Origin of the sequence: Ectothiorhodospira magna (genome assembly GCF_900110965.1) — a bacterium.
Lineage (GTDB): Bacteria > Pseudomonadota > Gammaproteobacteria > Ectothiorhodospirales > Ectothiorhodospiraceae > Ectothiorhodospira > Ectothiorhodospira magna.
Genome location: NZ_FOFO01000010.1, coordinates 1 through 57,671 on the forward strand (window position 1 = coordinate 1; position 57,671 = coordinate 57,671).

Here is a 57,671-nt window from a genome sequence, read left to right on the forward strand (position 1 = left end):
GTTCAGGGGCAGAAGACACAAAAATAGGGCCGCTTGCGCGGCCCCCGCTGACCTCCCCGCCCGAGTGGGCGAGGGTTCACGCGGGTTTTTGCTGATACGCCATTGCAGGGGCAGCCTATGGCTCTGGCCACAGGCTGCCCCTGCAATGTCACTATGGTGGTTATGGTGGCCGGTTTGCTCAATGACCGGCAGGGTGCAGGCCACCGGGCAGGTAACGCCCCAGACCCAGATGATTGAGCATCTTGACCGCCTGGGTGCCGGCCCGCTGTCCCAGCACCGCATGGATATGGCTTTCCCAGTCCGGCTCAGCGGTATCCAGCAGATTTTTCAGGTACAGGCCCGCTTCGGTTTCCCCTTCCAGATCCAGTCGGCGACTGAAGAACAGGGTGTCCGGGTCCTCGCTGCGGGTGGCCAGACGCCAGAAATCTTCCAGACGGCCCCGGATACGCACATCCCAGTCATTGTCCGCCTTGCAGTCCCAGTGGGTGACACCGCCATTTTTGACCCGGAAACAAATGCTGCCGGCGTGATCGGTGACCGCCAGGCAAATACGCTTGCCTTCCAGTGGCCCCAGTTCATCGGCGGCAGGTTGCCCCTTGAGCATATGGTTCATCAGGGCAGAAAAAACCCGGGTATGGACGGCATCCGGCAGCAGGCGCAGGCCGACGCCCAGGGGCAGCAGGATGGGAGGCTTGGGAAGATGCATGGCGATACCTTGTGACTGTCGCGGTATGACGGATAAATCCTTGATGACCTGAAATTCTAGCCCGTATCGGGGGGGGGCGACCAGTCCTGTGGTGAATGGCCAAACCGTGCGTTCAATGCCTGCAGTCGTGCCACGGTGCCCACATCCTCCCAGATGCCTCGATGATGCTGGCCGCCCACCCGCCCCTGGTGCATCGCGGTGCGCAGCAGGGGCGCCAGGGGAAAGCGGCCAGGCTGGCTGTGGGCAAACAGGGCAGGACGATACCAGCCAATGCCGGCAAAGGTGAGACGGGGTGTACCGTCCGCCTGAATCCGCCCCTGATGTTCATGAAAATCCCCCGTGGGATGATGGGGAGGATTGTCTACCAGGATCAGATGGGCCAGGTCATTGTCAGGCAGGGTGGGCGGGGTCAGGGGGTGGTCTGTCCAGACATCACCATTGATCACAAGAAAAGGGTCCGGGCCGAGCAGGGGCAATGCCTGAAGAATGCCGCCTCCGGTTTCCAGCGCCTCGGTTTCCGGGGAATACCACAGACGTAAGCCCCAGGTACTGCCATCCTTGAGGTGCTGGCGGATTTTCGCCCCCAGATGGGCCAGATTGATGACCACATCCTGATAACCGGCCTGGGCCAGTCGCGCCAGGTGATGCTCGATCAGAGGGCGACCGGCCACCGGTAACAGGGGTTTGGGGGTATGGTCGGTGAGTGGGCGCATGCGTTCACCGCGCCCGGCAGCCAGAATCATGGCGCGCATAAGCCCGAGCCTCCCGACAAGGGTGATGCCCCGGTCAGGGGCTGGGGTTCCCAGGGCTGGTGCACGCCACCCCTGGCCAGGGCCAGGCGATGGACATGGGGCAGGTGTTGGTCATACCAGGCCCGTACTGGTGCCAGGGCAGGATGGGCCAGTTCCTGCTCCAGCAGATGCCAGAGCCGGGGCAGATGGCGCAGGTAGGCGGGTTTGCCATCCCGACGCCAGAGCCGGGTGAAGATGCCGATGATCTTGGTGGTGCGCTGGGCGCCCAGAATCCAGAAACTATCGTCCAGGGCATTGGCATCCAGGCCGGGAAAGGCATCCCGGTAGCGGGCCACCATGGCTTCAGCCACGGCGGGGGTCACGTCACGACGGGCATCCTGCAGCAGGGAAACCAGATCATAGGCCGGGGACCCGATGAGGGCGTCCTGAAAGTCCAGCAGGCCACAGGCGGCGACCCCCTGCCGGCCAGGAAGGACCATCAGGTTATCCACATGGTAGTCCCTCAGTACCAGGGTCTGGGGCAGGGCGCCGGTTTGAGGCAGGATGTCTTGCCAGGCGTCAATAAAGGCCTGACGCACCGGTTCCGGGCAGCATTCCCCCAGGGCTTCGGGCCAGTACCAGTCCAGCAGCAGCATCGCCTCGTTGAGCAGTATGGTGTCACTGTAGGGGGCCACATGGCAGGCATGGTGGTGGCTCCAGTTTCGGTGCAGGGTGATCAGAACATCAGTGGCCAGACGGTAGAGGCCCTGTTCATCGGCCCCATCGGTCAAAGCCCGACTGAAGGTGTGGTCGCCGAAATCTTCCAGCAGCGCGAATCCTTGCGCCGGTTCCAGGGCATGAATACGGGGCGCACTCAGGCCCAATGCCAGCAGGATCTGGCCGATACTGGCAAAGTCGCTGACGGATTCCCGGTCCGGTGGCGCATCCATGATCACCCAGCTGCGGTTATATTCCCAAATGCGGTAATAGCGCCGGAAACTGGCATCGGCAGACAACAGTCGGGGCATTGGGGCATCTTCTCCAAGAAGGCCCTGCAGCCAGGCATGGAGGTCGGCGCGACGTGTGTTGCCGGGAGGAGAGTGGCTTTTCATCATTTTGCGCGAGAAACCCCGTCCTTCAGGGCGGGGAGGGATAGCGCATCGTGCGCAGCACGATTACGCGGCCCTGGTCGCGTCCTCCTGTATCAGTTTGGGTTGAAAGGTATAGCCATAGCCATCAGCTCTTTGTAGCAGGCGGCAATGGCGGTGTGAAATTCCCTGAACCACACCCTCTCGGGTCTGGATATTGAAACTGCCGGTGGCGCAACTGTCCCCTGCGCCGCCGTCGAAAGGCCCGGCGCTGAGTCAAATGTTCACGGATCTGTTGGCCCCGATGCTCGATTTCCATCAGCATCAGTACCTGCTGATGCTCTGGATCAGCATCATCCTCCCGGATCACCGTGACTCCGGTGGTCTTGCTGCCGGGGTCAATCTTGATCTGGATGGGTTGCAGCACAGATTCTTCCACCGTGCGATCCTTGAGCCGGATGGTGAACGGATGCATCCGGTGGACCACGGCCTGGCCCCGCTCCAGCAGCAACCGTGCCCGCTTCTCCGAGCAGGGCATCAGGGGCTTTTTCCTCTTGTCCAGTACCAAAACCGCCATTTCAAACCTCCTAAAATAGAACCCTTACGAGTCCAGTGACGTGGGGCTTGCGCCCCATCTCCCCTTGGGAATGTCTGCAACCGGCTCCCGCTTTCGCGGCGGCTGGAACCTTCGGCGCTTTACTTTTCGCCAGCATGATCCCAGCCTTCCAGAGCGGCGGACTGAGGCAGCATCCGCCGGTGGGTCTTGACGACCTGTTGCAAACGTAGCGGACTTTCACCGCTTTCCCTGGTCAACCCGGCTTGCTCTCACAAGCCCCCGGCTTCAGTCGGGGGTAGTTGACTATGGCATGTCTGTCCGGGGCGTGATTGCGGTGGGTTTCCACAGAACCCTATACTGCAGGGCAGTATCCGATAGATTCAAACGCGCACCCAAGCCGGGTGCGGAAGGTATGTTGTATGCCCCATTCCAACTGGGCCATCTGGCCTGGGAGTCCTTATCCGCTCGGGGCCACCTGGGACGGTGAAGGGGTGAATTTCGCCCTGTTTTCAGAACATGCCGAAAAGGTGGAACTGTGTCTTTTCGATCCCAATGGCCGGCGGGAGCTGGAGCGCATCGAAATGCGCTGGCAGACCGATCAGGTTTTTCACTGCTATCTGCCCGAGGCCCGGCCAGGGTTGCTCTACGGTTATCGGGTCTACGGGCCCTATGCGCCAGAAGCCGGGCATCGGTTCAATCCAAACAAACTGTTGCTGGACCCTTACGCCAAGGCCTTTCATGGTCAGGTGCGCTGGAGTGATGCCCTGTTTGGCTACCGGATTGGGTCCGATCTGGAAGATTTGCAGATCGATCGCCGCGATTCTGCCACCGGTATGCCCAAGTGTCAGGTGATCGACACCGCCTTTACCTGGGGTGATGACCGGTTGCCCCGCACCCCCTGGCATGAAACGGTGATCTATGAACTGCATGTCAAGGGATTTACTGCCCTGCATCCCCATGTGCATACCTCCCTGCGGGGCACCTATGCCGGGTTGGCCACGGCGCCGGTGATTTCCTATCTGCAGCGCCTGGGGGTGACGGCGGTGGAGATCATGCCGGTACACGCCTTTCTGGACGACCGGCATCTGGTGGAAAAGGGGCTTCGCAACTACTGGGGCTACAACTCCATGGGGTTCTTTGCCCCGGACATGCGTTACTGCGCCTCGGGCCATGTCAATGAATTCAAAACCATGGTGAAGACCCTCCATACCGCCGGCATCGAGGTGATTCTGGATGTGGTGTACAACCACACCGCCGAGGGCAGTCACCTGGGACCGACCCTGTCCTTTCGGGGTATCGACAACAGCGCCTATTACCGGCTGGTGCCGGAGGATCGTCGCTATTACATGGATTACACCGGCTGTGGCAATACCCTCAACATGCGCCACCCCAGGGTGTTGCAACTCATCATGGATTCCTTGCGCTACTGGGTGCAGGAAATGCATGTGGACGGCTTTCGCTTCGATCTGGCCTCGGCACTGGCGCGGGAGCTGCACGAAGTGGACCGGCTGGGGGCTTTTTTCGACATCATCCATCAAGATCCGGTGCTGTCTCAGGTCAAGCTGATTGCCGAGCCATGGGACCTGGGAGAGGGTGGGTATCAGGTGGGTAACTTTCCCGTGGGCTGGACCGAATGGAATGGCCGCTATCGGGACAGCGTGCGGGCCTTCTGGAAAGGAGAACATGGCCTGATCGGGGATATGGCCTATCGCCTGACCGGTTCTTCGGACCTTTACGAATCCAGTGGCCGGCGACCCTATGCCAGCATCAACTTTGTCACCTGTCATGATGGCTTCACCCTGGAAGATCTGGTGAGCTACAACCACAAGCATAATGAGGCCAACGGGGAGGACAACCGGGACGGGGAAAATCATAACCTGTCCTGGAACTGCGGTATGGAGGGGGCCACCGAGGACCAGGCGGTGCTGGATCTGCGGGCGCAGCAAAAGCGCAACATGCTGGCCACTCTGTTCCTCTCCCAGGGCATCCCCATGTTACTGGCTGGTGATGAGCGGGGACGGTCTCAACGGGGTAACAACAACGCTTACTGCCAGGATACTCCCCTGTCCTGGCTAGATTGGGAACTGGACGAGCAGAGCCGCGATCTGGTGCCGTTTGCCCAGTATCTGATCCGGCTACGACGCAATCATCCTGCCTTGCGCCGGCGTCATTTCTTTCAGGGACGTCCCATCATGGGGGCAGAAGTGAAAGATCTGGCCTGGTTGCGCCCGGATGGCGAGGAGATGAAGGAAGAGGACTGGCAGCAGGGTTTTGCCCGCAGTCTGGGCATGTTCATCGCCGGTGATCTGTTCGAGGAATATGACGAGCGGGGCCGGCGGGTCAAGGATACGGACATGATCCTGTTGTTCAATGCCGGTCATGAGCCGATTTCCTTCCGCCTGCCGGCCCAGCCCGCCCGCACCCGCTGGGAAGTGCTTCTGGATACGGTGTACCCTCGGGGCACCCGACCGGACCACCGCATGTTCCACAGCCATGAGGTCTATCCCTTGCAGGCCCGGTCTGTGGTGTTGATGCACAACGTCAGTCGCCCGGTGGTCCGTCCCAGTGACAGTGATTGAGGGCCGGATCAGGCCATACTGGCCCGATTTTCCGGTGACTCCCGCCAGGTAGGCGGATGCTTCAGGTGCGGCGTATCGGGAACCTGGACCACTTCGGTATCGATATGACCATTGGCATGGAGTTCCAGGCGCCGGTAAGCCGGGGGCAAGCGGTCGAGCTTGAATTTTTGGGTTCGGGGGGTGAACTGGACACAGGTGGAGGGGGTTCCCATCAAGCGGACCCCGTTGCGGACCTGCTCCACCCGCTGGTGCACATGGCCGAACAAGACGCCGCGCACCTGCGGATGCCGGTCCACCACTTCGAAAAAAGCCTCGGTATTGTGCAGGCTGATGGCATCTATCCAGGGGCTGCCTATAAACACCACCGGATGATGAAGGCTGATCAGGGCGTTGCGGGCCGGGTGGCGGGTCAGCACTTCATCGAGAAAAGCCAGTTCTCCCTCCGCCAGCAGGCCGTGGGGTTGTCCTTCTACCACGCTGCAGAGGTTCACAAACAGCCATTCCCCTCTGGAGACCGCCTTGCGGCAGCTGATGTTGTCCCGGCACAGGACATCTTCCATCATCTGGGGTTCATCGTGATTCCCTGGCAGGCACTGAACGGGCCAGGGCAGGGGATTGAACAGGGCCCGCAGTCGCCGATAGGCGGTCGGGGCCGGTGTATGGACCAGGTCTCCGGTCACCAGCATCAGGTCTGGTGTCTTTTCCCGACGCCGGATCCGGTCCAGTACCTGACGGAGGCTATGGTCCGTATTGAGGCCGGAATCCATGATGTCTCCGGGCTGTTCGCACAGGTGCAAGTCGGTAATCTGAACGATACGCTGTGGTCTGGCAAAGGGTCCATTCAGGCTCATCAAAAAACTCCTTGACCCAAACGGGTTCCATCGGTGCTCAGGTAGTTTGATACATATACGACAGCTTGGTTTCAGAGTATAACTGAACTGTTTGACGCTGCCTTGACAGATTGCATGGAATTCTTCGTTTTGGAGACAAAAGAGCATGTCCAATCGCACCACGGAGCTGGATCATCGCCTGCAGGTCTATCTGTGGTCTGTTTCTCTGCGGGAGCCGCCCTTGTACCGGCGGTTGCGGGAGGAAACAGCCCATTTACCCGAACATCAGTGCCAGATTGCTCCGGAACAAGGTCAGTTTCTGGCGTTGCTGGTTGAGTTGACCGGTGCCCGGCGGGTTCTGGAAATCGGCAGTTTTACCGGTTACAGCGCCCTGTGGCTGGCGGGGGCATTGCCGGAAGAGGGGCGCCTGTTATGTTGCGATATCAACCCCGCCTGGACTGCCATTGCCCAGCGTTACTGGGACGAGGCAGGACTGGGGGATCGCATTGAACTGCGTCTGGCCCCTGCCCTGGATACCCTGGATAGCCTGTTGGCGGATGGGGCCTGTGGCACTTTCGATCTGGCCTTCATTGATGCGGATAAACTGAACTACGCCCATTATTACCGCCGTTGTCTGCGACTGATGCGCCCTGGAGGGCTGATTTGTCTGGACAACACCCTGTGGGCTGGACGGGTGGCAGACCCTGACGACCACGAGCCGGACACCGAGGCCATCCGTGCTTTCAATGCCCTGATTCACGAAGATCCGGCGGTCACCCTGAGTCTGGTGCCCATCGGTGATGGACTCACCCTGGCCAGAAAACGCTGAAGTCTTTTCCCCCGTCGGGAAATGGGGGATATACTGGATCACTTGACCATTTCCGGTCTTGTCGGCAGCGAGGATCCGTGATGAACGTCGATCTGCCCGAGGGGTACCGCCCCGGTGAGGACGAACCCTACATGTCTCCTCGACATCTGGCCTATTTTCGTCGTCAGTTGCTGCAGTGGCGCGATGCGTTGCTGGAGGAGTCGGAACAGACCATCCGTAACCTGCGGGAGGAGCAGTGGCGGGAGCCGGATCCCAACGACCGGGCCAGCCGCGAAAGCGATGCCAGTCTGGAACTGCGCACCCGGGACCGTTATCGCAAGCTGCTCGGCAAGATCGATGCCGCCCTGCGGCGCATCGATGACGGCAGCTACGGCTATTGCGATGAAACCGGCGAGCCCATCGGCCTGCGTCGTCTGGAGGCCCGTCCCATTGCCACCCTGTGCATCGAGGCTCAGGAGCGGCATGAACGGGACGAGCGCTTCTCCTGATCAGCCCGGTTTGCGTCGGGCCGCCGGCAGCGGCTTGATGAAGATCTTGGAATTGCGCTGGTAGTTGTACATTTGGCGGCGACTGATGGGCAGGTCTTCAAGATTGCCCGCTTCAAACCCCCGTTCCCGGAACCAGTGGGCCGTGCGTGTGGTGAGTACAAACAGGCGGCTGATGCCCATGGCCCTGGCCTGGGCTTCTAGGTATTCTGCCAATGTTTCGGCACGCCCGGCCCCCCGGTAGTCGGTATGGACCGCCACACAGGCCAACTCTCCCACCTGCTCCTCCACGAACGGATACAGGGCCGCACAGGCCAGAATCATGCCGTCCTGTTCAATGACGGCAAACCGTTCGATTTCCAGTTCCAGTTGTTCCCTGGAGCGTCGCACCAGAATGCCCTGGGCCTCCAGGGGCTGAATCAGTTCCAGGATGCCGCCCACGTCCTCAATCCGGGCGGGCCGTAGCCGCTCGTAACGCTCGCCGGTGACCAGGGTGCCGGCCCCTTCCCGGGTATACAGTTCCATCAGCAGGGCGCCGTCCTGACGCCGGTCCACGATATGTACCCTGGCCACGCCCTGACGACAAGCTGTGATGGCGCTGCGCAGATGCAGCGCCAATTCTTCGGGGATCGGACGTTGCCCCTGCAGTTGGGCCTGGGCCTGATCCGCCGTCAAATGGGTGATGGGAATGTGTTCTTCATCCCGCAGTTCCTCGGGATCACTGAAAAAAATCAGCTTGTCTGCCTTGAGGGCAATGGCAGCAGCCACCGCCACGTCCTCGGCACTCAGGTTGAAGATTTCTCCCGTGGGGGAATAGCCCATGGGCGGCAACAGGACCATTTCACCGGACTGCAGGTGGCGCCGCAGGCCCTCCGTATCCACCCGGCGTACCTCGCCGGTGTGTTGGTAGTCCACCCCGTCCCGTACCCCCAGGGGGCGGGCGGTGACGAAATTGCCGGAGGAAACCCGGACCCGGACCCCGGACATGGGGGTATTGGCCAGCCCCATGGACAGCAGGGCCTCGATCTCCACCCGCAGGGAACCGGCCGCCTCCTTCACCGCCCGCAGGGCCTGTTCATCGGTGATCCGCAGGCCGTTGACGTAGCGGATTTCTGCACCTTTGTCCCGCAGGCGTTCCTCGATCTGAGGGCGGGCGCCGTGGACCAGCACCAGCCGGACCCCCAGGGTCTGCAGGATGGCGATGTCATGGAGCAGGGTGGCAAATCCCGGCTGCAGCGCCGCCTCGCCGCCGAAGGCGATCACGAAGGTGCGATCCCGATGGGCGTTGATATAGGGGGCGGCGTCGCGGAACCAGGCGACATGGGGGGCGATGGGGGTGTGTTTCAATACCTTGGCGTCCTGAAAAAGCCCATGGGAAAGGGCCATATCCTAATGGAAGCCCCTTTGGCCCGACATCCCCGGCGGCGGCGAAACCGGTTTGGTCCTGTGTTTTGCGCTCAACGGGTGTAGAATTCCTGCTGTCCCTCCCTGCCTGTTTTGGCATCCTTCCGCCCTGGTCCGCCTCCCGTGATCCGCCCCGCCCGGCTTTCCGATATCTCCGCTCTGCTGGCGATCGAGCAACGTTGCTTTGCCAGTGACCGGCTCTCCCGCCGCCAGTTTCGCTACCTGCTGACCAAGGGCAAGGCCCATACCTTGGTGTTTGACGAAGGCGAGGGGGTTTTGGGATATGTGCTGCTGCTGTTCAGTCGCGGCACGTCCATGGCCCGCCTGTATTCCATTGCCGTGGATGACGCGGCTCGGGGACGGCGCGTTGGCCGGCAACTGGTGGAGATCGCCGAGGCCCAGGCCCGGGAACGGGACTGCGCCTATCTGCGCCTGGAGATCCGCAAGGACAATCAGGCCTCCATCCGTCTGTTCGAGTCCCTGGGGTATCGTCGTTTCGGCGAGTACGGGGATTATTACGAAGACCACATGGATGCTTGGCGCTATGAAAAATCCCTGGCGCCTCATCTGCGGCCGGACATGGTGCGGGTGCCTTTCTACGAACAGACCCTGGATTTTACCTGCGGGCCATCCTCCCTGATGATGGCCATGAAGGCGCTGGATGGGGCCATGACCATGGATCGGCGTCTGGAGTTGCGTCTGTGGCGGGAGGCCACCACCATTTTCATGACCTCGGGACACGGCGGCTGTGGTCCGTTCGGACTGGCGCTTTCCGCCGCCCATCGCGGTTTTGGCGTGGAGCTGACCCTGAGTGATGAGCGCATGCCCCTGCTGGACTCCGTGCGCAGCGAGGAAAAGAAGGCGGTCATGCGACTGGTGCAGGAGGACATGCTGGATGAATTGCGGGAACTGGGGGTGCCCCTCCGCTACGGCACCCTGAGCGCGGCGGACCTGCGTGCCCGTTTCGAGGCCGGCGGCATTCCGGTGGTGCTGATCAGTTCCTACCAGATCTACGGCGAGAAGTTTCCCCACTGGGTGGTGGTGACCGGGTTTGATGATCACTTCATCTATGTGCACGATCCCTTCGTGGATGACGACAACGGTGAAACCCCCACGGATTCCATCAACATGCCCATCCTGCAGCGGGATTTCGAGCGCATGGCCCGCTACGGCAAGGCCGGGCTCAAGGCCGTGCTGGTGGTCTATCCTCGTTCCTGAGCCTCCCCCTCACTCATAAGGAGAACATCATTCATGTCGGATCACGTCCTGCTCATCGAGCAGCCGGGGGACTGGAAGCCCCATTTCCCCGAATACCCCGTGGTGGTGGCCGAGGACTACCTCACCAATCCCAGGTATTCCAGTCATACCCGTTTACGGGTCATCAACCTGTGCCGCAGCCACCGCTACCTGAGCGAGGGGTATTACTGCTCCCTGCTGGCGGAGGCCCGCCAGCACAAGGTGGTGCCCACGGTGCGCACCCTGCAGGATCTGTCCAGGAAATCCATCTACAGCCTGGATACCGAGGACATCGACCGCAAGGTGGCCCGGGTGCTGGGTCGCAAGCGCGTCGGCCTGCAGCCCACCGCTTTTGAGATGACGGTCTTCTTCGGCCAATGTGCGCCCAAGGAAATGCACGAGATCGGCCAGCAGTTGTTCTCCATTTTTCGGGCGCCCCTGTTCAAGGTGGAATTTAAACTGGTGGGCCAGTGGCGCATCGATGCCATCAAGCCCCTGGCCCTCAACAGTCTGACCCCGGAGCAGGAAACGGCCTTTTTCGAGGCCCTGGACAATTACCTCAAGCGCCCCTGGCGCAAGCCCAGGGGGCCGCGCAACTTCAAGTACGATCTGGCCATCCTGCAGAACCCGGACGAGGACCTGCCGCCGTCGAACCGGGCGGCCCTGAACCAGTTCGTTCGCCAGGGCAAGGCCCTGGGTCTGGAGGTGGATCTGATCGACCGCAAGGATTTCGGTCGGCTGGCCGAGTACGACGCCCTGTTCATCCGCGAGACCACCCGGATCGACCATTACACCTACCGTTTCGCCCGCAAGGCGGACGGCGAGGGGATGGTGGTGATTGATGATCCGGATTCCATCCTCAAGTGCACCAACAAGGTCTACCTGGCGGAACTGCTGGCGGGACAGAAGGTGCCCACGCCCAGGACCCTGATCCTGCGCAAGGAAAATATCCTGGCGGCCGAGGAGGTGATCGGTTATCCGGTGGTGCTGAAGATTCCCGACGGGTCCTTTTCCCGTGGGGTGTTCAAGGCGGAGGACCGGGCGGAGCTGGAAGAGATCAGCAAGCGCCTGTTCAAGGAGTCGGATCTGATCCTGGCCCAGGAATTCGTTTACACGGAATTTGACTGGCGGGTGGGGATACTGAACAAGCAGCCCCTGTATGTGTGCCAGTACCTGATGTCCAAGAAACACTGGCAGATCGTCAACCACCAGGCCAAGGGCAGCCTGCGTCAGGGGGGCTTTCGTACCCTGCCGGTGGATCAGGCGCCTCCCGTGGTGCTGAAGACGGCCCTCAAGGCCGCCAACCTGATTGGTGACGGCCTGTACGGGGTGGATCTCAAGCAGACCGACCGGGGTGTCATGGTGATCGAGGTGAACGATAACCCCAGTCTGGATGCGGGGGTGGAAGATGAGGTACTCAAGGAGGGGTTGTATCAGGCCATTATGAAGGACTTGGTGCGACGTCTGGACCTGATGCGGCGGCGGTGATGTGCCTTGCCCTCAGTGGCCCGGCAGTCCTTGTACCTGATCACCGGACTGAATCCCGCGATCCTCGAACCATCCCTGCTGCATTTCCAGGGCATAGCGGGTCGGGCCGGCGGCATGGTGCAGGGTGCGACTGTGGGGCTGCATCCGGGCGATGTTCAGTATTCGCCCTTGCTCGTCGATGAAGGCAACCGACAGGGGCAGGGGCGTGTTGAGCATCCACATGGCCACCGGCTCGGGCTGTTCCCAGACGAAGAGCATGCCGTGGTCCGGAGGCAGGGACTCCCGGAACATGAGTCCCTGGGCGCGCAGGGGCGCGGTGTCGGCCACTTCGGCAGTCAGGGGATGGTCACCGATGTGCAGGGAAATGACGGCCAGGTCGGCTGCCGCCCCGTGCCTGTCCTGGGCCTGGGGGGGCAGGCAGGCGGTGACCAGCAGTAGCGACAGCAGCGTCAGGAATCGTTGGGATGTGTTCATTGACCGACCATAACTATTCTCAGTGGACGGTGTAAACTGTGCGGTCTTGGCAGCACTTCGGAGTTTACCATGCCCCAGTACAGATCCCGCACCTCCACCCATGGCCGCAACATGGCTGGCGCCCGCGCCCTGTGGCGTGCCACCGGCATGAAGGACGGCGACTTCGGCAAGCCCATCATCGCCATTGCCAACTCGTTCACCCAGTTCGTCCCCGGTCATGTGCATCTCAAGGACCTGGGGCAACTGGTGGCCCGCGAGATCGAGAAGGCCGGCGGCGTGGCCAAGGAATTCAACACCATCGCCGTGGACGACGGCATCGCCATGGGCCACGGCGGCATGCTCTATTCCCTGCCGTCCCGGGAGCTGATTGCCGACGCGGTGGAGTACATGGTCAATGCCCATTGCGCCGATGCCCTGGTATGCATCTCCAATTGCGACAAGATCACCCCCGGTATGCTCAATGCCGCCATGCGGCTGAACATCCCGGTGGTCTTCGTCTCCGGCGGCCCCATGGAGGCGGGCAAGGTGACCCGGGGCGATAAGGTCATCAGTCTGGACCTGGTGGATGCCATGGTGGCCGCCGCCAACCCCCAGGAGAGCGACGACACCGTGATGGAGTACGAGCGCTCCGCCTGCCCCACCTGCGGTTCCTGTTCCGGCATGTTCACCGCCAATTCCATGAACTGCCTCACCGAGGCCCTGGGCCTGTCCCTGCCCGGCAACGGCTCCCTGCTGGCGACCCATGCCGGGCGCCGGGAGCTGTTCCTGGAGGCGGGGCGCCTGGTGGTGGATCTGGCCCGGCGTTACTACGAGCAGGACGATGCTTCCGTGTTGCCCCGGGCCATCGCCAGCCGCGAGGCTTTCGAGAATGCCATGAGCCTGGACATCGCCATGGGGGGCTCCACCAACACCGTGCTGCACCTGCTGGCGGCGGCCCGGGAAGGGGAGGTGGATTTCACCATGGCGGACATCGACCGCCTCTCCCGCAAGGTGCCCAACATCTGCAAGGTGGCCCCGGCCACCCAGCAGTATCACATGGAGGACGTGCACCGGGCTGGCGGCGTGCTGGCCATCCTGGGGGAACTGGATCAAGTGGGGTTGCTGCATCGGAACGTGGCCACCGTCCACAGTCCCACCCTGGCCGATGCCCTGGCACGCTGGGATGTGGCCCGCAGCGATGCCGCCGAGGCTCATGAGCGTTTCCTGGCCGCCCCCGGCGGTGTGCCCACCCAGGAGGCATTTTCCCAGTCCCGGCGCTGGGACACCCTGGATCTGGACCGGATCGGTGGGTGCATTCGTTCGGTGGCCCACGCCTATTCCCAGGATGGCGGGCTGGCGGTGCTCTACGGCAATCTGGCCCCGGAGGGCTGTATCGTCAAGACCGCCGGCGTGGACGAGAGCATTCTGAAGTTCTCCGGCCCTGCCCGGGTGTTCGAAAGTCAGGACGATGCCGTGGCGGCGATCCTGGGGGATCAGGTGAAGGCGGGGGATGTGGTGATCATCCGTTATGAAGGCCCCCGCGGCGGGCCGGGGATGCAGGAGATGCTCTATCCCACCAGTTACCTGAAATCCAAGGGGCTGGGCAAGGTCTGTGCCCTGGTGACGGATGGCCGTTTTTCCGGCGGTACCTCGGGTCTGTCCATCGGGCACGTGTCACCGGAAGCCGCGGAGGGCGGCAACATCGGTCTGGTGGAGGAGGGGGATGTCATCGAGATTGACATCCCGGCGCGGGTGATTCGCATTGCCGTGGAGGATGGGGAACTGGAGCGTCGGCGGGCTGCCATGGAGCAGCGGGGCGAGCGGGCCTGGCAGCCGGTGGATCGGCAGCGGGTGGTGAGTCAGGCCCTCAGGGCCTATGCCCTGATGGCCACTTCCGCGGCCCAGGGGGCGGTGCGGGATATTTCCCAGTTGCAGGTGAAGCGGTAGGTTGTTTGGCGTTCCCCTCACCCCAACCCCTCTCCCGCAAGGGGAGAGGGGCTTTCCCTGCATCCTTCCCTGGGGGCTTGATTTGCCCATGGCGAGGCCCTCCCTTCTCCCCCTGGGAGAAGGGCTGGGGATGAAGGGGCATCACCTCGGCTAAAGGGTGATGGTCTCCCCGTACTCCGGTACCCGGGCATCAATGCCGTGCGTCTTGCGCAGCAACTCGGCCAGGGCATCCCGGGCCTGGGGCTCTCCGTGAACCATGTAGAACACCGGTTTGCCCTTGAACCCCTTGGCCCAGCCCACCAGCTGACTCTGCCCGGCATGGGCGGAAAAACCGCCCAGGGTATGTATCCGGGCCTTGACCGCCACTTCGCTGCCCAGCAGCTTGACCCGCTCAACCCCATCCACCAGCAGTCGGCCCAGGCTGCCCTTGGCCTGGAAGCCCACAATCACCACATGGTTCTGCTTGCGCCACAGGTTGTACTTGAGATGGTGGCGGATGCGCCCACCGGTGCACATGCCGGCGCCGGCGATGATGATGGCCCCGGACTTGATCCGGTTGATGGCCATGGATTCATCCACACGGCGGGTGAACTGCAAAATGGGCAGGGCATGGTCCAGGTCACTGCCTGCGGCCTGACTGAGGGCTTTGATGTCTCCGCCATTGAGCTGGTTGCGCCGACGGCCATAGAGTTCCGTCACCTGAATGCCCATGGGGCTGTCCAGAAATATCTTCTGCTGGGGCAGGCGTCCTTGATGGTACAGCATGCTCAGGTGATAGAGCATTTCCTGGGTACGGCCCACGGCAAAGGCAGGGATCAGCACATTGCCGCCATCCCGGTTCGCCTGTTCCAGAATGTTTGCCAGTTCTTCCACCGTATCCGCCAGGGGACGATGGTCACGGTCACCGTAGGTGCTCTCCATCAGCACCACATCGGCATGTTTCATCGAGGCCGGTTTGTACATGAGCACCGAATCCGGGTTGCCCAGATCGCCGGAAAACACCAGATGCCGGGTGCGACCCCCGTCCTCTATCATCAGTTCGACGATGGCCGAACCCAGGATATGACCGGCGTCATGGTAGATCAGGCGCAGGTCGGGGGCGATGGTGGTGGGGGCGCCATAGAGCAAGGGCTGACACAGGGCCAGGGTGGCCTCCACATCATCCTGGGTGTACACCGGTTCGATCAGGGGCTTGCCGGCCCGTTCCCGCCACTTGTTTTCCCATTCGATGTCCTTGGCCATCACATGGGCTGCATCCTTGAGCATGATCTCCAGAAGTTCCAACGTGGCCACGGTGCAGTAGACAGGCCCCTGAAACCCGTCACGGACCAGCTTGGGCAGTAGCCCGGCATGGTCCAGGTGACCGTGGGAAAGCACCACGGCGTCGATCTTTTTTGCCAGCTCCGCCAGGGAGCGCCGGTTGGCCCGGTCGGCGTCGGCGCCTCCCTGCTGAATCCCGCATTCCAGCAACAGCTGGGTGTGGGCGGTGCGTAGCAGGTAGCAGGAGCCGGTCACTTCGCCGGCAGCGCCCATAAAAGTCATTTCGGCCATGTTGGGTGTCCTGTGTCCAGTGTGGAGGATGATGTCCTGTTCAGCGTTCCCGCCGATAGATCAGATCCATGCTTTGGGCATCGGCGGCGGACCGGGTTTCCAGGCTCAGAGTACGGGAAAGCTGGTAATTGAGCATGACCGTGGTGCTGCGCTCGAACAGGCCCACCGCATAGCGCAGATAAAGTCGCGGTGAAAGATAGCGCCCCATCATCAGGGCAGCCCCTTCCAGTTCCGTGCCGGTATCCACCGTAAATTCATCCAGTCCCAGCTGCCGGCCAATCCGGTCGGTGATGAATCCACCCTGCTCGATGCCGTACATGGCTATGGCGGAGAGAATGGCATTGGCATCCGTTTCTCCCCGGGCGCCGGACAGAGGACGACCGGTGACCAGAAAGGAGAGGGCATCACTGTCTTCCATCGGTGGATCGGAGAACACTCTGGAGCGGGGGGCATCCAGGGTGCCGGCGATTTCCAGACCCACCACCACGTCATGGGCGGGCACCTGGCGCAAGGCCCGCAGATTCAGCCCCGGATTGTCCGGTGGTCCCTGAAACAGGATAACACCCCGTTCCACCGTCAAATCCTGGCCGTAAGCCTTGTAGCGTCCCTCGATGACCCGGATATCACCCACCAGGCGAGTGGACATGCCCGGCGTCTCCTGCACCATCACGTTGCCCCCGAGCCGGGCATTGAGGCCAAAGCCGCTGATGCGTACCTGATCCCCCAGAATGAGCCTGATCCGGGCAATCACCTGCAGGGGCAGGGGAGCCTCCCCGTGATCGCTGTCGATGATGATTTCGTCCCTGGAGACTGATATCGCCTGTTGGGGCAGCTCCACCAGGGTGATGCTGGCCTCGGGCACGGTAATATCACCGGTGACAATGAGCCGCTCTCCCAACACCGTCAGTTGCAGGTCCGGGCTGATCATCAAGGTCACGTCAGGCCGCCGGGCTGCCTGAAAACGGTCACCCCGGAGGGTGAGGGTGACCGGATAGCCCCGGTCTGCATCCATGATCACCTGACCGTTGAGCGCCAGCCGGCCAGGTCCGGAACGTACCGTGCCGTCGAATTGCAGACGTTCGCTGCCCTGATGGGTGAGGGTCAGGGCCATCTCATCCAGAGTGATGCCCAGGTCCGGCACCTCCAGACGGGCCTCCGTCAGGGCAATCTCTCCCTCCATCCGGGGTTGGGCCAGGGTGCCGCCAAGGATCAGGTCAGCACCGATCCGGCCCGATGTATGCCGGATCTGGGGAACCAGCATGTCCAGCCAGCCCAGTTCGGTCAGATCCGCCCTGGCTCTGCCCGCCAGGGTGAGTGCGCCATCGGCGTCGGGACTGAGTGCCACCCTGGCATCGAGGGTGCCCGCTTCCAGAAAACCCAATTGCAGGGTTGCTGCCAGATCCTGATGGTCAATGCGGACATCGGCCCGGGCCTGATGATAGGGCACTGTCTGCTCATCCCCATCCTGTCCCAGGATACGCAGATGACCATCACTGGGCAGCACTTGAGCCTCCAGGCGCAGATGCTCATCCAGGCGCAGTTCAGCCTGGGCATCCAGATGCCCCTCCAGTTGCAGGTTCGGAGGCAGCAGGGGAGACAGGCTCGCCAGAGCCAGATCCGACAGGGTCAGTTGACCCCGACCCCCCGCCTGCTCAGACCAACTGCCCTCCAGACACAGCCGGGCGGGTGCCTGCAATAGGCACAGACGCCCCATTTCGGCCCTGTCCGGGGCCGCTTGCAGGGTGACCGGGGTCGCCAGTTGCCAGAGACCTGCCAGAGGTTGATCCAGATTCATACGGGTAAGCTGGCCGCGCCATGCGGGCGGGTCGGTTGCTGTCAGACCACCTGCCAGGGACAGGCCCAACTGCCCCTGATCGGCGTCCAGATCCAGATGAATCCGATGCCCGTCACCCCGCCCTTCTCCAGTCAGGGTCAGCCGGGTCAGGTCCAGGGTGTCTTCCAGGGTCAGGGCAGCAATGGTGAGGTTGAGTGTCAGGGGACTTTGGGGGGACAGGCCGGCCTGCAGATCCAGGTCCACCTGGCCCAGACTCAGATCCCCATAACCGAGGGTTTTACCACGGGCGGTGGCGGTGATCTGAGGGCTGTCCAGTGGCCCCTGAATCCGGCCCTGGGCCTGTAACTGCCCCCTAAGTCCTGGCCAGAGATCCGGCAGATCTGGCGCCCGCAGGTCCAGGGCCACATCCAGATGATCGGTGACCTCACCTCGCATATTCAGATGATTATTGCCCACGGCCAGTTGCAGATCGGGAGAGGTCAGCCGCTGACCACGGACGTTCACCTGTCCCTGGCCATGAACGGGAAATCCGCGCAAGTCCCCCGACAGCGCCTGCAGATCCACCTGGGTCACCAGCCCCAGCGCTTCATCCAGGCGTCCCTGGCTGCTCAGGGCCAGCTGTAGATGACCGGGTAGATCGGCCATGAAATGGCCGGGTGCCAGGTGGCGTCCCGTCAGTTCCACTGCCCAGTGAATGCCCTCATGCCAGCTGATCCGGCCATTCAAGTCCAGATCCCCCGCTTCGCTGCGGATGGCAAGGGGGGCCGGATACAGGGCCTGGGTATCTCCTTGAGCCACCAGGCTCAGGGCCAGAGCCGGCCATTCATCCAGGGTGATCCCGGTATCCAGATTAAGCCTGTAGCTATCGGGCTGCCCCTGGGTGATCAATCGACCCTCTGCCACGGACAGACGCTGATCCTGGCCCAGGGGGATGGTGAAGGCCTGCCAGTGATGGGTCAGGTCCAGGGTCAGGTGGGTCACAGGATCGCGGATATCCCCTGTGGTCACCAGATTCAAGGGGGCAAGTATCTGATGGCGAAGTGTCAGCCGGGTCAGATCCCCCTGGGTGACGAGTTGCCCTTGGGCCTGATCGGCATCGGGCAGGAAGTCATTGGCCGCTGCGGGCAGCGGAAGATGCCAGTCCAATCCCAGCGCCATGGAATAGGGCAGGGTCAATGCGATATGACCTGCAGCCAGGAGGTTGGCATGGGGGCTGTCCAGGGTCAGGCGACGGATCAAGGCCCGCTCCTGATTCAGGTGCAGGGACAGATACAGGCTGTCCACTGCCAGGGGTTCGGCGCTTGGGTCGGTGCGAAACCGGATCTGCCGAATATGTCCGTCGGGCAGGTTCACCACCACCGGCATGGGGATCGAGTCGGGCAGGCTGAAAGGCCCGTCGGCGGGCGGGGCATCCGGGTCCGGGGTGAGGGTCAGGTCCAGCTCCGCTGCCTGCAGGGTGAGGACTTCCACCCGCAATCCGGTCAGCGGCAGCAGGGCCACCCGGGCCTCCAGGTGGGCCAACTCGGCGGTGAGGGCGTCGTGACGATAGCGGACATCCCGGGCGGTCAGGCCCTTGAGCAGATTGCCCTCCAGATGCCCGATGTTCAGTTCTCCGGGGATGAAGCCGCCACCGACCTGTACCAGTAGCCGGGCGCCGGAACCGGTGCCCACCAGAAAGGTGAGCAGGGTGAACAGCAGCAAAACCATCAACAACAGTGCAGCAAGAAGACGACGGATCACCATAATGGGCAAAAAGCCCCCGGCTTGAGCAGTGGGGAGGGTGTCAAAGGTCCATTCCCATGGTCAGATGCAGACGGAAATTGTCTTTGCCGTCGATAGGATGGGCGATGTCCACCCGGATGGGGCCGATGGGAGAGCGCCAGCGCACCCCGGCACCGACCCCGTAGCGGACATTCCAGTCATTGAGATGGTTGAAGGCATTACCGCCATCGGCAAACATGGCCATACTCCATTGTTCGGCAAACGGGTAGTCCATCTCGATACTGCCACTGGCCAGGTGACGCCCCCCGATAATATCGCCATTGTCATTGGTGGGGCCAAGCTTGCGGTAACCATAGCCGCGGACGCTGTTATCGCCACCGGCAAAGAAGCGGATGGAGCTGGGCAGGGTGACAAATTCCTGTACCGCCGTGGTGCCCGCGTCAGCCCTTAACAGCAATCGTCCTTCTCCCAGAGGCATGATGTACCTGGCCCGGCCCGTGGCCTGGGCGAAACTGAGGGTGGACAGTATATCCTCACTGGCCCCTCGAAGACTGAGGTTCAGTCGCCAGCCCTGTCTGGGAAAAATCGGATGATCCGTCTGTACCCTGGACAACTGAAAACCGGGCATCAGCAAGGTGGTGCTGTCCCGGATATCAGCCACTTTATAGTCCTCCTGCTCAAAAGTCAGGGAACGGGTCCGGGTCCAGCCGGAGGGCAATTGACGCAGATGGGTGATGCCCAGACTGTGAAGGTCACTGTCGGTGGTATCGGTGCGTTCCCTTTGATAGCCCCCGGTAAAACCAATCCGTTCCCGGGCCGGATCTCCCAGGGGAATGTCGTAGCCCAGGCCCAGCCGGGTGTCCACGGCGGACAGTGACAGTTCTGCCTGATAGCGATGGCCAGCCCGGTTGACCCGGTGATTTTCCAGTCCCAGACGCATTCGGGGGCCCTTGTCGGTGGTGACGCCGACACCGGCCAGATAGGACCATCGATTCCGGGGCGTCAGGGTCACCTGTATGGGCACCTGCTGTTGTTCCACTTCATCGATTCGGGGTTCAACCCGAACATCGCTGAAATAACCGCTGTCGATGAACGCCTGTTGCAAGGCAATGAGGCGCTGACTGTCGTAGACCTCACCGGGTTCAAAGGCGATGAAGCGGCGGACCAGCCGGTCATGGAATGCGTCCTGGTCCAGGGTGACCGGCCCCATGACATGGCGGGGGCCACTGTCCAGATGGATGATGAGGTCTGCCGCTTGTGCCGATACATCCACCCGCATCTGGCTGGTGGTCATGCGGGCCTGCAGATAACCCCGGGCTGCCGCCTGACGGTTGAGGCTGCTCTTGATCTGCTCATAGCGATCATGGCGCAGCCGGTCCCCAGGACCCAGGGGGAGAGACTGCAACAGGTCGGTGAACACCGGGTCCTGTTCCGCTTCACCCATGATCTGGATATCCAGGGTCCGTACCCGTACCGGGGGGCCAGGGTCCAGGGTGATATCCAGGGACCAGCAGGTTTGGGTGCGTTTGAAATCCAGGGTAAAAACAGGTTCATAATGGCCCAGGGCGCGCAGGGCGGCACGGATTTCTCCATCTGCATTGCGCAAAAGGGGGCGCCGGCGCCAGTCTGGCAAATCACAGCCTTCCCTGGCCAGTCCCAGATGGGCGCGGATGTTATCTGCGATCTCTTGACTGACATCGGCAATGCCAATGCGGGGTTCGGCCCCCAGGGCCAGACCGGGAAACAGGCCCAGAAACAGAATAAGGACAAGTGGCAAGCGCCGGATCGAGGAATGGCATCGGGTGGCCGGGTGATGGGCGGTCATCAGTGCCTCCACGGGAAATCCCGCCCATCAGGACGGGAAGAAAGGGCTGGGTATTATATCAGCCCATGGCCTGTTGCCGGGGAGCATGGCTGCGACGGTGGTTCAGGATCACCACCACCCCCTGCCGCTTGACCTCCGGCAGGGCCTGAATAATGGCCCGACCCAGGGGACGGGGGAGTTGTTCAAACAGACGGGCCACCGTGTAGGGAGGCAACCCTCCGGCCAGTCGAATGGCCTCTTTTTGCGGAATATGCTGCAGCACCCGGATCTGGGACTGTTCCGCCAGTTTCAAGAACCGCAGCCGCGCCGCGCCGTATTCCCCCATCCGCACCGCCGTATTTACCGTCTCCAGTGCGCCATCGGTCCACGGCAGGGCGTGTACGGCATCATTGGCGGCGGTATCAAGGGTGGTGGCGGTATTGTTCATCAGTTCGGTCATGTCTACTTTCCTTTTGCCCCCGGGGGCATGCTGCAAGGGTATCCGGTGGGATGCGTGAACCGGTATCGGGTGGAAGGCATGACACGACGGGAAGAAAAGCCGCAGGACCTCAAAAGAAAAACACCGCCCATGATGGCGGTTGCAGGTCATGCGTAAACGCTGGGGGGCTCCCGTACGTGCCTTGGATGGGGTTGGGCGCGTCGGGATCAGGAGCCCCGGACGGTCAGACGACCGTGGCGGGAAACGGGTCTCGACGGACACTGCACCACACCCATGCCGAACCCGAAATGGTCGTCACGCGTGTGCAAGTTGTACAGCAACTGTCCATACGAACACGAAGTCCTCTGTGGCCTGACATACGCTCCCGGACACAGCCGGGAACGGGCGCAAAGATACCCCTTCGGCAGCGATTTTTAAAGCCCTTTTTTGCAGTGCCATTCCCCCCGGAGGCCGATGGATTCCGGCGCGGAACCCGACGGCCCTTCAGGAGACCATGGCCGGCCCGGTTTGACGGGGGAAAATCACCAGATGGTTGAACCCCAGTCTGAGGGGAATCCGTTCCCCCAGGGCGTAGTTGGCATGGGATGGCGCCAGGCACAGCACGGTATCGCCACTACCCAGGCGCAGGGTGTAGAGGAAATTGGCGCCGCGAAACGCCTTCTCCATCACCTCGCCGAAAATGGGGCTGCTGTCGTCGGGCTGGATGTCGTCGGGCCGCACCAGCACGTCCACCGGATCGCCGGGCTGGCAGGTTTCGGGAATCCGGCCGGTGATGGTCCCCAGTTCGGTCTCTACTTCGTGCTTGTTGCGCACCGTCCCCGTCAGCATCCTGCCCTGACCGATGAAATCCGCCACGAACCGGGCAATGGGCTTGTGGTAGAGGTTGTAGGCGGTGTCCCATTGCAGCACCCGGCCAGCGTTGATGACGGCGATGCGGTCGGCAAAGGCAAAGGCCTCGTTCTGGTCATGGGTGACCAGCATGGCGGTGATGTCTTCCTGCTTGAGGATGGCGCGGACTTCCCGGGCCAGGCCCTCGCGCAGCTCCACGTCCATGTTGGAAAAGGGCTCGTCCAGCAACAGCAGCCTGGGTCTGGGCGCCATGGCGCGGGCCACGGCGATACGCTGCTGCTGTCCGCCGGACAGGGCGTGGGGGTAGGCCGGGCCGTAGTCCGGCAGGCCGATGAGCCGCAGCAGTTCCGTGACCCGCTCCCGCCGGGCCCGGCTGGACTGGCCGCGGATGCCGAAAGCGATGTTTTCCGCCACCGTCAGATGGGGAAACAGGGCGAAATCCTGGAACACCATGCCCACCTGACGCCGCTCCGGGGGCAGGGTCCAGCCGGCCTGGCTCACCACCTGGCCGTCCAGCAGCACCCGCCCCGCGCTGGCCGGCTCGAAACCGGCGATGGTGCGCAGCAACGTGGTCTTGCCGCAGCCGCTGGGGCCCAGCAGGCAGCCGATGACCCCGGTGTTCAGGGCGAGGCTGACGTCGTGGACAACGGTGGTACCGTCGTAGCCCACGCTCACATGGTCGATTTCAAGCAGGCGAGTCATGTCCGGGTCTGGAGCGGCTGATGGTGCGGCTGATGAGGATCACCGGGATGATCCCCGCCAGGACGATGGCCAGGGCCGCGCTGGCGGAATCCGCCAGCCGCTCGTCCGAGGCCAGTTCGAAGGCGCGCACCGCCAGGGTGTTGAAGTTGAAGGGGCGCAGTATCAGGGTGGCTGGCAGTTCTTTCAAGACATCCACGAACACCAGCAGCAGGGCGGTGAGCAGGCTGCCCCGCATGATGGGCATGTGGATCTTGCTCAGAACCTGCCGGGGCGGGGTGCCCAGGGAGCGGGCAGCATCATCCATGGACGGCTTGATCTTGGCCAGCCCCGCCTCCACCGTCTGCAGGGAGACGGCCAGAAACCGCACGCAGTAGGAGAACACCAGGGCCACCAGGGTGCCGGAGAGGATCAGGCCGGTGGAGATGCCAAAGGCATCCCGCATCCAGCCGTCGATGGTGTTGTCGATCCAGGCAAAGGGCAGCATCACCCCCACGGCGATGACGGTGCCGGGAATGGCGTAGCCCATCCCCGCCACCCGCACCGCGGCGTTCACCGGCAGGGAGGGGCGCAGCCGCTTGCCATAGGCCAGCACCAGGGCCAGGGCCACTGCCAGTACAGCGGCAATGGCGGCCAGGGAAACACTGTTCCACACCAGCACCAGAAACTCCGGCTGCATCCACATGTGGGGGGTGCGCAGTGCCCATTGCAGCAACTGGGCCGATGGAATCACAAAGCCCAGGACGATGGGCAGGGCGCACACCACCAGGGCGCCGGCCAGGTGCACGCCCCGCAGCCGGTAGCGAGGCAGACGGGAATAGCGGGCACTGGTGTGGTGGAAACGGGCGCGGCGCCGGGAATAGCGCTCCAGCACGATCAGCACCAGCACGAAGGTCATCATGATCCCCGCCAGCTGGGCGGCGGCCCCTGGGTCACCCAGGCCGAACCAGGTGCGGAAGATGCCGGTGGTGAAGGTGGGAATGCCGAAATACTGCACCGTGCCGTAGTCCGCCAGGGTCTCCATCAGGGCCAGGGACAGGCCGGTGATGATGGCGGGCCGGGCCAGGGGCAGGGCCACGCGATGAAAGCCCGCCCAGGGGCCGGCGCCCAGGGTGCGGGAGACCTCCAGCACGCAGATGGACTGTTCCAGGAAGGCGGCGCGGCTGAGCAGGTAGACGTAGGGGTAGAGCACCAGGGACAACATGATGATGGCCCCCGGCAGGGAACGGATCTGGGGGAACCAGTAGTCGCCCCAGCCCCAGCCGGTCCACTCCCGCAGCTGGGTCTGTACCGGGCCGGCGAAATCGAGCATGCCGGTGTAGGTGTAGGCGATGATGTAGGCCGGCATGGCCAGGGGCAGCAGCAGCGCCCACTCGAACAGACGTCGACCGGGAAAATCGCACATGCTCACCAGCCAGGCGGTGGGAATGCCGATCAGAAGAACCCCCACTCCTACCCCCACCATCAGGATCAAGGAGTTGGTGACATAGTCCTGCAACACGGTCTGGCGCAGATGCAGCCAGACGTCGGAGGCCGGGATGAAGACATGGGCAAAGATCACCAGCACCGGCAGGGCCAGGATGGCGGCGATCAGGGGGACGCCCAGGCTCCAGGCGTCGGGACGTTTGAGACGGCTTGACGAAAACCCCCCTTGTCGGGATACCGGGTCAGTCCTCATGGGGTCGTCGGGTGGCTGGTCATGGCGTGGCAACGATGGGTCGGCGTTTCGGGAGGGGTATAGTCTACTCCCGCGCAAGCAGGAATCCAGCCATTGCCTCAAACTATTAAGGCCCTGGACTCCCGCTTTCGCGGGAGTGACACAATGGAGGCGAAGGGCAGAAGGGGACGACTCAGCGCCAGCCCGCCCGGTCCATCAGCCGCACGGCGGCGGCGTTGAAGTCACCCAGCAGACCCAGGTTGACCGCATCGGCCTGGAATTCACCTAACTCCGCCAGGGTGCCACTCCATGCCACGCCAGGCTTGACCGGATATTCCTGGTTGGCTTCCGCGTACCAACGCTGGGCACTGTCGCTGGCCATGAATTCAATGAGTTTGACAGCATTGTCCACATTGCGGGAATGGGCCACCACCCCGGCACCGCTCACGTTCACATGTACGCCTCGATCCTCCTGGTTGGGCCAGAAAACGCCGATGGACTGCGCGGCAGTGCGCTCGGCAGGGTCACTGGAATTGAGCATCTGCCCCAGATAATAGGTGTTGGCAATGGCCAGATCACATTGCCCCGCCGCTGCGGCGCGAATCTGGTCCCGGTCGCCACCCATGGGCGGACGGGCCATGTTGGCCACCAGCCCCCGTGCCCAGCTTTCCGTCTCGGCTTCGCCGTTGGCAATGATCATGGAAGCGGTCATGGACTGGTTGTAGACATTGCTCGAAGAGCGAATACAGATGCGACGGTGCCACTGTGAGTCCGTCAAGGCCTCGTAGGTGGACAGATCCGCCGGGTCTACCTTGCCTTTGACATACATGATCGGGCGGGCACGCATGGACAGACCGTACCAGTGGCCTTCCGCATCCCGGTAGTTTTCGGGAATGGCCTCGTTGAGTACCGCCGACTCGATGGGCCGCAGCACGCCGGCAGCCCGGGCATTGTTCAGATTGCCTGCATCCACGGTGATGAGCACATCCGCCGGGGTGTTGCGCCCCTCACTACGTAGACGCTGCAGCAGCGCATCGGCCTGGGCACTGACAATATTCACCCGAATTCCGGTTTGGGTGGTAAATTCGTCCATCAGGGGTTTGATCAGCGCCTCCTGACGGGCAGAGTAGACATTGACCTCATCCTGGGCCAGAGCCGGGGCCGGCAGTGTGAGGGCCAGCGTGCAGGCTGCCAGCAGGGCCGCTGGTGTGTGGAAACAAGACTTGACCATGGGAAACATCGCTCCTGTGGGTTGTATCGCGAACAAGAACGAGTGTCATTTGTTTTTTTGATGCTGTCAAGATCATGGTCATTGCCCCGGTAATCGGGAAAATGCCTCAAAATAACGATTTGCTGCGTATATGGACGTCAGACTGTCTGCTATAACGGGCGGATGGCCGTAGGGCTATACTTGTTCAACCCCAATCCATACAGGAGGACGCGACCAGGGCCACGTGATCGTGCAGCAGACGATACGTTATCCCTCCCCAGTCTTGAGAAGACGGGGTTTTTCGCGCAAAGCGATGATGGATACGGACAAAGATGCACTGAAAATTCCCAAAAAACTCATCCCCGTGAAAATCTGGGTACATCCCGACGGGCTGGTGATGGGAGAGGTGGGTGAAATTTTCGTTCACCTGCAAAGCTACCATCAGCAAGGGGAGGAAGAGCCGGTGGAGGTCATGAACAACACCGATGCTTTCCTGGCCATGCGCAGCCGCACCTCGGGGGAATTGCGATTTTATAACAAGCACGCGGTGGTGCGTCTGGAGCATGAGGTCAGCCCGAACTGGGAGGAGCCTGAATTCATCACCCGGCTGGGGGCGCGCCTCTATCTCATGGACGGTTCCCTGTTGCAGGGCACTATTCGTGAAATCCTGCCGCCGGAAAGTTCTCGTCTGTATGACTATATCAATATTTTCGAAAACCGCTTTATCCGGCTGTTTTTGTCCGACCAGGTCGTGACCCTTGTGAACAAGGCGTATATCGTCCGTGCAGCGGAATGGCGTCAACTACCCCCGACTTGAAGTGGAGGGCTTGTGAAAGCAAGCCGGGTTGACCAGCCTGAGCAGGGCGCTGGAAAGGGGCTACGTTTGCAACAGGTCGTCAAGACCCACCGGCAGATGCTGCCTTAGTCTGTCGCTCTGGAAGGCCGGGATCATGAGATGATGGCGGTGACGCCAGATGCGCGTCCGCAGAGCATGAGCCAGGTGCGGGCGGCGTTGCTGGCCTGTCGTCCGATTCATTAAATGGAGGTGGGAGAGTCTCGATGGCTAGAATCAATGCCTTTCTCAAGCTGGCCCGGGAACAGGGCTGTTCCGATCTGCATCTGGCCGTGGGATTGCCCCCGCTGTTGCGGATCAACGGAGACATCTTGCCCATCCGGTTCCGGGATCTGTCTGCCAGGGAACTGGAGACCTATGTGATGGATATTCTTTCTCCGGCCCAGAAACAACGGTTTAGCGAAGGGGATGACCTGGATTTTGCCTATGTTGCCGACGAGGTGGGCCGGTTTCGCACCAACGTGTTTCGCAAATCCACCGGTATCGGGGTCACCTTTCGCCAGATTCCCACCCAGCTGCCGGATCTGGATAGCCTGGGATTGCCACCTGTCATCAAGACCCTCATCGACCACCATCAGGGTATGGTGCTGGTGACCGGGTCCACCGGCACCGGCAAGTCCACCACGCTGGCGGCCATCATCGACTACATCAACACCCATCGGGCGGTGAACATCATCAGCCTGGAAGACCCGGTGGAATTTGTTCATCGAAGCAAGCGCTCCCAGGTGATCCAGCGGGAGGTGGGCACCCATGTCCCCAGCTATGCCCACGGCCTGCGCCATGCCCTGCGGGAAGACCCGGATGTGATTCTGGTGGGAGAACTGCGGGATGCCGAGTCCATACTCATGGCCATGGTGGCGGCAGAAACCGGTCATCTGGTGCTGGGCACCCTGCACACCACCTCGGCGGCCAAGACCATCGACCGTATTCTCGCCTCCTTGCCCCTGGAGCAGCGGGGTCAGGCCAAGACCTTTTTATCCCAGAGCCTGCACGGTGTCATCACCCAGGTTCTGGTCAAGTCTGCTGACGGACGTTCCCGCCGGCCCGTGGTGGAGGTGCTGGTGGTGACCCGCGCCATTGCCAAGATGATCACCAGCGACAAGGTGTTCCAGATTCCCTCCCAGATGCAAACCAGTCGAACCCTGGGGATGCAGTCCATGGACCAGGCACTGCAGGAGGCCATCGAGCGCAACGAAATTGACCCGGATGACGCCTATCAATGTGCTGTGGATAAAAAGAAACTGCAGCGGTTTGTGACTGATTCCAGCTTGTTGCCAAAAATTGATCTGGCCGGAGGATGAGTGCCATGCATCATGTGGATGACTATCTCAAGCAATTGATGGCCGCCGGTGGTTCGGACCTGCATCTGGTGTCTGGCGATCCGCCCCGTATCCGGGTCCATGGAGAAATCAGGCCCATTGGGGATACCCCGCTCCAGCCCCAGGATTTAAGTCATCTGATGGGGGAAATTCTGTCCCCGGATGCCCGAATCGTCTTCGATCGGGATGATGGGGTGGACTTTGCCTATGCCATCGAAGGGGTGGGGCGTTTTCGGGTCAATCTGTTTCGCCACCTCCACGGACAGGCCGCCGTGTTCCGCGCCATTCCCGAATGCGCCCTGAGCCTGTCCCAGCTCAACCTGCCCATGACCCTTGCCGGCCTGGGGATGCAGCGGCAAGGACTGGTTTTGGTCACTGGCAAAACCGGCTCGGGAAAGTCCACCACCCTGGCAGCGCTGGTGGACGATATCAACCAGCGGCGGCGTGGACATATCATCACCATCGAAGACCCGATTGAATTTGTCCATCATCGCAAGCGTTGCCTGATCAGCCAGCGTCAAGTGGGTGTGCATACCAAAACATTTGCCGCCGCCCTGCGCTCGGCCCTGCGGGAGGACCCGGATGTGATTCTGGTGGGAGAATTGCGGGATCTGGACACCATCGCCCTGGCGGTCACGGCGGCAGAAACCGGCATTCTGGTGCTGGGCACCCTGCACACCAACGGCGCCGCCACCACCGTGGACCGAATCATCAATGTCTTCCCGGCCATGAAGCAACCCCAGATCCGCACCATGCTCTCCACCTCATTGCGGGGGGTCATTTCCCAGCAACTGGTCTGCCGCGCAGATGGTGAGGGCCGGGTTTTGGCCATGGAAATTCTGGTCAACACCCCGGCGGTGGCCAATCTGATACGGGAAGGGCGTACCGATCAGCTGCTGGGGGCCATGCAGTCCGGTGCCCTGACGGGCATGCAGACCATGGACACGGCCTTGCGCCGACTGCTGGATGGCGGTTTTATCACGGGGCGTGAAGCCTATCTGCAATCCATCAACAAGGCCGAATTTGAAGCGGTCAAGACCCAAAGTTAAAGTTGGCGACCCTATGACCCTGCCCACCCCCCAGAATCTGTGCCTGGCGGCCATCCCCCAGGCCGCTCACCCGGCTTTGATCAATCTGGCCACAGATTACCTGTCGGCCTGCCACCACCAGGGTCTAAACCCCGGCCCCTGGCCTGAAGATCTGGCCAGAATCTGGTATTACAGCGAATTTGTTGCCCGTGCCGCCATTCGCCACCCGGATCGATTCCTGGCCCTGCTGGCATCCGGCGATCTGGAGCGGGTCTACCAGGATGGGGACATGGCCCGTCGGGTTCAGGACAGCCTGGCGCCAGCCAGGGATGAAACCGATCTGATGAGCCAGTTACGCCAGTCCCGACAGCGGGAGATGGTGCGTATCGCCTGGCGTGACCTGAGCGGTGCGGCCACCCTCAATGACACCCTGGCAGACCTCTCTACCCTGGCCGATCAGCTTATTGATGGCGCTTTGCACTGGCTGCATCAGGATCTGGTCCGCCGTCATGGCGAGCCTCGGGATGCCGCCGGTCAGCCCCAGCGTCTGGTGGTGCTGGGCATGGGCAAGCTGGGGGGCGATGAACTGAATTTCTCCTCCGACATCGACCTTATTTTTGCCTATCCCCGGTCCGGGGAAACCGATGGGGAACGCAGTCTGGACAACCAGCAGTTCTTCATCCGTCTGGGGCAGCGTCTGATCAAGGTACTCAACGAAAAGACCGCCGATGGCTTTGTTTATCGGGTGGACATGCGTCTGCGTCCTTTCGGCGGCACCGGCCCCCTGGTGATGAGTTTTGATGCCCTGGAAGATTACTACGAAAGCCATGGGCGGGAATGGGAACGGTACGCCCTGATCAAGGCCCGGGCCGTGGCCGGTGACCGGGACAGTGCCCAACAGCTGTATGCACTGTTGCGCCCCTTTATCTATCGCCGCTATCTGGACTTTGGTGCTTTTGGTGCCCTGCGGGACATGAAAGCCCTGATCAACCGGGAGGCGACCCGCAAGGGCAAGGATCAGGACATCAAGCTGGGAGAGGGGGGTATCCGGGAAGTAGAATTCGTCGGTCAGGCGTTCCAGCTCATCCGGGCGGGCCGGGACCCCTCCCTGCAGCTGCGGGGTATCCGGCCCGTACTGGAGCGGCTGGCGGCCCAGGATTTGATGCCCGCCTATGCGGTACGTCATCTGCTGGAAGCCTATGACTTCCTGCGCCGCACGGAAAACCGCCTGCAGATGGTGGCGGATCAGCAGACCCATCGTTTGCCCCAGGACCCATCGGACCGCCTGCGGCTGGCCCTGTCCATGGGGTTTGCCGATTGGGACAGCTTCGAGCGCAGCCTCAACCGGCATATGCGCCGGGTACATAGCCAGTTTGAACAGGTGTTTGCCGCCCCTCAGGGCGGCGATGATGATGAACAGACCACCCAGCCCGAGGCCCAGCGGGACCTGGCGTCCCTGTGGCTGGGTTCCCTGGAGCAGGAGCGCGCCCTGGCGGTGTTGAAAGAACGGGGTCTGACCGACCCGGAGGCCGCCCTGACGGCACTGACCCAGTTGCGGGACAGCAGTGCCTGCCGCAAGCTCACCGCCACCGGGCGTGAGCGCCTGGATCGGCTCATGCCCCTGATGCTGGGGGTGCTCAGTGGCCTCCAGGCGCCTGATGCCACCCTGGAACGGCTGCTGCGGCTGGTGCAGACCATTGCCCGGCGTTCCGTGTATCTCTCCTTGCTGGTGGAAAACCCCCTGGCCCTGTCCCAGTTGGCCCGGCTGTGTGAGGCCAGCCCCTGGATCGCCGACCATCTGACCCGTTACCCCCTGTTGCTGGATGAACTGCTGGACCCCCGCAGTCTGTATGCGCCCCCAGGTCGTCAGGGGCTGCTGGATGCCCTCAATGATGAATTGGTGCAGGTGCCCCAGGATGACCTGGAACAGGTGATGGACCGGCTGCGCCTGTTCAAGCAGGTACAGGTGCTCAAGGTGGCCGCCGCCGACATCATGGACGTGTTGCCGGTGATGAAAGTCAGCGACCATCTGACCTGGATTGCCGAAGTGGTTCTGGAGCGGGTGCTGGATCTGGTGCTGGAGCAGCTCGTTGCCCGACATGGCCGACCCCGTTGCCTGATTGACGGCAAACCCTTCGAGCCGGGCTTTGCGGTGGTGGGCTATGGCAAGCTGGGGGGGTTGGAACTGGGATACGGCTCGGACCTGGACATCGTATTTTTGCACGACAGTCGGGGGGCGCAGGCCATGACCGATGGCGACCGGCCACTGGACAACAGTGAATTCTTCGCCCGGGTGGGCCAGCGGATACTGCATTTTTTGGGAATATTCACCGGGGCGGGACGGCTATACGAAGTGGATACCCGGCTGCGTCCCAGCGGTGCCTCGGGTTTGCTGGTGACCAGCGTGACCGCCTTTGCGGACTATCAACTGGGTTCTGCCTGGACCTGGGAGCATCAAGCGCTGGTGCGGGCCAGGCCGGTGGCCGGAGATGGCCGTATTGCCAAGGCCTTTGAAGCGGTGCGCGACCAGGTGCTGCAACAGCCCCGGGATGAGGATGCCCTGCGCCAGGAAGTGCGGGAAATGCGGGAAAAGATGTGGAAGGAACATGCCACCCGTGACCCGGCATGGTTTGATCTCAAAAGAGACCCCGGCGGTATCGCAGACATTGAATTTATGGTGCAATACCTGGTTCTGGCCCATGCCTCCCGGCATCCCCAGCTCACAACCTGGCCTGACAACATCCGCATCCTGGAGTCTCTGATCGAGACGGGTCTGATGCCCAGGGACGATGCCTTGTTCCTGATGGATACCTATCGGTGTTTCAGGGACCGGATTCACGAGTTGACCCTGCAGGAATTGCCTGCCAGGGTACCGGCCTCGGATTGGACCCAGGAACGGGAACAGGTGCGTGCTTTCTGGCAACGCCTGATGACGTGATGACATGATCATGGGGGGATGTGCGCCGGGTTCCGCGCCGCCCCGTACCCCATCGGGGAACCCTGCTATCGAACGTTTAAAAGAGGAAAAACAGCATGTCCAGCATGGCCGACCGCGATGGTCTGATCTGGTACGACGGCGAGATGGTGCCCTGGCGTGACGCCAGAACCCACGTGCTCACCCATACTCTGCACTATGGCATGGGGGTTTTTGAGGGGGTGCGCGCCTACCAGACGGAGCGTGGCCCGGCCATTTTCCGGCTGGAGGAACATACCCGCCGACTGTTCCGCTCTGCCCATATCCTGGGCATGACCATCCCCTATACCCCTGCCGAACTCAATGCCGCCCAGGTGGCTGCAGTGCGGGATAATGGCCTCAAGAGTGCTTACCTGCGGCCCATGTGTTTTTTCGGTGCCGAGGGTATGGGCCTGCGGGCCGACAACCTTCAGGTACATGTCATTGTGGCCGCCTGGGAATGGGGCGCCTATCTGGGGGCAGAAAACATGGAGCGGGGCATTCGGGTCAAGACCTCCTCCTTCAATCGTCACCATGTCAACGTGACCATGTGCAAGGCCAAGGCCAATGGTAATTACATGAACTCCATGATGGCCTTGCAGGAGGCTTTGGCCTGTGGTTGTGACGAAGCCCTGTTGCTGGATACCGAAGGCTATGTGTCCGAGGGCAGCGGCGAGAATTTCTTCCTGATCAGTGATGGTGTGATCTATACCCCGGATCTGACCTCTGCCCTGGATGGCATCACCCGCCGCACCATCATGACCCTGGCGGAGGAATGTGGTATTCCGGTCCGGGAAAAGCGCATTACCCGAGACGAGGTTTATGCTGCCGATGAGGCCTTTTTCACTGGCACGGCGGCGGAAGTGACCCCCATTCGTCAGCTGGATGGCCGCAGTATTGGTCATGGTGGCCGTGGTCCCATTACCGAGAAACTACAGACCCTGTATTTTGACGTGGTCAAGGGTCGTCATCCCAAGCATGAAGGCTGGCTGACCTACGTCTGACCCGCGTTGGAGGCGCACCCCATGCCGAATCCACAGACTGCACTCAATCAGGACGCCTACCGGACGGCCAATACCCAGGCGACCATCACCGTCAGCCCACAGGACTTACCCCTGTGCTGTCCCGGTCCGGGCACCGCCTTGTGGGCTTCCCATCCCCGGGTTTATCTGCCCATTGAGGATGCCCGGGATGGACGTATCGTCTGTCCCTACTGCAGTACGGTGTATCAGTTGACGCCGTAACGGGTCCGGGGCTGCATCGTCTTCTGGGGGGGGCAGGGCCTTGAGCCGCCTCCCCTTTTTCTTGCCTTGGGAAGACTGGCCCGGAAAGCCGGTTATCCGTCGAACCGGTAACCAAACATCTCGATGTCTTCCCGGTAATGCGCCTCCACCAACCGGGCGGTTTCGTCGTTGTAATAACGGCGAAAATCATCCCGACCCTGGGCCTTGCGGCGGTGGGGCAAGGGGGTTCGGGGAAGGCCGATCCGATCACAGACGGTATCAAAATCGGCCTGCAGGGACTCGTAATGGCCGATGAAATCCACGATCTGCTGTCCCCGCAGGTCCACCACATAATCTCGCTGCCGTTCCCTGGATGTATCGAGCAGATAGTTCCAGGGACGTTCAGGATCGAACTTGAGTCGAATGAACTGTTCGAAGGTGGTCACCCCCGCCAGCACCTGGGGACGTTCCTTGCGGATGTGAAAGAACGAACTCACCTGAAGATCCCAGGGATTACGCACAAATACAAACTTGAACAGTTCGTCGTACAGTGTTGCCGGTAACATTTCCCGGGCAGCGATGGCCTTGGCATGGCGGGGAAATTTGGCGCCGATGCGATGACCGGACATCTGATCCAGTTTATTGGCGATGAACATGGGCGCACCCCAGAGGCCCCGATAGCGGTATCTGGCCAGGGTCGCCCGTACACTGGTGCCGCCAGTCTTGGCGATGTGAACGAACAAAAAACGATGTTTTAGGGACAAGAGCATGGGAATATGACTTTTGAACATCCCCCCTTCCCCCGCGCAGGGGAAGGGGGGACAGGCCCTCAGGGCAGCAGATGGGCCACGCCGTCCCGCTCTTCTTGCAGTTCCCGCTCGGTCACGGTCATGCGCTCGCGGCTGAAGGTGTCGATGTCCAGCCCCTGCACAATGGTGTAATCCCCGTTTTTGCAGGTGACCGGGAAGGAATAGATCAACCCTTTCTCAATGCCATAGCTGCCGTCGGAAGGCACGGCCATGCTCACCCAATCGCCATCGGGCGTACCCAGGGCCCAGTCACGGATGTGATCAATGGCAGAACCGGCGGCGGATGCGGCAGAAGAAGCTCCACGGGCCTTGATGATTGCGGCACCGCGCTGCTGCACGGTGGGAATGAAGTCGGTTTCGTACCAGTCGCGGGGTACCAGCGCGGCAGCAGCATCGCCCTTTACGGTGGCCTGGCTGATGTCTGGATACTGGGTGGCGGAATGGTTGCCCCAGATGATCATCTGACGGATGTCCGTGGTGGCGGCACCGGTCTTGCCGGCCAGTTGGGCCAGGGCACGGTTGTGATCCAGACGGGTCATGGCGGTGAAGTTGCGCGGGTCCAGGTCCGGCGCATTGCGCTGGGCGATCAGGGCATTGGTATTGGCAGGATTACCCACCACCAGCACCTTCACCTGACGGCTGGCCACGGCATTGAGCGCCTTGCCCTGCACGGAGAAAATGGCTGCATTGGCTTCCAGCAGATCCTTGCGCTCCATACCCGGACCACGGGGACGGGCACCCACCAGCAGGGCATAATCAGCCTGGGCAAAGGCTTCTTCCGGCTTGTCGGAGATCACCACGCCAGCCAGCAGCGGGAAAGCACAGTCTTCCAGTTCCATCACCACGCCGCGCAGGGCATCCATGGCCGGGGTGATTTCCAGCAGCTGCAGGATAACGGGCTGATCCTTGCCGAGCATGTCGCCGGAGGCGATGCGGAACAAGAGGCTGTAGGAGATCTGGCCAGCCGCGCCGGTGACGGCAACGCGCACGGGGTTCTTCATGAAACTACCTCCAGAATACTTGATGGGATGAACAAGGGCAGGATTCTAGCAGAAAGGGCCTGCCGGCAACGGTGGACTCATTTTTTCTTGTCAGCATCGCTGGCACTTTGGGTAAATGCCTGCCAGAACATTTTCTGCATGGCATCCATATTGGCGATGCCGCTTTGCAACATGGGTTGCATCAGGGTCAGGGCTTCATAACCCTGTTGCCCCTCCCGGATGCGTCGGGCCAGATCGTCCATCATTTCCTTTTGTAGCGGCGCCACATCGGGCAGCCCGAGAAAGGCACGCAACTCCTCCGGGGTGGCATCCAACTCCACGGTGACCTTCATCACAGCTCCTTCGCCGGACAGCCGGCAGTTTTGGGATCAGCTTTGCAAGTTAACAGATATTGCGTCCGCGGGAAGCCTTCTCCCGAGCCTATCTTGGTACACTCTCCATGGTGAACACCCCCACCTACCTTGTCGATAGCAGCATCTTCATTTTTCGTGCCTGGTTTGCCCTGCCCGACACCCTCACCGGTCCCCAGGGGCAACCGGTGAACGCGGTGGTGGGTTTCATGAATTTTGTCCGCGCCCTGATGCAGGAAGAACGCCCCGAACGGATTGTCTTTGCCTTCGATGACAGCCGGGGCCGCCAGTATCGCCAGGCCATTCACCCTGCTTACAAGGCCCACCGTCCGCCGGCCCCAGTGGCCCTGAAACAGCAGTTCCAGTACTGTCGTGATCTACTGGATGCCCACGGCCTGACCACCCTGTCCAGTCCAGCGTTTGAAGCGGATGATCTTATCGGCACTCTGGCGGCCCAGGAACGTGGGGCTGGACGTCCGGTGATCCTGGTGACGGGGGACAAGGATCTGGCTCAACTGGTCCATGAGGGCGATTTATGGTGGGAGCCACGCCAGAACCGGCGTCTGGACCCGGCAGGCATCCGCAAGTCATTGGGTGTCCGCCCCGATCAGGTGGCGGATCAACTGGCCCTGGCGGGGGACAAGGTGGACAATATTCCTGGTATTCCCGGTGTGGGCATGGCCACCGCTGCCCGCCTGCTCCGGCGCACCGACAGCCTGGATGCCCTGCTGGCGGATATTCCGGCGGTGGCCCACATGCCCATCCGTGGCGCCAGGCGGCTGATGGTGCTGATAGACACCCACCAGGACACGGTGCGTCTGGCCCGACGGCTGACGGGCATCCATTGCGGCATACCCCTGCCCGACGGCCTGGACCTGCGCCCTGGCCCTGGCGATCCGGATCGTTGCCGTTCCCTGTACGGGGAACTGGGTCTGGCGGGAACCCCCACCGCCGGGCCGCTGTCCCTATAACCCGACGACTGTCAGGTAAATTTGCAACCATGTCACACCCCAGCCTCATACGACCCCTGCGTTACCTGTGCTGCCTGCTGCTTTTGGCCGGGCTGACCGTGCCCGCCGGCCCCGCCAGCGCCCACCCCCATGCCTGGATCGATCTGGAGGTCACCGCCGTATTCAATGAAGCCGGCCAGATCACCGCGCTGCGTCAAACCTGGTTGATGGACCCCTTCTACAGTATTTTTCTGCTGGACGAGATGGCCCACAACGCTGCCGGTGATAGCCAGGAAGAAAAATTGGCTGACATCGCCCGCCAGGTGATCGAGAACCTCACCGACTACCATTTCTTCACTGAAATCCATCACGGTGACCAGGTCATCCGCGACGTGCGGGCCAAGAATCCGGCCTTGAAGGAGGTCAACGGGCGCCTGGCCCTGAGTTTCAGTCTGCATGTACAGCAGCCTGTGGATCCCACTCAGGCGCCCTTGCGCTATGCGGTCTTCGATCCCACCTACTTCATTGAAATCCTGCACGCTGAAAACACCGCACCCCACCTGGAAGGTGGCTCGGAGCGTTGCGAGATCCGTATTCGTCAGCCTCGCCCCGATCCGGTCATGGTCGCCAGGGCCATGTCCCTGGATTATGACCAGACCGGTGACCCGGATCTGGGCAAGCATTTTGCCGAACGAGCTGAAATCCGATGCACCGACTGATCATTCTTTGCCTGCTGATATGGCTGTTGCCCCTGCAGATTCATGCCTCGGCATTGACCGGAGGTGCTCCACCGCCTGCTGCACCCCATCAGCCGCTGATGCTGTTCGAGGATGACCCTCCGGCAGAAGCCAGCCTGGGGGATCGTCTGGTGGCCTGGGTGATCACCCAGCAGCGCCAACTCCATCGTCAACTGGCCGATGGCATGCAGCAGGTTCGGGAAAATCCCGGCCCGGCCAGTGCCGGGGCGCTGATTCTGGTGAGCTTTCTCTACGGCATCTTCCATGCCGCCGGACCCGGCCACGGCAAGGCGGTGATCACCACCTACCTGCTCACCCATCGGCAGCATCTGCGGCGCGCCCTGAGCCTGTCCTTTGCCTCGGCCATGCTACAGGGCATCACCGCCATTGCCCTGGTGTCCGGTGTCCTGCTGATTGCCGGCATGGCCGCTCGTGAAGCCATGGGTCAGGCCTACCTGCTGGAGCAGATCAGCTTTGCCCTGGTGGCCTTGCTGGGGGTCTGGCTCAGCCTGCGGGCGATACGGGGTTATCTGCGGCTGTATCGGACGCCGGCACCGGCGCCGGTCCAGTGGCAACCGGTGACTGCTGTCCAGGGAGGTGGTCATGGTCTGCGGCCTGCCCTGCCCCAGGACGTCACCCATCCCCACGGCCCCGGTTGTGGCTGTGGCCATCCCCATCATGTCACTCCGCAACAGGCCGCCGAGGCCGGCAGTCTGTCTGCCATGATCGCCACCATCGTGGCGGTGGGTATCCGTCCCTGCACCGGCGCCATCCTGGTGCTGGTGGCCGCCCATCTGCTGGGGCTATGGCTGGCGGGTATCTTTGCTGTCCTGGCCATGTCTCTGGGCACGGCCATCACCGTATCGGTCCTGGCCATCCTGGCGGTCAAGGCCCGCCATCTGGCGGTTCGACTGGCAGGCGGTGGCGAATACCGTATCATGGCCTGGGTGGGTCAGACCGTTACCCTCATGGGTGGGCTGTTGATTTTGGGTCTGGGCCTGCTGTTGCTGGCCGGCAGTCTGGGCAGTGCAGGACGCCATCCCCTTGGTCTGTAAACGGCGGACATCCTGACGACCCCGTCACCACCATCCCTAAAAGAGTAAGGAGAAACAGATCGTGGCAGAAACCATCGTCATTACAGGCGCCAATCGCGGTATCGGGCTGGCATTGGTACAACAGTATGCCGAGACTGGAGCACGGATATTTGCCGCCTGCCGGCACCCGGAAAAGGCCCCGGAACTGAGCCGACTGGCGGCCAGGACCCAGGGCCGGGTCAGCGTGCATCCCCTGGATGTCACCCAGCCCGCCCAGGTGGCGGCCCTGGCGGGGGTGCTCACCGACACCCCGGTGGACATCCTGATCAACAACGCCGGCAGCTACGGCCCGGCCACCCCCTTTGGTCAGACCGACGAGGCGGCCTGGGTGGAGACCCTGCGCATCAACACCATCGCCCCCCTGAAAATCATGGAAGCCCTGGTGGACCGGGTGGCCGCCAGTGAACGGCGCCTGATGGTCAATATCACCAGCAAGATGGGCAGCATGGGGGACAACGGTTCCGGCGGTGCCTACATCTACCGTTCCACCAAGGCCGCCCTCAATGCCGTCGTGGTCAGTGCGGCACGGGATCTCCAGGCCAGGAAGATCACCGTGGTGGCCCAGCATCCGGGCTGGGTGCGCACGGACATGGGCGGCCCCAACGGGGAGCTGGATACCACCGAGAGTGCCACCGCCCTGCGACATATTTTCGCCCGCCTGACCCTGGCGGACAGTGGCCGGTTCATCGACATCGACGGCAGCGACATCCCCTGGTGACCGGGTGCTGAGTCTGCTGCGCAATGTGCTGTTCCTGGCGGCCCTGAGTCTGGTGCTGCTGGTGGCCCTGTTCCTGGGCGCCCGCAGTTGCGGGGTGACGCCGGAACAGGTGGAAGAGGCCCGCCTGCTGGTGGAGATGAACATCGAGGAGGGCGAGGTCTATCGCAGCCGCAATGGCCGCCGGGACGGGGTGGTGACCCTGTCCAGCGGCCTGCAGGTGGAAATGCTGGCCCAGGGGGATGGCCCCACGCCCACCCTGGAAGACCGGGTGGTGGTCCATTACCGGGGTCTGCATCTGGATGGCCGGGTGTTCGACAGTTCCTGGCGCCGGGCGGTGCCGTCGGTGGTGGCGGTGAAGGACACCATTCCCGGCTGGCGGGAGGCCCTGGTGAACATGCCCGCGGGCAGCCAGGCGCGGCTGGTGGTGCCCCATTGGCTGGCCTACGGCGAGGGCCGGGCCGGCGCCGTCATCGGGCCGGGGGAAACCCTGATCTTTGAACTGGAACTGCTGGAGGTGCTGGCTCCGATGGAACCGGAAGACCCGCCGCCGGCGGACCCCATGCAGCAGACGGTGCCGGGGATCGGCTGAAAAACCGGCCCCCGGCACCGGCCCTCAACGCTTCCAGCGCACCTCGTACAGGTCCAGCCGCCGATCCACCAGGTTGCGCACCGCCCCGTGGGTGCGCAGTTCCTTGAGATTGTCCAGGTCCAGATCGGCGATCAGGGTCATCTCGGTATTGGGGGTGGCCTCGGCGGCCACCGCGTCGTGGGGGAAGGCGAAGTCCGAGGGCGTGAACACCGCCGCCTGGGAATACTGCATGTCCATGTTCTCCACCTTGGGCAGATTGCCCACGCTGCCGGAGATGACCACGTAGCACTCATTCTCGATGGCCCGGGCCTGGGCACAGCGACGCACCCGCAGGTAGGCGTTCTTGGTGTCGGTCCAGAACGGCACGAACAGGATCTGCAGGCCCTGGTCCGCCAGCAGCCGGGGCAGTTCGGGGAACTCCACGTCGTAGCAGATCAGGATGCCGATCTTGCCAAAATCCGTCTCGAAGATGCGCACCTTGTCTCCCCCCTTCAGGCCCCAGTAGGATCGCTCGTCCGGGGTGATGTGCAGCTTGTACTGCTTGTCCCAGCTGCCGTCCCGGCGGCACAGGTAGGAGACGTTGCGCAGTTCCCGGCCATCGTACTCGGGCATGCTGCCGGCGATGATGTTGATGTTGTAGGCCAGGGCCAGGTTCACCATCTCCTGGCGCAGGGTGTCGGTGTAGTCGGCCAGATGACGCACCGCCTCGGCGGTGTTGTCCTGGTTGAACTGGCCCATCAGCGGACCATTGAAGAATTCCGGAAACAGCACCACGTCGGCCTGATAGCCGGACACCGCGTCGACGAAATACTCCACATGCTGCAGCAGTTCGTCGAGGGATTTCAGTGGCCGCATCTGCCATTGCACCGCCCCCACCCGCACCACCTGCTTGGTGGCGCCGATGAGGGTTTCCTTCTCCTCGTAGTAGATGTTGATCCACTCCAGCAGGGTGGCGTAGGCGTGGGATTCCTTGTCGTCGGGCAGGTAGTCGTGGATGATCCGGCGCACATGGAAGTCGTTGGACAGCTGGAAGGTAAGCACCGGGTCGGTGAGTTCATGGGACTTCACCAGTTCCACATACTGCTGGGGGCTCATCTCCTCCCGGTGACGGGCATAGCCGGGGATGCGGCCGCCGGCGACGATGGCCCGCAGGTTGAGCTTTTCGCACAGTTCCTTGCGGGCGTCGTAGAGACGGCGCCCCAGGCGCATGCCCCGGTATTCCGGGTCCACGAACACGTCCACGCCGTAGAGGGTGTCGCCGTCCGGGTCATGGGTGGTGAGAAAGCCCTTGCCGGTGATCTCCCAGTATTTGTGACGGTCGCCCCAGCGCCGGTAGTCCACGATCAGGCTGATGGCCGCCGCCACCACCCGGCCATTGTCCTCGATGCAGATCTGGCCCTCGGGAAAGCGCTGGATCTGGGATTCGAACTGCTCCCGACTCCAGGCGCCGTCCAGATTGGGATAGACGGCCTCCATGATGTGATGGATGTCGTCGTAATCGGCCAGACGGGTGTTGCGCAAAAGCAGGCGATGCGAGTCGTGTTCCGTGTCGCGGGACTCAGGCATGGAAACTCCGATGGATGTGGCGATATGGATACGGTTCAGTCTGGATCATAGCCCAGGTTGGGGGCCAGCCAGCGCTCGGCGACCTCCAGGGGCATGCCCTTGCGCCGGGCGTAATCCTCCACCTGATCCCGGTTGAGCTTGCCCACGGCAAAATAGCGGGACTCCGGGTGGGAGAAATAGAATCCGGACACGGACGAGGCGGGAGACATGGCATAGCTGTCGGTGAGGGTCATGCCGGCATGGGTCACCGGGTCGATGAGTGCCCACAACAGGCCCTTCTCCGTGTGCTCCGGGCAGGCGGGATAGCCGGGGGCCGGTCGGATGCCCTGGTACTTTTCCCGGATCAGGTCCTCGTTGGACAGGGCCTCGCCGGTGGCATAGCCCCAGAACTCACGTCGCACCCGTTCGTGCAGGTGCTCGGCAAAAGCCTCCGCCAGACGGTCCGCCAGGGCCTTGAGCATGATGGCGGAATAATCGTCATGGGCGGCCTCGAAGCGGGCGACGTGTGCGTCGATACCGCCGCCGGCGGTGACCGCAAAGGCCCCCAGATAGTCCCGCGGACCACTTTCCCGGCAGGCGATGAAATCGCTCAGGCACATGTTCGGGGCCTGGCGGGGCTTGCGGGTCTGCTGGCGCAGGTGGTGCAGACGCATCAGCGGCTCATGGCCCGCCGCGTCCCGGTAGAGCTGGATGTCGTCGTCATCCACCCTGGCGGCGGGGAAGAAGCCCACCACCGCCCGGGCCCGGAGCCAGCCCTCGTCGATGATCCGGCGCAGCATGGGCTGGGCATCGGCAAACAGCCGGGTGGCTTCCTCGCCCACGATCTCGTCTTCCAGGATGCGGGGATAGGCGGCATGCAGATCCCAGGCACGGAAGAACGGGGTCCAGTCGATGTACTCCACCAGCCGGTCCAGGGGGTAGTGGTCAAATCGCAGCAGGATACAGTCGGGGCCATGAAGACGCAGCACCTCCGGGGCCGGGCCGCCCACGGACGGGGCCAGGTCCATATCTAAAATGGCGGGGCGCGGCGGGGTGTAACCGGACCAGTCCACCGGCGTCCGGTTGGCCCTGGCCTCTTCCAGGGTGAGCCAGTCCTGGGTCTTGCGGCGGGCGGCATGCTGCTGGCGCACCTCCGCATATTCGGCGCGGATCTTCTCTCCGTAAGGGCCCCGCAGCTCCGGGCTGACCAGACTCTGGGCCACCCCCACCGCCCGGGAGGCATCCTTCACCCAGACGGTGACCCCGTCATAGCCGGGGGCGATCTTCACCGCGGTATGGGCACGGGAGGTGGTGGCGCCACCGATCATCAGCGGCGTGCCGAAGCCTTCCCGCTGCAGTTCCGCCGCCAGATGGGACATCTCCTCCAGGGACGGGGTGATCAGGCCGGACAGGCCGATCACGTCCACCTTGTGTTCCCGAGCCGCCTCCAGGATCTTTTGCGCGGGCACCATGACCCCCAGGTCGATGACTTCGAAGTTGTTGCACTGGAGCACCACGCCGACGATATTCTTGCCGATGTCGTGGACATCTCCCTTCACCGTAGCCATGAGGATGCGACCGTTGTTCTTCGAATCACCGCTCTTTTCCGCCTCGATGTAGGGGATCAGGTGGGCTACGGCCTTCTTCATCACCCGGGCGGACTTGACCACCTGGGGCAGGAACATCTTGCCGGCACCGAACAGATCCCCCACCACGTTCATGCCATCCATGAGGGGGCCTTCAATGACATGAATGGGCCGGTCGAAGGTCAGGCGCGCCTCTTCCGTGTCTTCCACCACAAAGGCGTCGATGCCCTTCACCAGGGCATGCTCCAGACGCTTGGCCACGGGCAGCGACCGCCAGGCCAGGTCTTCCTTGCGGGTCTCGCCGCCGGTGTCGCGGAACCGGTCGGCAATCTCCAGCAGGCGCTCGGTGGCATCGGAACGGCGGTTGAGGACCACGTCCTCCACCCGCTCACGCAGGTCCGGCTCGATCTCGTCATAGACCACCAGCTGACCGGCATTGACGATGCCCATGTCCATGCCCGCGCGGATGGCGTGGTAGAGGAACACGGCGTGAATCGCCTCCCGCACCGGATTGTTGCCCCGGAAGGAGAAGGAGACGTTGGAGACCCCCCCGGACACCAGGGCATGGGGCAGGGTCTGCTTGATGCGGCGGGTGGCCTCGATGAAGTCCACGCCGTAGTTGTTGTGCTCCTCGATGCCGGTGGCCACGGCAAAGATGTTGGGGTCGAAGATGATGTCCTCGGCGGGGAAGCCCACCACCTCGGTGAGGATGTGATAAGCCCGCCGGCAGATCTCCACCTTGCGGTCCTCGGTATCCGCCTGACCGGTCTCGTCGAAGGCCATGACCACCACCGCCGCGCCGTAGCGCCGCAGCAGGCGGGCCTGGTGGACGAAGCTCTCCTCCCCTTCCTTGAGGGAGATGGAGTTGACGATGCCCTTGCCCTGGATGCACTTGAGGCCGGTCTCGATCACCTCCCATTTGGAGGAATCGATCATCACCGGCACCCGGGAGATGTCCGGCTCGGCGGCGGCCAGGCAGAGGAACCGCTTCATGGCCTCCAGTGCGTCCAGCATGCCCTCGTCCATGTTCACGTCGATGACCTGGGCACCGTTTTCCACCTGCTCGGCGGCCACCTCCAGGGCGGTTTCGTAGTCACCGTCCTTGATCAGGCGCTTGAAGCGGGCGCTGCCGGTGACGTTGGTGCGCTCCCCCACGTTCACGAACAGGGTGTCGGCGGTGATGTTGAAGGGCTCCAGACCCGACAGGCGGCAGGCGGGGGTGATCTTCGGCAGCGGACGGGGAGGATGTTTCTCCACCGCCTCGCGGATGGCCCGGATATGGTCCGGGGTGGTGCCGCAACAGCCGCCGACGATGTTCAGCAGACCGCTGCCGGCCCATTCGGAGATCTCCTCGGCCATCTGCGCCGGAGTCTCGTCATAGCCGCCGAACTCGTTGGGCAGACCCGCATTGGGGTGGGCGGAGACATGGGTGTCGGCGATGCGGGAGAGTTCTTCCACATAGGGCCGCAGTTCCTTCGGTCCCAGGGCGCAGTTGAGGCCGATGGAGAAGGGTCTTGCGTGGCGCAGGCTGTTCCAGAAGGCCTCGGTGGTCTGGCCGGTGAGGGTGCGGCCGGAGGCATCGGTGATGGTGCCGGAGATCATCACCGGCCAGCGTTCGCCCCGGTCCTCGAACAGGCCTTCCACGGCAAACACGGCGGCCTTGGCGTTGAGGGTGTCGAAGACGGTTTCGATCATCAGGATGTCCACCCCGCCGTCCAGCAGGGCCTCGGCGGCCTCCCGGTAGGCGGCCACCAGTTCGTCGAACCAGACGTTGCGAAAACCCGGGTCGTTGACGTCCGGGGAAATGCTGGCGGTACGGTTGGTGGGGCCGAGGATGCCGGCCACATAGCGGGGACGGTCCGGGGTCTTGCGGGTGTATTCGTCGGCCACTTCCCGAGCCAGGCGGGCGGCCTCCCGGTTGATCTCCGGCACCAGGTCTTCCATGCCATAGTCGGCCATGGCGATGCGGGTGGCGTTGAAGGTGTTGGTTTCGAGGATATCGGCGCCGGCCTCCAGGTAGGCGGCGTGGACCTCGCGGATGATGCCCGGCTGGGTCAGCACCAGCAGGTCGTTGTTGCCCTTGATGTCCGACGGCCAGTCAGCGAAACGCGCGCCCCGGTAATCGGCTTCCTGCAATCCATAACCCTGGATCATGGTACCCATGCCACCATCCAGAATCATGATGCGGCGCTGGATCTCCTGGTGCAGCTGGGTGAGTCGGTCGGTATTCATCAATGGCGATCCGGTCATCATCAAAGCCCTGCAGCATACCATGTCTGTCGGACCTGTTCGTAGGCACTCCATCCCGCCCTGGGGATGGGAATCTCCCTTCATCCAGGGGCAACTGATCCAGGTCAGAGATCCGGGGCGCGACTCAGGCTACACTCTGCCAGAGGGTCCGATTCCGGGCCGTGAGTCGCCATTGGCGGCTTTTTTGCCTGTAATTATGCGGACGGATACCGTGTCCCGCCATGCATCCCTGATCTTCTACGCCACCACCCCCGATGATTGCCCCTATCTGCGGGAGCGGCGGATGGTGAGCCTGTTCGCCGACCCGGAGGGTCCGATGGACACGGCGCTCTACGGCAACCTGTTGCAACACGGTTTTCGCCGCAGCGGTAACCATGTCTATCGCCACCAATGCCCCCAGTGCCGGGCCTGCATCCCTTACCGCGTGCCGGTGGCCGGATTTAACCCGGATCGGGGGCAGCGCCGGGTGCTCAAACGCAACGCCGGCATTGCGGCCACCATCCGGGATGCGGCATTTGATCCGGTCCACTATCGCCTGTATGCGGCCTATGTGAACCAGCGCCACCGGGGCGGTGGTATGGACAACCCCACGCCGGACAGTTATCTGGGGTTCGTGACCAGCCAGTGGTGCCGGACCTGGCTGGTGGAGTTTCGGGAACAGGATGCCTTGCTGGGGGTGGCGGTGGTGGACCGGCTGCCCGATGCCCTGTCGGCGGTGTACACCTTTTTCGACCCGGCAGCCCAGGCACGGAGCCTGGGTACCCTGGCGGTGCTATGGCAGATCCAGCGGGCACGGGAAGAAGGGTTGACCCATGTCTATCTGGGCTACTGGAACCCCGGCAGCCGGAAAATGGCCTACAAGAACCGGTTCCGGCCAGGGGAAAGGCTTGTCAACGGCATCTGGACGGCAGCGGTAACCTGAAGTTGCCAAAACTGCAAAAGCCAACGATACCGATGGCTTCCGATCTGCATCGGAAATTGCGATAGTGCTCCAGTGCGAAAACGTCCCTCTCCCCCTCGTCGTCGCTCCCTCTGGCGGCATCTGTTGCGCTGGCTCCTGGCCCTGCTGGCGGTGCTGGTGCTGATCAGCGCCCTGATCGTAGGCAGTTTGCGCTGGATAGACCCGCCCACCACGTCCTTCATGTTGCAACATCAGTGGTCCTCCCGCCCCGCCATCGGCACCATTCCGGTCAACCATGAGTGGGTACCGCGACAAGGGATTTCTCCCCAGGCCGCCCTGGCTGTCATCGCCGCAGAGGATCAGCGTTTTCTGGAGCACCGGGGGTTTGACTTTCTGTCCATACGGGCGGCGATTGATGAGTACCGGGATGGGGGGCGCCTGCGCGGAGCCAGCACCCTGTCCCAGCAGGTGGCCAAAAATGTCTTTTTGTGGCCCGACCGCAGTCTGAGCCGCAAGATCATTGAAGCGTATCTGACCATCCTGATCGAAGCCCTGTGGCCCAAGGAGCGCATTTTGGAGGTGTATCTGAATGTGGCTCAGTTTGGCCCCAATGTGTACGGCGTCGGCGCTGCCAGCCGGATTTATTTCGACAAGCCGGCGGCGGAATTGACCGGCGCCGAAGCGGCCCTGCTGGCGGCGGTGCTACCAGGGCCGGTGCGATACCGGGTGGCCGCGCCCTCGGATTATGTCCGCGCCCGGCAGGCCTGGATAGAACGCCAGATGAATACCCTGGGCGGAACCGGTTTTTTGCAGGCGTTTTGGGACACGGACCCTGAACCGGTGACACCTTAACCCGCAGCCCGATGACCGCCACCACCCCCACCGTCCGTGGGGGGTGTCCAGACATTGCGAAAGGGCTGGTGGGCATGGGCCGGGATCTCCCGGGAGAAGCGCAGCTGCACCCCCTGGGCGGTTCGGACACCGCTGATGCGCCCCTGGGTGAGACGATACATCCGCGCCACCTCATCACAGCCTCGCAGGAAACCCGGCGGCGGCGTTCCCCGCAGGGTTCGCGCACCGCCTTTCTCCAGGGTGATGACAAAGGCGGTGCGGGCATGCCACAACAACAGGGCCAGGCCCAACAGCAGGATCGATACCATCAAAATCAGGGGCAGGACCATGGTCGTCTCCATCAAGGATGTGGGTCAGTACAGATCACTCAGGGCCAGTCCGAAGCCCAGGGTGTTCTGGCGCCAGTTGTAGTCGATCATGCTCTCCCCGTAGCCGCTGAAAACCTGGGTATAGGCCCGTAGCGGCCCCAGTATCGGGGGGCTCATCCAGGTGGCCTGGACGGCGCCCTTGCCGGTGGCGGGACGGCCCCTGAGCATCAGGGTGTAGCTGTGACCGCCCCGCTGCCAGAAGGCGGTGAGGTCGCCGTACCCCAGATAATCGGTGATATCCGGATTATCGTCCCGGGTATCGCTTTCCTGGACCCGGTGCCAGACCCGGGCATTGAGGACCAGGTCGCCCCGCTCCACCCCCACTTCGGCAAACAGCCGGTCCCAGCTGCGGGACAGGGGCTCGGCACGACCATTGGACTGGTGGTTGTAGCCCACGTTGAGCAGGCGCCAATGAAAGCCCCCCAGGGACAGCTCGGGCCGGTAGCTCAGGATCAGTTCCGGCATGTAGTTGGTTTCACGAAAGGGCCGCGATGCCCCGTCCTTGTCGTTATAGACCTGCCACTGACTCTGCTGGGTGTAGGCCCCCCAAAGACCCCAGCGGCGGTCGTCCGTGGTCCAGAGCCGGGTCTTGAAACTGAACTGGAATCTGGCTTCCACCGGGTCGAGCTTTGCCCTTTCCACGTCAGCCAGTGCCGCCAGGGGCGAGAAGGGCTGTTCGTTGGGACGGTCGCTGTAACGGGCCGGCAGCAGGTAGCTGGGACGGTGGGAGGCGATGACATAACGGCTGCTATCCGGGGCAAAGCCCCAGACGGCGTCGATGCGGGAGCTGGGCCGGCGGTTCGGGTCCGGGTCCCGTGCCTCGGCGGGACCAGGCAGGGCCAGGATTCTCGGCAAGGGAGTCGGAGACCTATCCTGATCATGGGGGCCAGATTGTGTCGCCAGATGGTCGTAGCAGGTCAGGCGGGCGGTATCATCGGTGATGCCGGCGCAGGACTGCAGGGCTTCGGTCAGCGGGGTCGCCAGTACCGAAGTGGGCAAAAACAGCAGGAAGGGAACAAGGGCGAAGAAACGTAGGGTATGTGCATGCATGGAATAAAGAAGGGGGTGGTGTGCCGGTTGTCGGCACTGTAGCAGAATCCCACCCCCCTCACTCCAACCCCTCTCCCGCGAGGGGAGAGGGGCTTGTGGGGCGTTTACTGCACCTTGGGCGCCAGTTCGCCGGACTTGTAGCGCTTGGCCATGGCTTCCAGGCCCACGGGCTTGATCCGGGAGGCCATGCCGGCACAGCCGAAGGCTTCGTAGCGGGCCTTGCAGATGTCCTTCATGGCGGCGGTGGAGACCTTGAGGAACTTGCGGGGATCGAATTCCTTGGGGTTTTCCGTCAGGAATCTGCGAATGGCACCGGTGGAGGCCATGCGCAGGTCGGTGTCGATGTTCACCTTGCGCACACCGTGCTTGATGCCTTCCTGGATCTCTTCCACCGGCACGCCGTAGGTCTCGCCCATGTCGCCGCCGTGCTCGTTGATGATCTTGAGCCAGTCCTGGGGCACGGAAGAAGAGCCATGCATCACCAGATGGGTGTTGGGGACGCGGGCATGGATCTCCTTGATGCGCTGGATGGCCAGGATGTCGCCGGTGGGCGGACGGGTGAACTTGTAGGCGCCGTGGCTGGTGCCGATGGCGATGGCCAGGGCATCCACGCCGGTCTTCTTGACGAAGTCGGCGGCCTCGTCCGGGTCGGTGAGCAGCTGGTCATGGGACAGCTGGCCTTCGGCGCCGGAACCGTCTTCCTCGCCGGCCATGCCGGTCTCCAGGGAACCCAGGCAGCCCAGTTCCCCTTCCACGGATACCCCCAGCCAATGGGCCATCTCGGTCACCTGGCGGGTCACTTCCACGTTGTACTCATAGGTGGAAGGGGTCTTCATGTCGGGCATCAGGGAGCCGTCCATCATCACCGAGGTGAAGCCGGACTGGATGGAGGACAGGCACACCGCCGGTTCACCGCCATGGTCCTGGTGCAGCACGATGGGAATATGGGGATATTGTTCCGCCGCGGCAATGATCAGGTGGCGCAGGAAGGGTTCGCCGGCATATTTGCGGGCACCGGCGGAAGCCTGGATGATCACCGGCGCATCCACCTCGTCGGCGGCCTGCATGACCGCATGCACCTGCTCCATGTTGTTGGCGTTGAAGGCGGGCATGCCGTAACCGTGCTCGGCGGCATGGTCCAGCAACTGTCTCAAAGAAATCAGGGCCATGAAGGACCTCCTGTGGGTTGTGATCGGCGAATCGCGATGGGGTTCGGTATCGTTGTCGTTATGGGTTCGAGAATCAAGGGCGCCTACGGAGCAAAGTCCTGCAATGCCCCCACCTGGACGATCTTCATGGCGTTGGTGCCACCCATGACGCCGGTGAGATCTCCCTTGGTGATGATCACCAGATCGCCATCCTCCACAATGCCCGCCTCCTGGAGCATGGCCACCACCTGACGGTTGTTGGCCGCATGGCTGACATTGTCGCTCTCGAACAGGACCGGATAGACCCCCCGGTACAGGGTCATGCGGCGACAGGTGCATTCGTGCCGGGTCATGGCAAAAATGGGGATGCCGGAACTGATGCGGGACATCCATTGGGCCGTGGAGCCGGATTCGGTCATGGCGGCGATGGCGCGCACATCCAGGTGGTTGGCGGTGTACATGGTGGCCATGGCAATGGCCTCGTCCACCCGTTCAAAGTAGCTGTCCATGCGGTGGGTGGACACCCGGGCGCTGCGCTGGCGCTCCGCCGCCTCGCAGATCCGCCCCATGGCCTCCACCGCCTTGTGGGGATAGTGGCCGGTGGCTGTCTCCCCGGAGAGCATGACCGCGTCGGTGCCGTCCAGTACCGCATTGGCCACGTCGAACACCTCGGCCCGGGTGGGGATCGGGCTCTGGATCATGGATTCCATCATCTGGGTGGCGGTGATCACCACCCGGTTGCGGGTACGGGCCTGCTGAATCAGGCGCTTTTGCACCCCTGGCAATTCCGCGTCTCCGATCTCCACCCCCAGGTCGCCCCGGGCAATCATGATCACATCGGTGGCGGTGAGGATCTCGTCGATGGCGTCCACCGCCTCGGCCCGTTCGATCTTGGCGCAGATGGCGCCCTGCCCGCCGGCCTCCCGCAACAGTTCCCGGGCGCGATTGACGTCGGCGGCGCTACGGGGAAAGGAGATGGCCAGAAAGTCCACGTCCAGTTCGGCGGCCAGGCGGATGTCCTCCCGGTCCTTGTCGGTGATGGCGGGAGCGGACAGGCCGCCCCCCTGACGGTTGATGCCCTTGTTGTTGGACAGGGTGCCGCCCACGGCCACGCGGGTATGGATCCGCGGCCCGTCCACCCGTTCCACCGTCAGCACCAGGCGACCATCGTCCAGCAGCAGGCTGTCGCCGGGGCTGACGTCCCCGGGCAGTGCCTTGTAGGTGATGCCCACCTGTTCCCGGGTGCCGGCATTAGGGTCCAGCGCTGCATCCAGAATAAAGTCATCGCCCTCCCGCAGGATCACGCTGCCCGAGGCAAACCGGGCGGTGCGGATCTTCGGGCCTTGCAAATCCCCCAGCACGGCGACGATGCGCGAGGCTTTCCGGGCGGTCTCCCGCAACAGGGCCACCCGCTTGCGGTGATCGTCCGGATCGCCGTGGGAAAAGTTGATGCGCACCACGTCCACGCCGGCCTTCACCAGCGCGCCCATGGCGGACGGGCTGTCCGTGGCCGGTCCCAGGGTTGCTACGATCTTGGTTCTACGCATGTCGGGCCTTGTCCTTGCTCGGTGGGTACCGAAGGTGGTGGGTGATGATCGCTCAGCCCTTGGCCCGGGCCTCCAGCATGGCGACGGCGGGCAGGGTCTTGCCTTCCAGGAACTCCAGGAAAGCGCCACCGCCGGTGGAGATATAGGAAATGCGATCCGCCAGCCCGTACTTGTCGATGGCGGCCAGGGTGTCGCCACCGCCGGCGATGGAGAAGGCGTCGCTGGCGGCGATGGCCTCGCCCATGGCCTGGGTGCCGGCGGCAAACTGGTCGAACTCGAACACGCCCACGGGGCCGTTCCAGACGATGGTGCCGGCCTTCTTCAGCAGTTCGGCATAGCTGGCGGCGGTGTCCGGCCCCACGTCGAAGATCATGTCGTCATCGGCCACGTCGCTGACCTTGCGTGTGGTGGCCGGAGTGGATTCGGAGAACGCCTTGCCCACGGTGACGTCGGTGGGAACGGGAATGTCGCCGCCCTTGGCCCGTGCCGCTTCCATCAGGCGCTTTGCCTCGGGGATCAGATCGTTTTCACACAGGGATTTGCCCACCCCGTGACCCTGAGCGGCAATGAAGGTGTTGGCGATGCCGCCACCGACGATGAGCTGATCCACCACCTTGGACAGGGATTCGAGCACGGTCAGCTTGGTGGACACCTTGGAACCGCCGACGATGGCCACCAGCGGGCGCTTTGGATTGTCCAGGGCCTTGCCCAGGGCTTCCAGTTCCGCCGCCAGCAGGGGGCCGGCACAGGCCACCGGGGCGAACTTGCCGGCACCGTGGGTGGAGGCCTGGGCCCGGTGGGCGGTGCCGAAGGCGTCCATCACGTAGATGTCGCAGAGGGCGGCGTATTGCTTCGACAGGGCTTCGTCATCCTTCTTTTCACCCGGGTTGAAACGGACGTTTTCCAGCAGCACCACCTCGCCCTCGGCCACCTCCACCCCGCTGAGGTAATCCCGTACCAGGCGCACTTCCTTGCCCAGCAGACCGGAAAGATGAGCGGCCACCGGTGCCAGGGAGTCGGCCTCGCTGAACACGCCTTCCTCCGGGCGGCCCAGGTGGGACATCAGCATGACCCGGGCGCCGGCCTTCATGGCGTGCTCGATGGTGGGCAGGCTGGCGCGGATGCGGGCATCCGAGGTGACCTTGCCGTCCTTCACGGGGACATTGAGATCCTCGCGGATCAGCACCCGCTTACCCTTCAGGTCCAGATCGGTCATCTTGATGACGGACATGCGCAACTCCTTGGATGGTTTCGGATATTCTTTCTGGGGTCTTGCAGGGAGCAAACGCCCCTCTCCCCAAGGGGAGAGGGGTCGGGGGGCAGACCGCTTACTGACCACCCACGTGCCGCGCCAGGCGCAGCATGTTGCAGGTGTAGCCGTACTCGTTGTCGTACCAGGCCACCACCTTGACGAAGGTCTCATCCAGCTGGATGCCGGCTTCGGCGTCGAAGATGGACGGCAGGTTCACGCCGCGGAAATCGGTGGCCACCACCTTCTCGTCGGTATACCCCAGCACGCCCTGCAGGTCACCGCTGGTGGCGGCGGACTTCATGGCCTGGCAGATGGTTTCATAGGAAGCACCCTTCTCCAGTTCCACGGTCAGATCCACCACGGAGACGTCGGAGGTGGGTACGCGGAAGGCCATGCCGGTGAGCTTGCCATTCAGGGCGGGCAACACCTTGCCCACGGCCTTGGCGGCACCGGTGGAGGACGGAATGATGTTCTCCAGGATGCCGCGGCCGCCGCGCCAGTCCTTCTGGGACGGACCGTCCACGGTCTTCTGGGTGGCGGTGGCGGCGTGGACGGTGCTCATCAGGCCGCGCTTGATGCCGAAGTTGTCGTTGAGCACCTTGGCCACCGGCGCCAGGGCGTTGGTGGTGCAGGAGGCCGCGGAGATGATGGCCTGACCGGCGTATTCCTTGTGATTCACGCCGTACACGAACATGGGAGTGGCGTCCTTGGAGGGGGCGCTCTGGATGACCTTTTTGGCACCGGCGTCGATGTGCTTCTGGCAGGTGTCCTCGGTGAGGAAGAAGCCGGTGGATTCGATCACCAGTTCGGCACCCACCTCGTTCCACTTGAGGTTGGCGGGGTCGCGCTCGGCGGTCAGGCGGATCTTCCTGCCGTTGACCACCATGTGGTTGCCTTCCACGGAGACTTCGCCGGCGAAGCGGCCATGGACGGAGTCATAGCGCAGCATGTAGGCCAGGTATTCCGGGTCCAGCAGATCGTTGATGGCCACCACTTCCAGTTCCGGGAATTCCTTGGCAATGGCCCGGAAAACCATGCGACCGATGCGGCCGAAACCGTTGATACCGACTTTGATTGTCATCGTTTGTTGTCTCCAGCTTTTGCTTTGAAAAATTCAATATCAGGCGAGGATTCAGCCCAGTACGGCTTCCACCGCACTGATCACATTGTCCGCCGTGAAGCCGAAATGTTTCATCAACTCGCCGCCGGGGGCGGATTCGCCGAAGCGGTCCATGCCCACCACGCGACCATCCAGACCCACATACTTGAGCCAGCCGACAGTCACGCCGGCCTCCACGGCCACGCGGGCGCGCACGGCGCCGGGCAGCACGGATTCGCGGTAGTCGGCATCCTGGGCATCGAACACTTCCTGGCAGGGCATGGACACCACCCGGACCCGCTTGCCCCTGGATTCCAGCGCCTTGGCCGCCTCCATGGCAATCCCCACCTCCGAGCCGGTGGCCAGGATAATGGCATCCGGCTGACCGCCGGCATCGTGCAGCACATAACCGCCCCGGGCGATGTCGGCCAACTGGGCCTGGGTACGGGTCTGGTGGGGCAGGTTCTGGCGGGACAGGCTCAGCAGACTGGGACCGTCGGTGCGCTCGATGCCCGCCTTCCAGGCCACGGCGGTCTCCACCCCATCGCAGGGACGCCAGACATTCATGTTGGGAATCAGCCGCAGGCTGGTGACCTGCTCCACCGGCTGGTGGGTGGGGCCGTCTTCGCCCAGACCGATGGAATCATGGGTCATCACGTAGATCACCCGTTGCTTCATCAGGGCAGACATGCGCAGGCCGTTACGGGCATAGTCGCTGAAGATCAGGAAAGTGCCGCCATAAGGGATGAAGCCGCCGTGCAGGGCGATCCCGTTCATGATGGCGGCCATGCCGAACTCCCGCACCCCGTAGAACAGGTAGTTGCCGTCGCCGTCCGCCTTGCTGATGCCCTTGGAGCCCTTCCACAGGGTGAGGTTGGAACCGGCCAGGTCGGCGGAGCCGCCCAGCAGTTCCGGCAGGGCCGGGGCATAGCCGCCGATGGCGTTCTGGGAGGCCTTGCGGCTGGCGATGGTCTCGGCCTTGGCCACGGTCTCCTCGATGAAGGTCTGGGCCTTTTGTGCCCAGTCGGCGGGCAGTTCGCCACTCATGCGGCGGGTGAATTCGGCGGCCAGTTCCGGGTGGGCCTTGGCATATTCGGCAAAGCGGGTCTGCCAGGCGTTTTCGGCCTGGGCGCCCTTGTCACGGGCATTCCAGCCGGCGCGGATCTCGTCCGGGATCACGAAGGGTTCATGGGGCCAGCCGAGGGTCTCCCGCACCAGCGCGATCTCGTCCTGGCCCAGGGGCGCGCCATGGCACTCTTCCTTGCCCTGCTTGTTGGGGGAGCCAAAACCGATGATGGTCTTGCAGCAGATCAGGGTGGGACGATCCTTCACGGCCCGGGCCTGCTCGATGGCCTGCTTCACCGCCTCGGCATCGTGACCATCCACCCCCGGCACCACATGCCAGCCGTAGGCTTCGAAACGCTTGGGGGTGTCGTCGGTGAACCAGCCTTCCACCTCGCCGTCGATGGAGATGCCGTTGTCGTCGTAGAAGGCCACCAGCTTGCCCAGCCCCAGGGTGCCAGCCAGGGAGCAGGCTTCGTGGGAGATGCCTTCCATCAGGCAGCCGTCGCCCAGGAAGACGTAAGTGTAATGATCCACCACCTCATGGCCGGGGCGGTTGAAATGGGCCGCCAGGGCCTTTTCGGCGATGGCCATGCCCACCGCGTTGGTGATGCCCTGGCCCAGGGGACCGGTGGTGGTCTCGACACCCGGGGTGTAGCCGTATTCCGGGTGGCCGGGGGTACGGGAATGGAACTGCCGGAACTGCTTGAGTTCTTCGATGGGCAGGTCGTAGCCACTCAGATGCAGGAGGGAATACACCAACATGGAACCATGACCATTGGACATCACGAAACGATCACGGTCCGCCCACTGGGGATTGGCCGGATTGTGCTTGAGATAATCATTCCAGAGCACTTCGGCGATGTCGGCCATGCCCATGGGCGCACCGGGATGACCGGAATTGGCCTTCTGGACCGCGTCCATGGAAAGCGCACGAATCGCGTTGGCTAGCTCTTTGCGGGAAGGCATGCAGATCTCCTGACAAGGGTGGAAATAAGGGTCTTTATGGTCTGCCGCGCTGACACCTTTTGGCGATGTTCTGGTTATTCGGACGACTGGAAAAGACGCGGCATACCTCAAATTGGTCGCTGAAAAAGTCTTCAGGAACAGTGTTTTAAACGAATTCTCGGCATGTCATGGGGCTATTAATACCACATGGAATATGCATTGACCACAGCGTTATCGGCCTGCATTTTCCCTGACAGGGGGGCTTGTCGCAAGCCCGAAGGAACCTGGAGGGCTTGTGCTGCACTGCTCCATAAATGATTAAGATAGAACGATAAATCAATTCCAGACAGCCCATGCCGGTAGCCATGATATGTGGAGAAAGACACATCCGGGCTATGGTTATACCAGCCGCAAAGCCTGACGAAACAGGCCTTTTAGCGGAGGCTCCAGAAATGCTCTGGCTTCTCTGGGGGCGATCTTCCTGTCGCGGCAGAAACAGGCCAGGGCAAAGGCAATTTCCGGGCGTCCCAAAGACGCGGACCGGTCGATGGCCGGGCTGGCACATTGGCCACATCCCCCTACCCGGCTGATAAACGCGGTATTGGCCAGAAAGACCCCAAATCCCATCCATACCGCCACCAGTTCCGCCACATGGGCTTCATTGCCTGCCTGGGCGGGTGCCGGTTCACGACGTGTGTACATCCACCAGCCCGCCAGATCCCGGGCCAACTGGGCCACCAGAGCCTGACGGTTGGTCCACAGCAGCGGGTCGTACTCAAGCACCAGCGGCTCTGCTGCTGTGGGGGCTGCTGGAAACCGTGCACCGTAACCGGCTGGCACCAGTTGCATCGGTATCGAATCAAGCCCCCCATGGCGGGCAATGGCCATCAAGGTGGCCATAGCGGCTTCGTGGGGGGACTGGACCTGGGCCGGAAAATGTTCACGGATGGGCAGGACCAGATGGGCCTGATCCAGGGGGCGCACATCGTCCTGCTGGGCCACAGCCCAGGTATGGACATCCCGGATCCAGGCGCGGGTGGTCTCGTCAACGACGGGGGTGGAACGAAACAGTTGCAGGATGGCATTCAATCGGTGTCTCCCGTGTTGTGTTCTCCCGACTGCACGGCGGCGGCCAGTCGCTGCACCAGATCCCGCCAGGCCACCTGCCGGGTGAAGCCCACCACCTGAATCCGGGGCACTCCAGACCCCTGGAGGATAAAATATCCGCCCGAGGGCGCCGGCGCCACCCCGCTCATCTGGCACACATCCCCCCGCAGGCTGCAGGACAGGCCCAACTGATGATAGGCAAAGGATTCAAAGACACGCAGGAAGCCGGTGCCCAGCGCCCCGCCCACGCCGCCCCCCAGGCTCACCAGATTATCCACCGCCCGCTGGCTGATGCGGCGCCGGAACCGGCCTTCCAGGGGCGTGTAGAGGGCGGCATCGAAGCGGACCGGCTGCCAGTTCACCAGCACCATGTCGTGGACATGGCCCTGCAGTCGTCCCTCGATCTTGCCAAAGGCAAAGGTGCCGGTGATGGCGGCCAGATCCAGGTGGCTGATGTCCATGTCGCCGGAGAGCACCGGCGCCACCCCGAACGGGTCTTGCAGGCGCAGGTTGCGGACCATGATCAGACCGTCAAAGGCATGAATCAGCAACCGTCCGCCCACGCTCAGTTCGCCCCCTTCATAGCGCACCTGGGGAATGACCCCGGCCAGGGTGCCGGTAAACAGGGGGCGATCCAGGGCGGCGGCCAGCAGTTCCATGGCAATGGGGGTGATTCGGCCATCGAATGCCAGTACCGGGTCATCGCTGGCCAGACCGCCCACCTGAAGGGTCTCCACGGCCAGGGCGCCGTCCAGGATGGGGATTTGGGTCGGCGCCAGCAGGTGCAGGCCGTCCCGTTCCAGTTGCAGGGACAGACGGCTGTCCCCCAGGGGGATGCGATAGACATGGCCGCCGGCAAATCCCAGGTGGCTGGCGGGCGGGGTATGTGCCCCGTTCCACTGCAGTCGGCCTTCCAGATCGTACAGTCCCAGACGGCCTCGCCGGTCATCCAGATGGACATCCGCGAGGGTCAGGGTCGCTTGGGATGGCCTGCCCTCCCTGACCTGTAATTGGGCCGATAAGTCCCCCAAAATATCCAGGTCTTCCAGCACCGTGCCGTGGAGAAAGGGCCGCAGGAAGGTGTCGTACAGGGTCGGCAGGTGGCCCTGATCCAGGTGCAGATCCGCCTCCCGCAGGGGCGGGGTCTGCCGGGTATCCACGGCCAGTGTGCCGGCGACCCGCAGGGCTTCCCCCCAGGTCAGGGCCATCTGATCCACCTGGAGGGTGCCCCGTTGCGGCGAGCCGGTGAAGGT

Annotated in this window: 47 protein-coding genes (1 of these 47 running past the window's edge); 19 read left to right on the forward strand and 28 right to left on the reverse strand. The window is 62.7% G+C overall.

The window, feature by feature from the left end; genetic code table 11:
• Nucleotides 1-178: 178 nt before the first annotated feature.
• From ubiT to BMX62_RS05325, 4 genes are all read right to left on the reverse strand, one after another.
• The gene (gene ubiT, locus BMX62_RS05310) at nt 179-706 is read right to left on the reverse strand and encodes a ubiquinone anaerobic biosynthesis accessory factor UbiT (RefSeq protein ID WP_090205450.1); all 528 of its coding nucleotides are present in this window, start codon (nt 704-706) and stop codon (nt 179-181) included.
• Between the two features lie 56 nt (nt 707-762).
• Nucleotides 763-1,458 (reverse strand): N-acetylmuramate alpha-1-phosphate uridylyltransferase MurU, encoded by a 696-nt coding sequence (murU, locus tag BMX62_RS05315; protein WP_090205453.1) that lies wholly within the window; start codon nt 1,456-1,458, stop codon nt 763-765.
• Entirely contained in the window at nt 1,446-2,549 is a 1,104-nt protein-coding gene (locus tag BMX62_RS05320) for an aminoglycoside phosphotransferase family protein (RefSeq protein WP_420795807.1), read from the reverse strand. The genes murU and BMX62_RS05320 overlap by 13 nt, the downstream gene beginning before the upstream one ends.
• Nucleotides 2,550-2,673: 124 nt before the next feature.
• A complete protein-coding gene (locus BMX62_RS05325) occupies nt 2,674-3,102 on the reverse strand; it encodes an RRXRR domain-containing protein (RefSeq protein ID WP_090205459.1) in 429 nt (142 codons plus the stop codon).
• Between the two features lie 398 nt (nt 3,103-3,500).
• On the opposite strand from BMX62_RS05325, the gene glgX reads away from it, so the two are divergent.
• Entirely contained in the window at nt 3,501-5,660 is a 2,160-nt protein-coding gene (gene glgX / locus BMX62_RS05330) for a glycogen debranching protein GlgX (protein ID WP_090205461.1), read from the forward strand.
• A gap of 8 nt (nt 5,661-5,668) precedes the next feature.
• On the opposite strand, the gene cpdA is transcribed toward glgX, so the two are convergent.
• Nucleotides 5,669-6,511, reverse strand: coding sequence for a 3',5'-cyclic-AMP phosphodiesterase (gene cpdA, locus BMX62_RS05335; RefSeq protein WP_090205464.1), 843 nt, complete (start codon nt 6,509-6,511; stop codon nt 5,669-5,671).
• Nucleotides 6,512-6,656: 145 nt separating this feature from the next.
• Here cpdA and BMX62_RS05340 point away from each other — a divergent pair, with 145 nt between their 5' ends.
• Both BMX62_RS05340 and dksA read left to right on the forward strand, forming a co-directional pair.
• Nucleotides 6,657-7,319, forward strand: coding sequence for an O-methyltransferase (locus BMX62_RS05340; protein WP_090205468.1), 663 nt, complete (start codon nt 6,657-6,659; stop codon nt 7,317-7,319).
• An 80-nt stretch (nt 7,320-7,399) separates the two neighbouring features.
• Nucleotides 7,400-7,807: an RNA polymerase-binding protein DksA gene (gene dksA / locus BMX62_RS05345; protein ID WP_090205471.1), complete on the forward strand. Its 408-nt coding sequence runs from the start codon at nt 7,400-7,402 to the stop codon at nt 7,805-7,807.
• On the opposite strand, the gene argA is transcribed toward dksA, so the two are convergent.
• The gene (argA, locus tag BMX62_RS05350) at nt 7,808-9,190 is read right to left on the reverse strand and encodes an amino-acid N-acetyltransferase (protein WP_238375870.1); all 1,383 of its coding nucleotides are present in this window, start codon (nt 9,188-9,190) and stop codon (nt 7,808-7,810) included.
• Between the two features lie 141 nt (nt 9,191-9,331).
• On the opposite strand from argA, the gene BMX62_RS05355 reads away from it, so the two are divergent.
• Together BMX62_RS05355 and BMX62_RS05360 are read left to right on the forward strand one after the other, a co-directional pair.
• Nucleotides 9,332-10,426 carry a GNAT family N-acetyltransferase/peptidase C39 family protein gene (locus tag BMX62_RS05355; RefSeq protein ID WP_090205474.1) on the forward strand — a complete coding sequence of 365 codons (1,095 nt, stop codon included), beginning with the start codon at nt 9,332-9,334 and terminating at the stop codon, nt 10,424-10,426.
• A gap of 33 nt (nt 10,427-10,459) precedes the next feature.
• A complete protein-coding gene (locus tag BMX62_RS05360) occupies nt 10,460-11,932 on the forward strand; it encodes a RimK family protein (RefSeq protein ID WP_090205477.1) in 1,473 nt (490 codons plus the stop codon).
• A 12-nt stretch (nt 11,933-11,944) separates the two neighbouring features.
• Here BMX62_RS05360 and BMX62_RS05365 read toward each other — a convergent pair whose 3' ends face one another.
• Complete coding sequence (locus BMX62_RS05365; RefSeq protein WP_090205480.1) at nt 11,945-12,406, reverse strand: DUF192 domain-containing protein; 462 nt, start codon at nt 12,404-12,406, stop codon at nt 11,945-11,947.
• 69 nt (nt 12,407-12,475) lie between these two features.
• On the opposite strand from BMX62_RS05365, the gene ilvD reads away from it, so the two are divergent.
• A complete protein-coding gene (gene ilvD, locus BMX62_RS05370; protein WP_090205484.1) occupies nt 12,476-14,332 on the forward strand; it encodes a dihydroxy-acid dehydratase in 1,857 nt (618 codons plus the stop codon).
• A gap of 150 nt (nt 14,333-14,482) precedes the next feature.
• Here ilvD and BMX62_RS05375 read toward each other — a convergent pair whose 3' ends face one another.
• The 7 genes from BMX62_RS05375 to BMX62_RS05405 all read right to left on the reverse strand — a co-directional run bounded on the left by BMX62_RS05375 (nt 14,483) and on the right by BMX62_RS05405 (nt 26,100).
• Nucleotides 14,483-15,883 (reverse strand): MBL fold metallo-hydrolase RNA specificity domain-containing protein, encoded by a 1,401-nt coding sequence (locus BMX62_RS05375; RefSeq protein WP_090205488.1) that lies wholly within the window; start codon nt 15,881-15,883, stop codon nt 14,483-14,485.
• Nucleotides 15,884-15,923: 40 nt separating this feature from the next.
• On the reverse strand, nt 15,924-19,421 hold the full coding sequence (locus tag BMX62_RS05380) for a translocation/assembly module TamB domain-containing protein (protein WP_090205491.1): 3,498 nt from the start codon (nt 19,419-19,421) through the stop codon (nt 15,924-15,926).
• 40 nt (nt 19,422-19,461) lie between these two features.
• On the reverse strand, nt 19,462-21,225 hold the full coding sequence (locus BMX62_RS05385) for an autotransporter assembly complex protein TamA (protein WP_090205494.1): 1,764 nt from the start codon (nt 21,223-21,225) through the stop codon (nt 19,462-19,464).
• Between the two features lie 58 nt (nt 21,226-21,283).
• On the reverse strand, nt 21,284-21,664 hold the full coding sequence (locus BMX62_RS05390) for a magnesium and cobalt transport protein CorA (protein ID WP_090205497.1): 381 nt from the start codon (nt 21,662-21,664) through the stop codon (nt 21,284-21,286).
• A 483-nt stretch (nt 21,665-22,147) separates the two neighbouring features.
• A complete protein-coding gene (locus tag BMX62_RS05395; protein WP_090205500.1) occupies nt 22,148-23,215 on the reverse strand; it encodes an ABC transporter ATP-binding protein in 1,068 nt (355 codons plus the stop codon).
• Nucleotides 23,199-24,890 carry an ABC transporter permease gene (locus tag BMX62_RS05400; RefSeq protein WP_090205504.1) on the reverse strand — a complete coding sequence of 564 codons (1,692 nt, stop codon included), beginning with the start codon at nt 24,888-24,890 and terminating at the stop codon, nt 23,199-23,201. The genes BMX62_RS05395 and BMX62_RS05400 overlap by 17 nt, the downstream gene beginning before the upstream one ends.
• Before the next feature lie 172 nt (nt 24,891-25,062).
• Complete coding sequence (locus tag BMX62_RS05405) at nt 25,063-26,100, reverse strand: Fe(3+) ABC transporter substrate-binding protein (RefSeq protein WP_090205667.1); 1,038 nt, start codon at nt 26,098-26,100, stop codon at nt 25,063-25,065.
• Between the two features lie 223 nt (nt 26,101-26,323).
• Between BMX62_RS05405 and BMX62_RS05410 the strand changes: the two genes are divergently transcribed.
• From BMX62_RS05410 to BMX62_RS05435, 6 genes are all read left to right on the forward strand, one after another.
• Complete coding sequence (locus BMX62_RS05410) at nt 26,324-26,896, forward strand: hypothetical protein (RefSeq protein WP_238375871.1); 573 nt, start codon at nt 26,324-26,326, stop codon at nt 26,894-26,896.
• Nucleotides 26,897-27,138: 242 nt separating this feature from the next.
• Entirely contained in the window at nt 27,139-28,233 is a 1,095-nt protein-coding gene (locus tag BMX62_RS05415) for a type IV pilus twitching motility protein PilT (RefSeq protein WP_090205511.1), read from the forward strand.
• A gap of 5 nt (nt 28,234-28,238) precedes the next feature.
• The gene (locus BMX62_RS05420) at nt 28,239-29,300 is read left to right on the forward strand and encodes a type IV pilus twitching motility protein PilT (RefSeq protein ID WP_090205514.1); all 1,062 of its coding nucleotides are present in this window, start codon (nt 28,239-28,241) and stop codon (nt 29,298-29,300) included.
• 13 nt (nt 29,301-29,313) lie between these two features.
• Complete coding sequence (gene glnE, locus BMX62_RS05425; protein WP_090205518.1) at nt 29,314-32,217, forward strand: bifunctional [glutamate--ammonia ligase]-adenylyl-L-tyrosine phosphorylase/[glutamate--ammonia-ligase] adenylyltransferase; 2,904 nt, start codon at nt 29,314-29,316, stop codon at nt 32,215-32,217.
• 95 nt (nt 32,218-32,312) lie between these two features.
• Complete coding sequence (locus BMX62_RS05430) at nt 32,313-33,236, forward strand: branched-chain amino acid transaminase (protein ID WP_090205522.1); 924 nt, start codon at nt 32,313-32,315, stop codon at nt 33,234-33,236.
• 21 nt (nt 33,237-33,257) lie between these two features.
• A complete protein-coding gene (locus BMX62_RS05435; protein WP_090205525.1) occupies nt 33,258-33,476 on the forward strand; it encodes a zinc-finger domain-containing protein in 219 nt (72 codons plus the stop codon).
• Nucleotides 33,477-33,568: 92 nt separating this feature from the next.
• Here BMX62_RS05435 and BMX62_RS05440 read toward each other — a convergent pair whose 3' ends face one another.
• The 3 genes from BMX62_RS05440 to BMX62_RS05450 all read right to left on the reverse strand — a co-directional run bounded on the left by BMX62_RS05440 (nt 33,569) and on the right by BMX62_RS05450 (nt 35,597).
• On the reverse strand, nt 33,569-34,225 hold the full coding sequence (locus tag BMX62_RS05440; protein ID WP_090205671.1) for a sulfotransferase family 2 domain-containing protein: 657 nt from the start codon (nt 34,223-34,225) through the stop codon (nt 33,569-33,571).
• Nucleotides 34,226-34,284: 59 nt separating this feature from the next.
• Nucleotides 34,285-35,265 (reverse strand): malate dehydrogenase, encoded by a 981-nt coding sequence (locus BMX62_RS05445; RefSeq protein WP_090205529.1) that lies wholly within the window; start codon nt 35,263-35,265, stop codon nt 34,285-34,287.
• Between the two features lie 77 nt (nt 35,266-35,342).
• Nucleotides 35,343-35,597 carry a DUF6489 family protein gene (locus BMX62_RS05450; RefSeq protein ID WP_090205532.1) on the reverse strand — a complete coding sequence of 85 codons (255 nt, stop codon included), beginning with the start codon at nt 35,595-35,597 and terminating at the stop codon, nt 35,343-35,345.
• A gap of 107 nt (nt 35,598-35,704) precedes the next feature.
• Here BMX62_RS05450 and BMX62_RS05455 point away from each other — a divergent pair, with 107 nt between their 5' ends.
• From BMX62_RS05455 to BMX62_RS05475, 5 genes are all read left to right on the forward strand, one after another.
• On the forward strand, nt 35,705-36,586 hold the full coding sequence (locus BMX62_RS05455) for a 5'-3' exonuclease (RefSeq protein WP_238375872.1): 882 nt from the start codon (nt 35,705-35,707) through the stop codon (nt 36,584-36,586).
• A gap of 29 nt (nt 36,587-36,615) precedes the next feature.
• Nucleotides 36,616-37,284 carry a DUF1007 family protein gene (locus tag BMX62_RS05460; protein ID WP_090205535.1) on the forward strand — a complete coding sequence of 223 codons (669 nt, stop codon included), beginning with the start codon at nt 36,616-36,618 and terminating at the stop codon, nt 37,282-37,284.
• Nucleotides 37,272-38,357, forward strand: a complete 1,086-nt coding sequence (locus tag BMX62_RS05465) for a nickel/cobalt transporter (RefSeq protein ID WP_090205539.1) — start codon at nt 37,272-37,274, stop codon at nt 38,355-38,357. Before BMX62_RS05460 ends, BMX62_RS05465 begins: the two co-directional genes overlap by 13 nt.
• 61 nt (nt 38,358-38,418) lie before the next feature.
• Nucleotides 38,419-39,114 (forward strand): SDR family oxidoreductase, encoded by a 696-nt coding sequence (locus BMX62_RS05470; protein ID WP_090205542.1) that lies wholly within the window; start codon nt 38,419-38,421, stop codon nt 39,112-39,114.
• A 4-nt stretch (nt 39,115-39,118) separates the two neighbouring features.
• Nucleotides 39,119-39,703 (forward strand): FKBP-type peptidyl-prolyl cis-trans isomerase, encoded by a 585-nt coding sequence (locus BMX62_RS05475; protein ID WP_202906211.1) that lies wholly within the window; start codon nt 39,119-39,121, stop codon nt 39,701-39,703.
• Nucleotides 39,704-39,727: 24 nt separating this feature from the next.
• Here the strand turns inward: BMX62_RS05475 and BMX62_RS05480 are convergent, their stop codons facing one another.
• On the reverse strand, nt 39,728-41,269 hold the full coding sequence (locus BMX62_RS05480; protein WP_090205545.1) for a bifunctional GNAT family N-acetyltransferase/carbon-nitrogen hydrolase family protein: 1,542 nt from the start codon (nt 41,267-41,269) through the stop codon (nt 39,728-39,730).
• 35 nt (nt 41,270-41,304) lie between these two features.
• The gene (metH, locus tag BMX62_RS05485) at nt 41,305-45,066 is read right to left on the reverse strand and encodes a methionine synthase (protein ID WP_090205549.1); all 3,762 of its coding nucleotides are present in this window, start codon (nt 45,064-45,066) and stop codon (nt 41,305-41,307) included.
• A 214-nt stretch (nt 45,067-45,280) separates the two neighbouring features.
• On the opposite strand from metH, the gene BMX62_RS05490 reads away from it, so the two are divergent.
• The gene (locus tag BMX62_RS05490; protein ID WP_202906214.1) at nt 45,281-46,006 is read left to right on the forward strand and encodes an arginyltransferase; all 726 of its coding nucleotides are present in this window, start codon (nt 45,281-45,283) and stop codon (nt 46,004-46,006) included.
• Nucleotides 46,007-46,078: 72 nt separating this feature from the next.
• The gene (gene mtgA, locus BMX62_RS05495) at nt 46,079-46,837 is read left to right on the forward strand and encodes a monofunctional biosynthetic peptidoglycan transglycosylase (RefSeq protein ID WP_090205552.1); all 759 of its coding nucleotides are present in this window, start codon (nt 46,079-46,081) and stop codon (nt 46,835-46,837) included.
• Here the strand turns inward: mtgA and BMX62_RS05500 are convergent.
• From BMX62_RS05500 to BMX62_RS05540, 9 genes are all read right to left on the reverse strand, one after another.
• Nucleotides 46,834-47,166 carry a DUF3634 family protein gene (locus BMX62_RS05500; protein WP_090205557.1) on the reverse strand — a complete coding sequence of 111 codons (333 nt, stop codon included), beginning with the start codon at nt 47,164-47,166 and terminating at the stop codon, nt 46,834-46,836. The genes mtgA and BMX62_RS05500 overlap by 4 nt on opposite strands.
• A gap of 24 nt (nt 47,167-47,190) precedes the next feature.
• Entirely contained in the window at nt 47,191-48,255 is a 1,065-nt protein-coding gene (locus BMX62_RS05505) for a phospholipase A (RefSeq protein ID WP_090205560.1), read from the reverse strand.
• A gap of 104 nt (nt 48,256-48,359) precedes the next feature.
• Nucleotides 48,360-49,424: a class II fructose-bisphosphate aldolase gene (gene fba, locus BMX62_RS05510; protein WP_090205565.1), complete on the reverse strand. Its 1,065-nt coding sequence runs from the start codon at nt 49,422-49,424 to the stop codon at nt 48,360-48,362.
• 83 nt (nt 49,425-49,507) lie between these two features.
• Nucleotides 49,508-50,950: a pyruvate kinase gene (gene pyk / locus BMX62_RS05515; protein ID WP_090205568.1), complete on the reverse strand. Its 1,443-nt coding sequence runs from the start codon at nt 50,948-50,950 to the stop codon at nt 49,508-49,510.
• 52 nt (nt 50,951-51,002) lie between these two features.
• On the reverse strand, nt 51,003-52,181 hold the full coding sequence (locus tag BMX62_RS05520) for a phosphoglycerate kinase (protein WP_090205571.1): 1,179 nt from the start codon (nt 52,179-52,181) through the stop codon (nt 51,003-51,005).
• Nucleotides 52,182-52,278: 97 nt separating this feature from the next.
• Nucleotides 52,279-53,283, reverse strand: a complete 1,005-nt coding sequence (gene gap / locus BMX62_RS05525; RefSeq protein ID WP_090205574.1) for a type I glyceraldehyde-3-phosphate dehydrogenase — start codon at nt 53,281-53,283, stop codon at nt 52,279-52,281.
• A gap of 51 nt (nt 53,284-53,334) precedes the next feature.
• Nucleotides 53,335-55,332, reverse strand: coding sequence for a transketolase (tkt, locus tag BMX62_RS05530; protein ID WP_090205577.1), 1,998 nt, complete (start codon nt 55,330-55,332; stop codon nt 53,335-53,337).
• Nucleotides 55,333-55,710: 378 nt separating this feature from the next.
• Nucleotides 55,711-56,400: a hypothetical protein gene (locus BMX62_RS05535; RefSeq protein ID WP_238375873.1), complete on the reverse strand. Its 690-nt coding sequence runs from the start codon at nt 56,398-56,400 to the stop codon at nt 55,711-55,713.
• On the reverse strand, nt 56,397-57,671 hold the 3' portion of the coding sequence (locus tag BMX62_RS05540) for a hypothetical protein (RefSeq protein WP_090205580.1). Its footprint extends 807 nt past the window's final position; 1,275 of the gene's 2,082 nt are visible here — the last part of the coding sequence; the start codon falls outside the window, past its right edge; it ends in the stop codon at nt 56,397-56,399. Before BMX62_RS05540 ends, BMX62_RS05535 begins: the two co-directional genes overlap by 4 nt.

Bases quoted from the DNA above. Each gene is read 5' to 3' on its own strand.
- ubiT (WP_090205450.1), bottom strand. From the start codon at position 706: ATGCATCTTCCCAAGCCTCCCATCCTGCTGCCCCTGGGCGTCGGCCTG.
- murU (WP_090205453.1), bottom strand. From the start codon at position 1,458: ATGCGCGCCATGATTCTGGCTGCCGGGCGCGGTGAACGCATGCGCCCA.
- BMX62_RS05320 (WP_420795807.1), bottom strand. From the start codon at position 2,549: ATGAAAAGCCACTCTCCTCCCGGCAACACACGTCGCGCCGACCTCCAT.
- BMX62_RS05325 (WP_090205459.1), bottom strand. From the start codon at position 3,102: ATGGCGGTTTTGGTACTGGACAAGAGGAAAAAGCCCCTGATGCCCTGC.
- glgX (WP_090205461.1), top strand. From the start codon at position 3,501: ATGCCCCATTCCAACTGGGCCATCTGGCCTGGGAGTCCTTATCCGCTC.
- cpdA (WP_090205464.1), bottom strand. From the start codon at position 6,511: ATGAGCCTGAATGGACCCTTTGCCAGACCACAGCGTATCGTTCAGATT.
- BMX62_RS05340 (WP_090205468.1), top strand. From the start codon at position 6,657: ATGTCCAATCGCACCACGGAGCTGGATCATCGCCTGCAGGTCTATCTG.
- dksA (WP_090205471.1), top strand. From the start codon at position 7,400: ATGAACGTCGATCTGCCCGAGGGGTACCGCCCCGGTGAGGACGAACCC.
- argA (WP_238375870.1), bottom strand. From the start codon at position 9,190: ATGGCCCTTTCCCATGGGCTTTTTCAGGACGCCAAGGTATTGAAACAC.
- BMX62_RS05360 (WP_090205477.1), top strand. From the start codon at position 10,460: ATGTCGGATCACGTCCTGCTCATCGAGCAGCCGGGGGACTGGAAGCCC.
- BMX62_RS05365 (WP_090205480.1), bottom strand. From the start codon at position 12,406: ATGAACACATCCCAACGATTCCTGACGCTGCTGTCGCTACTGCTGGTC.
- ilvD (WP_090205484.1), top strand. From the start codon at position 12,476: ATGCCCCAGTACAGATCCCGCACCTCCACCCATGGCCGCAACATGGCT.
- BMX62_RS05375 (WP_090205488.1), bottom strand. From the start codon at position 15,883: ATGGCCGAAATGACTTTTATGGGCGCTGCCGGCGAAGTGACCGGCTCC.
- BMX62_RS05380 (WP_090205491.1), bottom strand. From the start codon at position 19,421: ATGGTGATCCGTCGTCTTCTTGCTGCACTGTTGTTGATGGTTTTGCTG.
- BMX62_RS05385 (WP_090205494.1), bottom strand. From the start codon at position 21,225: ATGACCGCCCATCACCCGGCCACCCGATGCCATTCCTCGATCCGGCGC.
- BMX62_RS05390 (WP_090205497.1), bottom strand. From the start codon at position 21,664: ATGACCGAACTGATGAACAATACCGCCACCACCCTTGATACCGCCGCC.
- BMX62_RS05395 (WP_090205500.1), bottom strand. From the start codon at position 23,215: ATGACTCGCCTGCTTGAAATCGACCATGTGAGCGTGGGCTACGACGGT.
- BMX62_RS05400 (WP_090205504.1), bottom strand. From the start codon at position 24,890: ATGAGGACTGACCCGGTATCCCGACAAGGGGGGTTTTCGTCAAGCCGT.
- BMX62_RS05405 (WP_090205667.1), bottom strand. From the start codon at position 26,100: ATGGTCAAGTCTTGTTTCCACACACCAGCGGCCCTGCTGGCAGCCTGC.
- BMX62_RS05415 (WP_090205511.1), top strand. From the start codon at position 27,139: ATGGCTAGAATCAATGCCTTTCTCAAGCTGGCCCGGGAACAGGGCTGT.
- BMX62_RS05420 (WP_090205514.1), top strand. From the start codon at position 28,239: ATGCATCATGTGGATGACTATCTCAAGCAATTGATGGCCGCCGGTGGT.
- glnE (WP_090205518.1), top strand. From the start codon at position 29,314: ATGACCCTGCCCACCCCCCAGAATCTGTGCCTGGCGGCCATCCCCCAG.
- BMX62_RS05430 (WP_090205522.1), top strand. From the start codon at position 32,313: ATGTCCAGCATGGCCGACCGCGATGGTCTGATCTGGTACGACGGCGAG.
- BMX62_RS05435 (WP_090205525.1), top strand. From the start codon at position 33,258: ATGCCGAATCCACAGACTGCACTCAATCAGGACGCCTACCGGACGGCC.
- BMX62_RS05440 (WP_090205671.1), bottom strand. From the start codon at position 34,225: ATGCTCTTGTCCCTAAAACATCGTTTTTTGTTCGTTCACATCGCCAAG.
- BMX62_RS05445 (WP_090205529.1), bottom strand. From the start codon at position 35,265: ATGAAGAACCCCGTGCGCGTTGCCGTCACCGGCGCGGCTGGCCAGATC.
- BMX62_RS05450 (WP_090205532.1), bottom strand. From the start codon at position 35,597: ATGAAGGTCACCGTGGAGTTGGATGCCACCCCGGAGGAGTTGCGTGCC.
- BMX62_RS05455 (WP_238375872.1), top strand. From the start codon at position 35,705: ATGGTGAACACCCCCACCTACCTTGTCGATAGCAGCATCTTCATTTTT.
- BMX62_RS05460 (WP_090205535.1), top strand. From the start codon at position 36,616: ATGTCACACCCCAGCCTCATACGACCCCTGCGTTACCTGTGCTGCCTG.
- BMX62_RS05465 (WP_090205539.1), top strand. From the start codon at position 37,272: ATGCACCGACTGATCATTCTTTGCCTGCTGATATGGCTGTTGCCCCTG.
- BMX62_RS05480 (WP_090205545.1), bottom strand. From the start codon at position 41,269: ATGCCTGAGTCCCGCGACACGGAACACGACTCGCATCGCCTGCTTTTG.
- metH (WP_090205549.1), bottom strand. From the start codon at position 45,066: ATGAATACCGACCGACTCACCCAGCTGCACCAGGAGATCCAGCGCCGC.
- BMX62_RS05490 (WP_202906214.1), top strand. From the start codon at position 45,281: ATGCGGACGGATACCGTGTCCCGCCATGCATCCCTGATCTTCTACGCC.
- BMX62_RS05500 (WP_090205557.1), bottom strand. From the start codon at position 47,166: ATGGTCCTGCCCCTGATTTTGATGGTATCGATCCTGCTGTTGGGCCTG.
- BMX62_RS05505 (WP_090205560.1), bottom strand. From the start codon at position 48,255: ATGCATGCACATACCCTACGTTTCTTCGCCCTTGTTCCCTTCCTGCTG.
- fba (WP_090205565.1), bottom strand. From the start codon at position 49,424: ATGGCCCTGATTTCTTTGAGACAGTTGCTGGACCATGCCGCCGAGCAC.
- pyk (WP_090205568.1), bottom strand. From the start codon at position 50,950: ATGCGTAGAACCAAGATCGTAGCAACCCTGGGACCGGCCACGGACAGC.
- BMX62_RS05520 (WP_090205571.1), bottom strand. From the start codon at position 52,181: ATGTCCGTCATCAAGATGACCGATCTGGACCTGAAGGGTAAGCGGGTG.
- gap (WP_090205574.1), bottom strand. From the start codon at position 53,283: ATGACAATCAAAGTCGGTATCAACGGTTTCGGCCGCATCGGTCGCATG.
- tkt (WP_090205577.1), bottom strand. From the start codon at position 55,332: ATGCCTTCCCGCAAAGAGCTAGCCAACGCGATTCGTGCGCTTTCCATG.